Raw genomic sequence first — 41,672 nt, 5'->3', positions numbered from 1 at the left:
TGCGTCGTTACATCCCATTAGCAATGCTAAGAGACCGACAAAGATTATTTTATTTATTTTTTTCATATTATTTTTTTAATGTGGATGTTTAAACCATAAGAAGTTGTTAGCAGTTTAAGAAAACCTCTTATGGATGTTTTTAAAATCGGTTATCTGCAAAAGAAAAATTAGTCTTAACTAATGCATCTTTTGAAGTTAGTATCTGGGACATTCATAGTTTGATAATAGTACAAGTCATAGACTAGTAAAAATCTAAATAATAAAGTAAAATTTCTCATTGCATTTTTTTTTTAGTTCATGTAATTAAGATGCTCTGAACTAAAAAAGGTTGCGCAAAAAACACAACCTTTTTAAAATCTTACCTCAATTTTTAAAGAATCAAAATCGATTATCACCATCCAACAAATCGCCGAGGCCTCCAAGAATACTACCTTCTCCTCTACTTTTTCCTCCAGCTTTTGGTGCAGATGCAATAACTCGGTCTGCTAGTCGACTAAATGGTAGTGATTGTATGTATACTTTTCCTGGACCTTCAAGTTTGGCAAAAAACAAACCTTCACCTCCAAATATTGAATTCTTTATACCGCCTACAAACTCGATATCATAATTGACATTTTGTGTGAATCCAACTATACAGCCTGTGTCGACACGCATAACTTCACCGGCTTCCAAAGTTCTTTCTGCCATTGTTCCTCCTGCATGAACAAATGCCATACCATCACCTTCGAGTTTTTGCATAATAAAACCTTCGCCTCCAAAAAGACCCCGTCCAAGTTTTTTAGAAAACTCAATACCTATACTTACACCTTTTGCAGCACATAAGAAAGCATCCTTTTGACATATAAACTTTTCTCCAAATTCTGTCAAATCAATTGGTATTATTTTTCCTGGATAGGGTGAAGCAAATGATACATTTCGTTTTCCTACAAGGTCATTATAAAAAGCGGTCATAAACAAACTCTCACCGGTAAGAATACGTTTTCCTGCGCCTAATATTTTACCTAAAAAACCTTTATCTTTTTGTGAACCATCTCCAAAAATGGTATCCATTTTTATCCCATCATCCATCATCATAAAACTTCCAGATTCTGCAATAACACCTTCTTGTGGATCAAGTTCTATTTCTACATATTGCATTTCTTCTCCGTAAATACGATAATCTATTTCGTGTGCTGTCATCTTATTGATTATTTTTTTGATTTACATATATGTTGAATTGATTATGATTTTGTTACAAACAATTCAACTACATTTTTACTTCAGCGAAGTATTGAAAATATAACTATTCACTTTTTATTTTTAACGTCCATTCAAAATTAAAATCAGATACTTGTATGCCTTCTTTATTAATACCTTTTGCATTTAACCAGACGGTTTGCCCTTCTTTAGTATCTATAGCATTGGAGATGGCTTCATCGATTTTATAGCCTTCAATACATTCAAAAGTGATTCTTCCTGTAGCCTTTTTTGTAAATGATGCATTATTACTAGCCACTAACATGGATACTTTTTGACCACTCTCTCTAATCTTTTTCATCACTAAAGCACCCGTAGTTAACTCTGCTGCCATACCTTGTACTGCCCAAAACATAGAGCTAAATGGGTTCTGATTAATCCAACGGTACTTTACACTAACAGTACATTTGGCATCATCTAAATACGTAGCTCTTACGCCAGTAAAATATGCCGCGGGTAATTTGAATAATAAAAAGGAATTTAATTTACGTGGTGTTATTCTCATAATAAAACATGACAAATTATATGATATAAATATATCACTTTGGGATAACTAAATTATGTCTTAAGAAACATTTTATTGAAAAAGTAGGTGTTATTAAATCATAGCTGTTATATAAATAGACAATGACTAATCATTATGAAGTTTATATACATTATCATTATAGCCTTTTTACTCTTCTTGGTATATAAGCTACGTGAATATTTATATTCAAAAAATCATTAAACATCTTAGTTCTAGTTTTCAATATCTTCATTTTTTCATGTCATTTTTTTATGGAATTGCCTGTATTTAAAGGATAGAGTCACTTATTAAAATGATATATTCAATCATTCGAATATGTTAATAAATTGTTAATTTTTAGTACTATGTTTTGCATAATACCTTTGTTTGGATATATATTTGCATAAGAAACTATTATATACTTTTGTAAAATGACAACAGAGCATCATAAAAACATAGCAACTTTTATACATTTATCTACTTTTTCAAGATTCCTAATACCATTTGGAAATTTCATAGGACCAATTGTATTATGGGTAGCTAACAAGGATAAATCAGACTTTGTTGACAAACATGGAAAACAAGCTATTAATTTTCAGATAAGTATTCTTTTATATGCTTTAATTATTGGTACAATTAGTATCCCATTTTTCATTTTTAAAGTTTTCAATGGTATAGACTTTATAGATTTTAATGGGATTTACGATTTTCATATTAATATAGGAAGACCTTCTCCTTTACTCTACATAACTGGTGGGATAGGCATTATTGCCTTTCTCGGCTTTTTAATAGAGTTAGCACTTATTGTAAAAGCTAGTATATCAGCAAGAGACGGAAAAGACTATAATTATCCACTTACAATCAATTTTTTAAAATAATATATGCTGGATTATTTCAGCCAATCATCAATCAAATCAATCAAAAAATGAACAGTTTATTAAATGTTAATCTCATAAAAGTATGAAGATAGAAAACACAAAAGCACAAATGCGTAAAGGCGTTTTAGAATACTGCATTTTATCCATCTTAAAAGATGATGATGCATACGTTGCAGAAATTCTTGGCACGCTTAAAGACGCAAAAATGCTTGTTGTAGAAGGAACTATATATCCGCTATTGACAAGATTAAAAAACGCAGGACTTCTCAATTATCGTTGGGAAGAATCTACTTCTGGACCGCCAAGAAAATATTACGGTCTTACGGAAACAGGGAAGTTATTCCTAAAAGAATTAAACACGACTTGGAGTGAATTACAAAACGCAGTAAACCTAGTAACACGCACAAAAACAACAAAAAAATGAATAAAACAGTCAATATAAATTTAGCAGGGGTATTCTTCCATATAGACGAAGACGCATATCTTAAGTTATCGCGCTATCTTGAGGCTATAAGACGTTCATTTACAGACTCTCAAGGTCGCTCTGAAATTATATCAGATATAGAAGCACGTATCGCAGAACTTTTTAGTGAGCGCATACAAAACGACAAACAAGTTGTAGGTATAAAACTCGTTGACGAGGTTATTACAATCATGGGGCAACCAGAAGATTATTTGGTTGACGATGAAATTTTTGAAGACGAACCTCAACACAAAAAACAACGACAAACCAAAAGCGGGCCAAGCAAAAAACTATACCGTGATACAGATAACTCTTACATAGGTGGTGTAGCTGCTGGTCTTAGTCACTATTTGGGTATAGACATGGTCTGGGTACGTTTACTTTGGGCATTATTTGCTTTACTTTCTGGCGGTACTTTTATTTTAATCTATCTCATCTTCTGGGCTTTAGTCCCAGAAGCTGGTACAACAGCCGAAAAGCTAACCATGACTGGTGAACCGGTAAATATTAGCAACATCGAAAAAAAAATTAAAGACGGTATTGACGTTGTATCCGAGAAGGTTAAAAATGTAGACTTTAAAAAACACGGAGACAATATTAAAGAAGGTTTTGAAAATGTCGCTGACAACATATCAGAAACTGTAAAAAGTGTAGATTTTGAAAAGCAAGGTAACCGACTAAAAAACAAGTCACGAAACTTTTTTGAAACTATAGGAGACATCGTCATGTTCTTTCTTAAAGTCTTTGCTAAGTTCTTTGGGATTATAATGATTATAACTGGTATAAGTGCCTTATTAGGACTTCTTATTGCTTTCTTTACCATAGGAGTTACAGATGCTGTACACTTTCCAGGAATGGATTTTGTAGATGCTGCTAATACTGCTAATGTTCCTATTTGGTTAATGTCCCTTCTGCTATTTTTTGCTGTAGGAATACCATTTTTCTTTTTGTTTTATCTAGGATTAAAAATCTTAGTAAACAACTTAAAATCTATAGGAAATCCTGCAAAATTTACACTTTTTGGTTTATGGATAATTGCCATAATAGGATTAGCAGTTACTGGTGTTAAGCAAGCAACTGAACACGCATTTGACTCAAGAGTTACAGCTAAAGAACAATTAGACATAAGGCCAAATGATACTTTAACAGTAAAAATGGTCACAAATGAAAATTATAATAAGTATTTCTATAGACATAACAACAGTTACAGTTTAGCTAGAGAAGAAAATGATGACCGCATCATTTATAATTCAGACATAAGACTTATAGTAAGATCTACTACTGATTCAATAGGTAGAATAGTAATAGAGAAAAGGGCTTCAGGGAGCAACTATGATGTAGCAAAACAAAGAGCACAAAACATAAATTACAATTACGCATTTAGTAATAACGAATTAAAACTAGATGCCTACCTAACTACTAGTTTAGATAATAAATTTAGTGAACAAGAAGTCACAGTAATAGTTTATCTACCTGAAGGTTCTATACTCTATGCAGACAATAATACTTATAGTTTTCACAGAAATTCAAGTTATTACAATGACATCTTAGATAATGGCATGGAAGAAAAGTATTTAAGAATTATTGAAGATGATGTTATCTGCGAATCTTGTACCGAAGAAGAAACTGAATATGAGACTAGAAACCAAAGAAGTTCTTTAAAAATCAATTCGGAAGAAGGCATTGTTATTAAATCTGGTGACAGTGTGAAACTAAAAATCGATTCCGATGGCATTAAAGCAAATGGTTCTGATGTCCAAGTAAGAATCGATGACGAAACTGGTGTCGAAATCAAAACTAAAAACAACGACAATTAACAATTCAGGTCAATCAATCAACAGTTCAGGTATTTAAAATTTTACCAACCAATCATTTTTTAAATATTTGAACTGTTTTTAAATCATCAATCAAAAACATGAATCAATCAAAATCAATCAAAATACTTTTGCTATGCACTATCGGACTGATAATCACTTCCGGTATTGCATATGCTCAAGTGGATAAAACCTCTGAGTTATACAAAACATTAAAAACCAACGATAGTTTACTATTTAGTGTTGGTTTTAATACTTGTGATATTAGCCAATTTGAAAGGTTTTTAGCTGAAGATTTAGAGTTTTACCACGATAAAAGCGGTATTGAAAAAGGAAAAACTGTTTTTATTAAAGGTGTAAAAAGTGGCCTATGTAAACCAAATAATACAGAAAAGATAAATCGATACCTAGTTGAAGAAAGCTTAGAAGTTTTTCCTTTATACAATAACGGAAAACTTTATGGTACTATCCAAAAAGGAGTTCATTATTTCTCACAGGTAAAAGATTTAAAATTCGATGACAGTGACAACTCTGCTCAATTCTCGCATTTATGGTTATTAACCAATGGAAAATGGGAGATTAAGCGTGTGTTTAGTTATAATCATATCGCAAAAGAGATTAAGAAAGAGCTTAAATCTGTTGTAATACCTCAACAAATATTGAGTTCATATACTGGGAATTACAAAGCTCCAAAAACTGGAAATGTTACTATAAAACTTAGCGGTAATAATCTTAGCCTAAAAGCTGGTGAAATGGAAGCAATAATAGTAGCCATATCTCAAAACACTTTTGCACATTCAGAAGCATCTCTCATTTTTGAATTCACAAAAAATGAAAATGGAAACATATCTAGAATGGTAGTTAAGGAAAATGGAAAAATAGTTGAAACAGCAATTAAACAATAATCACTCGGCCTGAGCTAGTCGAAGGGTCAATCAAAAAACAAACAATCATGAGCACATTAGCAAGAATTATCGCAGCAAGTATAGTTGCACTATTTATAACATCCTGCGTCTTTGACGTTAATCTCGGACCTGGCGTCTCAGGTGACGGAAATGTAACAATCGAAAAACGTAATATCTCCGACGACTTTGATAAAATAAAAGTAAGTAGAGGTGTTGAAGTTGAGTTAACTCAAGGTAACACTGTATCTCTTAAAGTAGAGGCTGATCAAAACTTACAAGACGTAATTACTACAGAAGTAGACGAAGATAATGGTGTTCTAAGAATCTCAACTAACGAAAACATAAAATCATCTACTTCAAAAAAAGTAATCCTAACTGTTAGAGGATTATATGATATAGAAACAACAAGTGGTGCTTATGTAGCTTCTGAGAACACATTTGATATGGATAAGCTAACCATTGAATCTACTAGTGGTAGTCATGTAGATATTGATATTATAACCAATAGACTTAAATGTGAGTCTACAAGTGGCGCAGGAATTAAAATCAGTGGACGTACTGATGAATTAAGTGTTTCTGCAACTAGTGGAAGTTATGTAAGAGCTGGAGATTTAAAAGCAAAAACTACAAGAGTTTCTGCAACAAGTGGCGCAAGCATTTCTGTTAATACATCTAAAGAGTTGACGGCAAACGCTACAAGTGGCGGAAGCATTAAATACTCAGGTAATCCTGAAAAAGTCAATAAAAGTGACGGTGTTTCTGGTAGTATTAGAAAACAATAGTAATGGCGCGAAGAGTTATCTATAGTATTCTTTTATTAATTTCATTATTTGTAGTACTATTCTATTTTGATGTTATATGGAAATCTCCATCTTATTACAAAACAAAAAATGAAGTTGAGCTAGTTAGTCCCATAATGGATATGGAGACTTATATGAAGATAGCAAGTGAACATAGACGACCATATATATTTACACAAAATTCGGAGTCAGGTGGAAAGGTAATTGTAGTGGGAACTAATCATATAAACAATCCAAGCCATAGTCAATTTGACTCTATTAGACACTATTGGAAAGAACATAAACCAACATTTGCATTGGTAGAAGGTCGATTAGGCTTTTTCTTTAAATGGATTCATAACCCAATCAAAAAGTATGGCGAAAGTGGATTAACTACTCAATTAGCAAAAGAAAGCAATATAGATTTATATACTTGGGAGCCTTCTCGAGAAGATGAAATTGAAATGCTATCAAAAAAGCATTCAGCAAAAAAACTAGCTATGTTTTATTCATTGAGACCTTATTTTCAATTACCTGAAGGAGAAAGAAATGAAGATAATTTACAAGCATTAATAAAAGAGCGAACAGATTATAAAAAATTGAGAAACTCAATTTCCAAATGGCAAGAAATTGATAGTATATGGAGAGTGGACTTCCCAGAATTGGATTGGAGAACCTTTAAATCGGGCTATGGTTATCCTGGATACCTCCATGATATATGGAATGATTCAAATCTGGCAAGAAACAAACACATGATAAATATTATATATGAACAAGTAAATATGGGAGAGACTGTATTTATAACTATGGGGGCAAGTCACGCTCCAAGAATAGAGAATGCTATCAAAAGTATTATATATTAAAGTCAATCAACAACCAATCCAACCAAACTGAATACCAATTCAGTTAACAAAAGCCATTTCAAACACATCATATTGTTTGGGATGGTTTTTGCATATATTTGTTTAGCTAATACATTTTAAAATGAAATAAACATCTGTAACGTCAAAAAAAGCGTATAATTACAGTAGATGTTTATTATAAAACAAATGATTATGAAACTATACAAACTCATATACATTTTATTTCTAACATTTGGAATTGTGCATTTTGGCAATGCGCAATCAAAAGAAAAAATAAAAGGGAATAGGAACGTTACTATCAAACAAACCTACATTGATGATTTTAATGCTTTAATCATCAAAAATAATTTTGATGTAAAAATCGCCTATAATAGTAAAGCCTCTGTAGAAATTGAAGCAGATGACAACCTTCATGAGGTTATTGATGTTAATGTAAGTGCAGGTGTTTTAAATATCACAACAAATAAGCGCATTACCTCTAAAAAGAAACTAATTATCACCGTAAACTATAGTAATGCCCTTGAAGAAGTAGAACTCTATGATAATGCTGAGTTACGCTCATTAACGTCTATGGAGCTTAATGATTTTAAACTAAAAACAGAAAACAACTCAAGAGCTTACCTTAACGTTAAGTCCAATAGCTTTAGCTTCTCAGCTAGTAATAAATCAAAAAGCAGACTTAATGTAGTTGCAGATAGCACATCTTTTATAATGAGTGATAATAGTAAACTTGACGCTCTTGTTAGTGGGAAAATTTCATCTTTTGACCTCTACCAAAGCGCTGATGCTTCTATAGAAGGTGATGCAGAAAATGCAATATTACGTTTTGATAATTCAGCTAATTTTACTGGAAAAAATTACACTATTAAAGACGCTAATCTTTTAATAGAAAGTAATAGTGATGCTACTTTAAATATCTTAACATCTTTAAAGCTTAATGCTTCGGGCAATAGTGAAACTTATATCTATGGCGAACCCAAAATAGAGTTAGAACTATTTACGGATACTGCGAAACTTCAAAAAAAGAAACTATAAAAAAAGCCGAAGATTATCTTCGGCTTTTTTTATATGTAATAACATTCTTAGTTATAAGTCGATGTAGCAACTTCAAAAGAAGAATCTTTAGCTGCTAAGTAACGTTCGGCATCTAGAGCAGCCATACAACCTGTTCCAGCAGCAGTAATTGCTTGTCTATAAACATGGTCAGCGGCATCTCCACTAACAAAAACGCCTTCGACATTAGTTTTGCTAGTTCCTGGAACAGCATTGATAATGTAACCAGTTTCGTCTAAATCTAAATAATCTTTAAAGATATCTGTATTTGGTTTATGACCAATTGCAACAAAGAATCCTGTTGCTGGAATATCATGTACATCTCCTGAAATATTATTTTTTACTCTCACTCCAGTAACAACTTGACCATCTCCTAACACCTCTTCTGTTTCAGTATTAAAAAGAATCTCAATATTTTCAGTGTTCTTAACACGAGCAGCCATAATTTTTGAAGCTCTAAATTCATCTCTACGAACTAGCATTGTTACTTTTTTACACAACTTAGATAGATAATGTGCTTCTTCACAAGCTGAATCTCCTGCGCCTACAATAACAGTTTCTTGATTTCTATAAAAGAAACCATCACAAACAGCACATGCAGAAACACCTCCACCTAATTCTAAATACTTTTGTTCAGAAGGTAATCCTAGATATTTGGCTGAAGCTCCTGTAGAAATTATAATAGTATCTGCATGCATTTCTTTTTCACCATTTATCCATACTTTATGAATATCACCTGAAAAGTCAACTTTAGTAATCCAACCATGACGCACATCTGTTCCAAAACGCTCCGCTTGTTTCTGTAACTGTATCATCATTTCCGGGCCTGTAATTCCATCTGGATATCCTGGGAAGTTTTCGACATCATTAGTTGTGGTTAACTGACCACCAGGCTGCTCACCTTGATATAAAACTGGAGCCATATTTGCTCTTGCAGCATAAATCGCGGCAGTATAACCTGCAGGTCCAGAGCCAATAATTAGGCATTTTACTCTTTCTATAGTATCTGACATAATTGTATTCATTTAATCAAAGCAAAAGTAGTTTTTTTAGGCAAAACCTTACATAGAAGTTATCAACAGAAACAATGGTTTTATTCATAAATCTTATGACTTAAAAACCGATCATTATTTTTTGTAACTTATTGAGTGTTAAACCACTCAAACCTACTCGCTATGAAAACAACAATTTACAACTTACTACTTCTACTTTTTGTAATGTCATGTACTAACAACAAGTCTGCAATACCAATCTCTAAAGAAGTATCTGAATTAAATAACATTGAACAACTTTCTATTGAAGGTAATTGGGAAATGGTTGGCTTTTATAATTACAAAGACAATGTATTGACGGACTCTTTTAAAACAAACATAGGCTACAGACAAGTAAAAATGTTTAATAAAGACAAAGTCATGTGGAGTAAACTAGTACCAACAGATTCTATTGAATGGTTTGGCTATGGAAGTTATACCGCAACAGATTCAACGCTTACAGAAAAAATGGAATATGGCTCTAGCGTAATGAATAAAGTTATAGCAGAACAACAAGAGTTTAAATATAGACTAGTGCTTACGCAAAATACATTTAGTCAGATACAAATAGATGAAGAAGGCAATATGGTTTATTCAGAAAACTATAAACGTATTAATGAATAAAACCTAAATTTTATTAAAATTTCAACAAATAAAAAGCTCAGTCTTCACTGAGCTTTTTTTGTCGGGGTGGCAGGATTCGAACCTGCGGCCTCCACGTCCCAAACGTGGCGCGATAACCGGGCTACGCTACACCCCGAATAGTTACCATTTTAGGAGTGCAAATATAGGTAAAATACAAGGTTTACCAAATAAGTTTTCAAAACTATTTAACCTTAACAAATAATTTAGAAGACATCGCAATTTATATCTGTTATTTTGTAACAATTAAAACCTAACCACCATCAAGCATAAACCAAATTTCGTAATAAAGCATATTCTAGCAATAGTGTTCTCTTGTTATAGTTTAGCTCTACTATCTCAGATAAAAGGAAAGATAATTGATAGTCAAACAGGAGTAGCCATACCAAATGTTAGTGTTATTTCATCTGATAATTCTAAAAGCTATTCAAATTCAGATGGGCACTTCCAAGTAGAAAGAAAAGGTTCTTATACTTTTGAACACCTAGGCTATTTAAAAATTGTCAAAAACATTGAATCAGAAGATTACTTAATCATTCAGATGACTTTAAAGCCCTCAGAATTAAATGAAGTTATTATTGATGCCAACCATATACCTAAAACACTTAAAAGAGTAGTAACAACTACCGAAATTCTAACAAAAAAAGATATTGAATTAGGTAATGATATAAATATAGCGCAAGTTCTTAACCGAACTCCTGGTCTCTATATGCAAAGCGGTGCTTTAAACACCAACAGATTAACTATAAGAGGTATTGGTTCTCGTAATCTTTTCGGAACTTCAAAAATAAGAGCCTATTTTAAAGATATTCCATTGACAAATGGTAGTGGCGAAACTAATATCGAAGATTTTGAACTCAACACAATTTCGCAAATAAACATTACTAAGGGTGCAACTTCAAGTATTTACGGCGCTGGTTTAGGAGGCTCAATTCAGCTTACACCAACAAACGCAAATTTAAATGAGACTTCTGTTAGTTCAGAATTTTCTTTTGGCTCTTTCGGTCTTTTAAAATCTACTTTAAATTTTAACCACGGAACGACAAAACATAGTTTTAGAGGAGTATATAGCAATACTAATTCTGATGGCTATAGAGACAACAACAATTATGAGAGACAGACTTTTACATTGACTTCTAATCATTTTATAAATGAAAAGAATGAATTGACTTTTCTGGGAAGTTATGTCGATTTAAAAGCCTTTATTCCAAGCTCAATAAATGAAGATACTTTTTTAAATAATCCAAGTGCCGCAGCTTTTACATGGCGTCAAGCACAAGGTTTTGAAGATTCTCAGCGTGGTATCTTTGGTGTGACATGGAATCATTCATACAATAAAAACATAAAACAAATGACTAGTGTTTTTACATCATTTAGAAATGGTTATGAACCTAGGCCTTTCAATATTTTAGATGAAAACACATTTGCATATGGTATAAGGAGTCGTCTATTAGGCAATATTCAGCTTTTTCAAAAAACTCTTAACTATACTATAGGCGGTGAATATTTTAAAGACAATTACAGTTCTAAAACCTTTCAAAACCTATATCAAGATTTCCCAGAAGGTACAGGAAGTGTAGAGGGCAATGAATTATCCAATTTTAAAGAAGATAGAAACTATTACAATTTGTTTTTTGAAATAAATTACGAGTTGTCAAATAAAACCACATTAGTTGCTGGACTAAATTATAACCAAACATCTTATGATTTAGAAGATCGTTTTCCTGTATCTGATACCAATCCTGACCAATCAGGAACTTTTGAGTTTGATGGTATTTTTTCTCCTAAAATTGGATTATTATATTTAGCAACCGAAAATATCAGTCTATATTCTAGTATTAGTCAAGGCTTCTCTCCTATTTCGCTGGAAGAAACCTTATTACCTGATGGGCAAATAAACACTGAACTTGAACCAGAAACCGGTTGGAATTATGAAATTGGTACTCGGGGAACTCTTTTAAATAAGAAGCTACAATTTAATCTTGCCATATATAGATTGGATGTTAGAAATTTATTAGTAGCTAGACGAACTGCACAGGACCAATTTATAGGTGTTAATGCTGGCCAAACACTTCATGACGGCTTAGAATTAGGGGTAGGCTCAATCCTCATAGAGAATGAAAACTTTAAACTGAATGCATTTTTCAACTATAGTCTCAATAATTACAAATTTGAAGATTTTATAGATGATGAAAATAATTTCTCCGGAAATGATTTAACAGGTGTACCTTCAGATATCTTAAACGCTGGTTTAGATTTTAATTCTAGGATTGGTATTTATGGTAATATTAATTTTCAACATGTTGGTCGACAACCTATAACAGATAGCAACAGTTTATATAGCAATAGCTATAATCTCACCAATATCAAAGTTGGTTTTCAGAAAAGCTTTTCAAAAAAACTTACTCTAAATATATTTTATGGTTTAGATAATATTTTTGATGAAGATTATGCATCGCAAATCCTTATAAATGCTCGTAGTTTTGCAGGCAGTCAACCGCGCTATTTTTATCCTGGAAATCCTGTTAATTATTATACCGGATTAAATATTAACTATATGTTTTAAACAAATATGTCTAACTTTAAATCGTAAAACCACTTTATCATGAAACAGATAAAATTATTAATAGCTGCTTTGAGTATTGTCTTTACAGCTTGCGGACAAAAACAAGATAAAAAAACAGAAACAGCTGCAGTAACAGAAATAGAAGCACAAATAGAAGTTGGTACAGAATCTTCTGTAGAAGCTGAAGCTGCTGCAAACATTAACTACTCAACAAAAATTATAGTTCCTGATTTAAACATTCCTTGGGGAATGGCTTTTTTACCTGATGGGTCAATGTTAATTACAGAAAAAGCAGGTGAATTAATTCATTTTAAAGATGGTAAAAAAACACTTATTGAAGGCTTACCTGACATATATGTTCGTGGGCAAGGCGGATTGTTAGATATAGAATTACATCCTGACTATGAAAACAATGGTTGGTTATATATTACCCATGCCTCTGAAGATGGTGATGGCAATGGTGGTAATACTGCATTGTTAAGAGCAAAGCTAGAAGGCAATACACTAACCAATGTAAAACGCCTTTATAAAGCTGGTCCAAATTCTCGTCGTGGTCAGCACTTTGGTTCTCGTATTGAGTTTGACAATGATGGTTATTTGTACTTCTCCATTGGTGATCGGGGTAACAGAGATGAAAATCCTCAAGATATTACTCGTGATTGTGGAAAAGTCTATAGATTAAATGATGATGGTTCAATCCCAAAAGACAATCCTTTTGTTAACGAAGTCAATGCTAAAACAGCAATATTCAGCTATGGTCACAGAAACCCACAAGGTATGGCTAAACATCCAAAAACAGGAAAGATATGGGTACATGAGCATGGCCCAAAGGGTGGTGATGAGATTAATGTTGTACAAAAAGGAAAAAACTTTGGATGGCCTGTGATTAGTTATGGTGTAAACTATAGCGGTACAAGATTTACAGATATTACTGCAAAAGAAGGTATGCAACAACCTTTATTCTATTGGGTACCATCAATTGCTCCTAGCGGAATGGATTTTGTGACTTCAGAAAAATATCCAGATTGGGAAGGTAATTTACTCGTAGGATCCTTAAAATTTGAATACTTAGAACGTTTAGTTATCAAAAACAATAAAGTCACTAAGCGTGAAAAATTATTAGAAGGTATGGGACGTGTAAGAGATGTGAAACAAGGCCCTGATGGTTTTATTTATGTAGCATTAGAAAATGTAGGTATTGTAAAAATAGTCCCTAATTCATAAACATATGAGCACAAAATTAATATTGCTTTTTCTAATAATAGGTTTAGTTTTCACAAGCTGTAATGATAAAAAAGCGGATGTAAGTTATAGTAAAAAAGAACAGCCAAAAGCTTTAAAAGAACTATCTCCTTTGGAAAAAAGTATCAAAACTGGCAAAGTCATATACAAAGATATGTGTGTTGTTTGTCATCTAGATAATGGCAAAGGTGTTCCAAAGGCATTTCCTCCTTTAGCAAATTCAGATTACCTAAAAGATAACCAAGAAGAAAGTATTCTTGGATTAAAAAAAGGTATGAAAGGAGAAATCGTTGTTAACGGAGAAACCTATAATAGCTACATGGCACCGCTTGGGCTTGGCAATGATGAAATTGCTGATGTCATGAATTATATTAATAATAGTTGGGGGAATGATTTTGGCAAAATGATTTCAGAAGAAGAAGTCGCAAATCTCATCAAAAAATAAGCTTATTTAGCTAACTTTGTACCTTAAAACGAAAACTAAGCCAATAAATGCTAATAATCGGAATTGCTGGAGGTACCGGATGTGGTAAAACAACAGTTGTTAATACTATAATTGATGAACTACCTGAAGGAGAAGTTGTAGTTATATCTCAAGATTCTTATTACAAAGAAACCTCGCATTTAAGTTATGAAGAGCGGGTAAAAATTAATTTTGATCACCCAAGATCAATAGATTTTGATTTATTAGTTAGCCATCTTAATGATTTAAAAAAAAATAAATCTATTGAGCAACCTGTATATTCATTTGTTAAGCATAATAGGACTGGTGATACCATTTTAACAAAACCAAGAAAAGTTGTTATTGTAGAAGGCATTTTGATTCTTACAAATCCAGAAATTAGAGAATTATTCGATATAAAGATATTTGTTCACGCAGATAGTGACGAACGTTTAATTAGACGTCTTAAAAGAGACATCAGCGAACGTGGTCGTGATATAGACGAAGTGTTGACTAGGTATCAAAACACCTTAAAACCAATGCACGAGCAGTTTATTGAACCTATGAAAGAGTATGCAGATATTATTATCCCAAACAATAAATACAATACCGTTGCGGTTGATATTGTAAAAACCATAATTAGCGAACGTTTATAACATGGCTAAATTCAACAAGAAATATCTAAAACCATTAAAAAACTTTTATGTCGTTGGCTTAATTGCCTTTGCCATATGGATGATATTTTTTGACACACATTCTTGGTTACTGCATAGAGATTTAAATAAGGATATGGATGCGCTTGAAAATGAAAAGCAGTACTACAAAAATGAAATGCGTAAAGACGACAAAGCCATTAAAGAATTAAGCACAGAAGAAGGTGTAGAAAAAGTAGCAAGGGAAACGTATTACATGAAAAAGCCAAAAGAAGAGATTTACATTATAGAATACGAAGACAGTATTTCAAAAAAGAAGAAAGATGAGTAAATCGTTATTCAAAGATTTTAATCCTGTATCTTCTAAAGAATGGAAGCAGAAAATCCAAGTAGACCTTAAAGGAGCTGATTACAATGATTCTTTGATTTGGAAAACATCAGAAGGTATTGATGTAAAGCCTTTTTATCATGCTGATGAATTTGATAAATTTCCATATACCTCAAATACAGAAGCTACAAATTGGAAGATTTCCCAAAGCATAGATGTAACAGACAATACTGAAGCCAATTCAACTGCTAGAGAGGCTTTAAGCAAAGGTGCTGAGCATATTATTTTCAATTTAAAAAATGAGAATATTAAACTAGTAGAATTAGTATCTGGTATAAATGCACCAATTCATATTAATGCAAAAAAGTTATCCATTGAGTTAATTGAAGAGTTTTCAGAACTTAACAATTCAAACAGCATAACATTTAATAATGATATTATTGGAAATCTAGTAAGAACTGGAAACTGGTTTACAAATCTAAAAGAAGACCATACCATATTTGAATCTTCAGTAAAAAACGCCAATCAGCTTTATATAGACCTTAGTTGTTACCAAAACGCAGGAGCTACTAATATTCAACAATTAGCATATGGTTTAGCACACATAAATGAGTATTTAAATCATTTAGAAAATTTGATTAGTGCAGCATCAAAACAGTCTCTTAAAGTTACTTTTAATGTACCTATTAGCAGCAATTACTTTTTTGAAATTGCGAAGCTACGAGCATTAAGACAGCTTTGGAGTACGCTTGCAAGTACTTATAATATAAATCAAGATTGTACAATAGCAGTAACACCAAGTAAACGAAATAAAACCATTTACGACTATAATGTAAATATGCTACGTACAACTACAGAGTGCATGAGTGCCGTTTTGGGTGGAGCAAACATAATTTATAACCAACCATACAATCAATTGTTTCAAGAAACAACTGAGTTTGGTGAGCGTATCTCTAGAAATCAATTATTGATTCTGAAAAGTGAAAGTTATTTTGATGCTGTAAACAATCCTTCAGACGGTTCTTATTACATCGAGCAATTAACAACTCAATTAGGAGAAAAAGCATTAGAGCTTTTCAAAAATATTGAAGCAAATGGCGGCTTTTTAAATCAGTTAAAAGAAGGCACAATTCAGCGTAAAATAAAGGAAAGTGCTCAAAAAGAACAAGTTGCTTTTAACAATGGTGATATCACACTTTTAGGCACAAACAAGCATCCTAATTTAGCTGATAAAATGAAATATACGCTTGAAAAGCAACCGTTTTTAAAAATTGAAAAGCGAAAAACTATTATCGAGCCTATTATTGAAAAAAGGCTATCTGAAAATTTGGAAGTCAAAAGATTAAATGAAGAATAAAACATGACAATGAAAAAATCTATAGCCCCAATTTTATTGATTTTTATAATCACTTTGCAATCCTGTAAAAATGATATTAAAATCGAAAATGTTTTTGAGCAAAAAGTAGAAACAAATACATTACCTGGGAAAAAACATTTCCTTGAAGAAGACGATATTCAAATATTTCTTCCAGAAGTTTTCGAACGTTATGCTGCTGCAGAATACGAAACCGTTTTAGACTCTCTAGTTAAAAACAAAAAACAATTTCTTTTAGAGCGAGAACGTCTTAAAAATCTAAGAGGATTAAAAGGTAATAGTTACATCTTCTTTGCACCAAGAGTTAATGCTACTTATTTTGTAAATACAATTCCATATGCGCCGATTAGAAAGCAAGATGCACAAAAATTATTAGGCATAATTAGACAGAATCAAAATCGAGCAACAGAAAACACGCAAGTAGAGTTCACAAAAATTACAGCAAAATACAGCTCCTTAACTAGTGCCCAAGTCTTCAAAGCAATTTTTAGAGTAGACTTAAAAAAAGAAAAGACATTTTATTTTCAGCATGCATATTTCATAAGTTCTAATCAAAAATCAGTGCTACTAAATTTAACTACACCGATGGAAATTGACCTTGACCCATATATTGAAAAAATGATTTTCTAATGAAAAGAAAAGGCATTCAACATATTACGTTAGATACTTCTAAGGAAAATAAATTCACTCAAGATAAGAGCATATTTAAAACTGCTGAAGATATTGATGTAAAATCAACATATACTAAAGAAGATATAAAAGACTTAGAGCATCTCAACTTTGTTGCTGGTCTAGCACCTAATCTTCGAGGTCCATATTCAACTATGTACGTTCGTAGACCTTGGACGATACGTCAATATGCAGGTTTCTCTACAGCAGAAGAAAGTAATGCTTTTTATAGACGTAATTTGGCAGCCGGACAAAAAGGGTTATCTGTAGCTTTTGATTTAGCTACCCATAGAGGTTACGATAGTGACCATGAACGTGTTGTTGGTGATGTTGGTAAGGCTGGTGTTGCTATTGATTCTGTTGAAGATATGAAAGTACTCTTCGACCAGATTCCATTAGATAAAATGTCAGTATCTATGACTATGAATGGTGCCGTTTTACCAATCATGGCATTTTATATTGTTGCTGCTGAAGAGCAAGGTGTAAAACCAGAACAATTAGCTGGTACAATACAGAATGATATTCTAAAGGAGTTTATGGTACGTAATACTTACATATACCCGCCAACACCTTCAATGGAGATTATCTCTGATATTTTTCAATATACAAGTAACAATATGCCGCGTTTTAATAGCATTAGTATCTCAGGATATCACATGCAAGAAGCTGGAGCTACCTGTGATATTGAGCTTGCCTATACACTTGCAGATGGTTTAGAGTACATTAAGAAAGGGCTTGAAGCTGGTATGGATATCGATACCTTCGCGCCTCGCCTTTCATTCTTTTGGGCCATAGGCATGAATCATTTTATGGAGATTGCAAAAATGCGAGCCGCTCGAATGCTTTGGGCAAAAATCGTCAAGCAATTTAATCCTAAAAACCCAAAGTCCTTAGCTTTACGTACGCATTGCCAAACCTCTGGTTGGAGTTTAACAGAACAAGATCCATTTAATAATGTGGCTAGAACATGTATTGAAGCTTCCGCAGCGGCTTTTGGCGGTACACAAAGCTTACACACCAATGCATTAGATGAAGCTATTGCATTACCAACTGATTTCTCTGCCCGTATAGCAAGAAATACGCAAATATACCTTCAAGAAGAAACGCATATTACAAAAACTGTTGATCCATGGGCAGGTAGTTATTATGTCGAAAAATTAACGCATGACATCGCAGAAAAAGCTTGGCAATTAATTGAAGAAGTTGAAGACCTAGGCGGCATGACAAAAGCCATTGAGGCTGGCATTCCAAAACTTCGTATCGAAGAAGCCGCTGCTAGAAAGCAAGCACGGATAGATTCTGGTCAGGATATTATTGTTGGTGTTAATAAGTACCGACTTGAAGAAGAAGACCCGCTTCATATTTTAGAAGTGGATAATCAAACAGTTAGACAACAACAGATTGAACGTTTAAACCAGATAAAAACAGATAGAAATACTTCTGAAGTTAAAGAAGCTCTATCAAAATTAACTCAAGCAGCAAAATCGGGTGAAGAAAATTTACTAGCTTTAGCTGTAGATGCAGCTCGAAAACGTGCAACTTTAGGCGAGATTAGCGATGCTCTAGAAGCCGAATTTGGACGTTATAAAGCACAAATAAAATCATTCTCAGGCGTGTATAGTAAAGAAATAAAAGACGATAGTAGCTTTAAAAAAGCACGAGAATTAGCGGATCAATTTGCCGAACAAGATGGCCGTCGTCCACGTATTATGATTGCCAAAATGGGACAAGACGGTCATGACCGAGGCGCAAAAGTAGTCGCTACTGGTTATGCTGATGTTGGGTTTGATGTAGATATTGGCCCTCTATTTCAAACACCTAAAGAAGCTGCAAAACAAGCTGTAGAAAATGATGTGCATATTCTTGGCGTTTCTTCACTTGCTGCAGGTCACAAAACATTAGTTCCTCAAGTTATTGAAGAACTAAAGGCTTATGGACGTGATGATATTATGGTCATTGTCGGTGGTGTAATTCCAAAACAGGATTATCAATATTTATTTGATGCTGGTGCAGTTGCCGTTTTTGGACCTGGTACAAAAATTAGTGATGCTGCTATTCAGATATTAGAGATACTCATCGACTAATATTTATCTTAATTATTTTGACTCTTCACAATTTTTAACTAAAAATTTAGTTAAAATACACAAACTCGCACATTTGTCAGACTTTTATGACTAAATTGAGTGTTCGAAAAAAAATTAAATTAAACCATCAATTATGAAAACATCAGTTTCAGCATTACTACGTATTACTTTATTTTGTTTAGTTGCATTTTCAATTTCCGCAAATGCACAGATTACAACTAATCCTGAGAATCAAAAAACAGGCTCAGTTCCTTCGGATAACTTACCTATTACACCAGATGTGAAAATTGGAAAATTATCTAACGGTCTTACCTACTACATTCAAAATAATGGAAAACCAGAAGATAAAGTGGAATTGCGTTTAGCTATAAAAGCTGGTTCCATTTTAGAAACTGACGATCAAGTTGGTTTAGCACACTTCATGGAACATATGAATTTTAATGGTACAAAGAATTTTGAGAAAAATGAGCTTGTAGATTATCTACAAGGTATTGGTATAGAATTTGGTGCTGACCTTAATGCCTACACTAGCTTTGATGAAACTGTATACATTTTACCTATTCCAAGTGATGATCCAGAAAAATTAGATAAAGGATTTCAAATATTAAACGATTGGGCAGGAAATGCACTTCTAACTGACAAAGATATTGATGAAGAACGTGGTGTTGTTATAGAAGAATACCGTACAAGATTGGGTGCAGCTACACGTATGCAAAAAAACTATTTGAACAAAATTGCATACAAGTCAAGATATGCAGACCGATTACCAATTGGTACAAAAGAAAATTTAGAAACTTTTAATTATGAAAGCGTAAGAAATTTTCAAAAGGATTGGTATAGACCAAATTTAATGGCAGTAATAGCAGTTGGTGACTTGGATGTTGAAACTCTTGAAAAAAAGATTAAAGCTAATTTTGGAGATTTAAAAAATCCTGAGAACCCAAAACCAAGAGAGGAATATGGCTCTGAAAATCATGAAGGCACATTAGTAGCTATTGAATGGGATGAAGAAGCAACATCAAGTCAAGTTCAAATTTATTATAAGGACAAAGGACAGCCACAAAAAACAAGAACAGTAAAAGATTATAGAGACAATGTCGTCGAAGGCTTGTTTGACCAAATGATTAACAATCGTCTAGCAGAATTCAGCAACAAACCTAATCCACCTTTTATATTTGGTTTTTCTTATAAAGGACAAATCATTGGTAATAAAGAAGCTTACCAATCGTTTGCTCAAACTAATGAAACTGGACAAATGGCAGCTCTTAGGACTTTGCTAGAAGAAAATGAGCGCGTAAAACGTTATGGCTTTAAAGCTTCTGAATTTGAGCGCGCTAAAAAAGATTATTTAGTACGACTTGAACGCTCTTATAAAAATAAAGACAAGTTAGAATCTAACAGAATTGTTGGACGCTATGTTCAACATTTTTTAAGAGAAAATCCTATTCCTGGAGAAGCATGGATATTTAGTTATGCTAAAGAAGAACTACCTAACATTAAGTTAGATGAAGTAAATGCTCTAATTAAAGATTTTTTACATGATGATAATCGTTTAGTTGTTTTAACTGGACCAAAGAAAGAAGGCCTCAAAAAAATTACTGAACAAGAAGTTATTGCATTGCTTGATGAAGTAAAAAAATCTGATGTATCAGATTATGAGGATGAAGCCGTAAGGAGTGAGATGATGACTACAAAGCCAGCGAAAGGGGGTATTGTAGATATGACAATAAATAATCACGAAAAATTAAATGAAACTATTACTCTAACATTAAGTAATGGAGCAAAAATAATTTACAAAAAGACTGATTTTAAAAATGATGAAGTATTATTTGACGCGTTTAGCTATGGAGGTTCTTCATTATACAGCGACGAAGACTTTTTACAAGTTGCACATGCAAATGGTGGTCTAGCAGAAGCAAGTCTAGATGGTTTATCAAAAAATGATATGGCAAAAATGATGTCTGGTAAAATTGCTAGAGTTAGACCTTCAATAGGTACTTATTCTGAAAATTTAAGAGGTTCTGCATCTCCTAAGGATTTAGAAACCCTTTTTCAAATGATCCATCTGTATTTCACAAAATTAGATAAGGATGATGAAGCTTTTGCCTCATATGTGAGTAAGCAAAAAGCGTTTTTAGGAAATATAGGTTCAAACCCAAATATTTCTTTTCAATTAGCAGTTGGCAAATTTTTAAATGAAGGAAATCCTAGATATACAGGTTTACCATCACCAGAGGATTTGGACAAGGCAAATTATGCATTAGCATACAAAAAGTATAAAGAGCGCTTTGCCAATGCTGGAGATTTTAATTTTTATTTTGTTGGTAACATAGATGATAACAAAATAGGTGAACTAGCAGAAACCTATATTGCATCACTTCCAGGAAATAAAAATAGAGAAACATACAAAGTACCATCTTTTAGACCAAAAACAGGAGCAAATGAGCTTACAGTTAGAAAAGGCTCGGAACCGCAAAGTCAAGTACGTTTAAGTTGGTCAGGAGAGACAGCATACAATGCTAAAGAAGCTAGAGCAATGGATGCTGTTGCTGAAGCATTGAGTATAAAGCTTATTGAAAAACTTAGAGAAGAAGAAGGTGGTGTTTATGGTGCTGGCGCAAGAGGTTCTATTAGTAAAATACCATATGGTAGATTTAATTTCAGTATTTCATTCCCATGTGCACCAGAAAATGTAGATAAACTTATTACAGCATCCATAGCCGAAGTCGAAAAAATTATTGAAAATGGACCTACAGATGAAGATTTGGATAAAGTAAAAAAAGCAAAATTACTATCTCGTAAAGATCAATTGGAGCAAAATCGTTTTTGGCTAAATGTAATTAGAAGTGCAGACTATAATAAATCTGATATTAATAATGTACTCAACTACGAAAAAAACATAAATGCATTAACAAAAAAAGACCTTCAAGATGTAGCTAGAAAATATTTAACAAAGGGATATTTAAAAGCTATTTTATTACCTGAAGAATAAAATTTACGATAAATAAGTTTAATAAAAGAGCGGCAAATTAGTCGCTCTTTTTAATTACTAGTATGTTAACAACTTCCATTTTCAAAACCCATAAATAATCGTATTTTTAAACCCTTAATTAACCAAATCAATTAATGGGTAAAATCATAGCCATAGCAAACCAAAAAGGTGGTGTTGGTAAAACAACTACTTCTGTAAACTTAGCCGCTTCTCTAGGTGTTTTAGAAAAAAATGTTTTACTAATAGATGTAGATCCGCAAGCTAATGCAAGCTCAGGCCTAGGTATTGATGTTGATGCTGTAGAGGTTGGTTCTTATCAAGTTTTAGAACATACAAAAACAGCAAAAGATGCTATCGTATCTTCAAATGCTCCTAATGTAGATATTATACCTGCGCACATAGATTTAGTTGCCATTGAGATAGAATTGGTAGATAAAGATGAACGCGAATACATGCTCAAAAAAGCAGTAGCAGAAATAAAGGATGATTATGATTTTATTATTCTAGACTGTGCGCCATCTTTAGGCCTGTTAACATTAAATGCTTTGACAGCTGCGGATTCTGTTATTATACCTATTCAATGTGAGTATTTTGCTCTTGAAGGCTTGGGCAAACTATTAAATACCGTAAAGAGTGTACAAAAAATACATAATGAAGCGTTAGATATAGAAGGAATGCTTTTAACAATGTTCGACTCTAGATTACGACTATCTAATCAAGTCGTTGAAGAAGTGCAAAAGCATTTTAGTGATATGGTTTTTGATACGATTATTCAACGTAATGTTCGTTTAGGAGAAGCTCCAAGTTACGGTGAAAGCATCATCAATTACGACGTTAGCAGTAAAGGTGCTGTTAATTATCTTAACTTGGCAAAAGAAATTATTAAAAAGAATTTATAATGGCGAAGGCAACAAAAAAACAGGCATTAGGTCGTGGACTTTCAGCATTGCTAAAAGACCCAGATAATGATATAAATTCTGCTCAAGACAAAAATGCTGATAAAGTTGTTGGCAATATTGTTGAATTAGATATAGAGGATATTGAAATGAACCCGTTTCAACCTCGTACAAATTTCAATGAAGAGACACTTCGTGAATTGGCATCTTCAATACGTGAGTTAGGTGTTATCCAACCAATAACTGTTCGGAAATTAGCATTTAACAAATACCAACTAGTATCTGGAGAGCGTCGTTTTAGAGCTTCAAAATTAATTGGAAACGCCACAATTCCGGCTTATATAAGAATAGCAAATGACCAAGAGTCTCTAGAAATGGCTTTGGTTGAAAACATTCAACGCCAAGACTTAGACCCAATTGAGATTGCACTATCCTACCAACGATTAATCGACGAAATTAAATTAACTCAAGAGCAAATGAGCGAGCGTGTTGGTAAAAAGCGTTCTACAATTGCTAATTATTTGCGTCTTTTAAAGCTAGATCCAATTATACAAACTGGTATGCGTGATGGCTTTATTTCTATGGGCCATGGTCGCGCAATGATTAACATTGAAAGTCAAGTAGACCAATTAGAAGTTTATGAAAAAATCATAAGTAACAAACTTTCTGTAAGAGCAACTGAGGCTTTGGTGAAAAATCTAAACAATCCCACAGGAACCAAAAACACATCTGAAGTAAGTGAACTTCCTAAACCTATTAAAAAAGGCATCAAGGAATTTTCGGAATACTTTGGGCATAAAATTGACGTTAAAGTAGCTAAGAATGGTAGTGGGAAAATTTCTATCCCCTTTCATTCCGAAGAAGATTTTAATCGTATTATAAAACTTGTTAAAAGTGCTAAATAAGCAACTTACCTTTTTATTAGTTTGTTTTTTATTTTCAGTATTTGGGTTTTCTCAAGTACAAAGAGACAGTACGATAGATACTACAATAGATGACTTAACGCTTGATAAAGCCCTTCTTTCAAAAAGAGAAATTGATCCGCTTAGACCATCTAAAGCGGCATTCTATTCTGCAATATTACCCGGATTGGGGCAAGCCTATAATAAGAAATATTGGAAAATCCCTATCGTACTTGGAGGAATTACTGGTGGTATTTTAGTTTATGATTTTAACAACAGGCAGTATAATCGATATCGGGATGCCTTTAAAAGGCGCCTAGCTGGTTTTAGAGACGATGAGTTTTATGGAACTGGACTTACGCCCGTAATTTCTGATGACGGACTTATAAGAGCGCAACGTCAATTTAGGCGCAATAGAGATATTGCTACTTTAATTACCGTTGGTATTTATGTGCTAAACATTATTGACGCCAATGTTGATGCACACTTATTACAATTTAATGTTGATGAAAACTTAGCTATGCGTCCACATTTTCAGTATAATCCTATGGAAGATTCTTCAGATTTAGGAGTCACAGTAAATTTCAAATTTTAGATTTATAGCAGATGAAACGTCGATTACTAATTTTAACGAATCAAAGAGATTATAATTTAGACGCTCCATCTGACATTAAAAACAATAACTATTAACAGATGAAAATAGCTTTACTCGGTTATGGTAAAATGGGAAAGATTATTGAGCGTGTTGCGAAAGAGCGAGGGCATTCAATAAGTCTTAAAGCTGATAGCAAAACCAAAGCGTTACATTTTGAAGACTCTGATGTTGCTATAGATTTTAGCTTACCATCTACTGCTGTTTCTAATATAAAAAGTGCCATAGAAGCCAATGTTCCTGTAATTTCTGGAACTACTGGTTGGCTAGAGAACTACGATGACATTGCAGATTATTGTAACACCAATAACGGTGCATTTTTATATGCCTCAAACTTTAGTCTCGGTGTTAATATCTTCTTTGAAGTTAATCGTGTTTTAGCATCACTAATAGCGAACTATCCTGATTATCATCTAGGTATAGAAGAAATTCATCATACTCAAAAATTAGATGCACCAAGTGGTACAGCAATTTCGCTAGCTAACGATATTATTAAAACTTCAGATTATAAAAACTGGACTTTAAATGCACCTAACTCTGATGAAATAAAAATTGATGCCAAACGTATTGAAGATGTCCCTGGAACTCACATTATAAACTATAATTCTGAAGTTGATTCTGTAGAAATAAAACATACAGCTCACAATAGAGAAGGTTTTGCCTTGGGCGCAGTAATTGCTTCTGAGTGGATTGCTGATAAAAAAGGTGTCTTTAGCATGAAAGACGTCTTAAATATTGGTTAATTTGCACAAAATTTGAAACAAATAGTAATACTTTTCTACCAACAGTAGATTAAAACAAAATATATGAACTGGACTGAGTGGTTAATCCTATTTTTGATATTACAAGTTATACACGGACTTGGTACATGGAAACTCTATATTAAAGCAGGAAGACAAGCTTGGGAGGCGTTTATTCCTATTTACAATGCCATAATCTTAATGAAGATTATTACACGCCCTTGGTATTGGGTTATTCTTATCTTCTTACCAATTGTAAATCTTATTATGATTCCTGCGACTTGGGTAGAAACAGCAAGAGCTTTTGGAAAGGACACCAAGTTAGATGCATTAATTTGCATATTAACTTTTGGGTTTTATCTCTATTATTTAAACTATATCGCTGATGTAGATTTTATTAAGGATAGACAATTAAAACCAAAAACATCAGCTGGCGAATGGATTACCTCTATTCTATTTGCTATTGTAGCAGCAACGATTGTACATACATACTTTTTTCAACCTTTTGTAATTCCGTCTTCATCTTTAGAAAAATCCCTATTAGTAGGAGATTTTTTAGTAGTTAGTAAAATCCATTATGGCGCACGTGCACCAATGACAACTATAGGTACACCAATGGTACATGATACTATCCCTGTTGCTAAAATTAAATCTTATCTATATGATGATAATTTTGAAAAGCGTAATACATCATGGAAAAACAAATTACAATTACCATACTTTAGATTCCCTGCTTTCCAAAAAATAAAAAACAATGATTACGTGGTTTTTGGGCAACCAGCAGATACGCTTCGTAATATGGATATTTTTACTCCAGACAGAAATTACTACAAGCCTATTGATAAAAAGACAAATCTAGTAAAGCGCTGTGTTGCGATTCCTGGCGATACACTAGAAATCAAAGAAGGTTATGTATATATTAATGGGAAGAAAAATGTGTTACCAGATAGAGCACAATTACAATTTTCTTATGATGTAAAGCTAAAGAATCCTCTAGCATCTCAAGCCGATGTTAATCGTATTCTTGCAGCTTTAGACCGAGCAGATATTGATGATGGTATGGGTCAAGCTCAAGGAGAAACAGATATATATAGAATCCGTGCTGCTTCGGATAAAGCTATTGCTTCATTTAAAAATCACCCTGAGGTAGCATCAGTAAAAAAGAATATCCAAGAAAAAGGCGTTTATGGTGGGACTTTTCCTAGAGACCCAAATTATTCATGGAATGTAGATTTCTTTGGACCATTATATATACCAAAGGCTGGAGCTTCTACTAAATTAACAGTACAAAATTTACCACTTTATGATAGGTTGATTCAAGAATACGAAGGCCATAACGTATATGCCAAAGGGAATGAAGTTATTTTAGATGGTGAAGTTGTTGATTCTTACACTTTTGAAAAAGACTATTACTGGATGATGGGAGACAATAGACATAATTCTGTTGATGCTCGCGCATGGGGATTTGTACCTTTTGATCACGTTATTGGTAAACCTGTTTTTATCTGGATGAGTATTGATGGTATTAACGATGGTATTAAAAATTGGAGCATCCGCTGGGACCGTGTTTTTACAACAGTGAATGGTAAAGGCGAACGTGTATCTTATCTTATACCTTTTATAGCAGTAATTTTCGGAATTACATTCTTTAATCGCTGGAGAAAGAAGAAGAAAGCTAAAGCAAAATAATCAATAGCACATATGCTTTTGCATCCTACATATTTTCCAAATATTGCACATTTTGTAGCGATATTAACTTCAGATAATTTAGTTTTTGAAGTCTGCGATAATTACCAAAAGCAAACCTATAGAAATCGTAGTGAGATATATGGTGCCAATGGTAAACTAGTCCTTTCTGTTCCAGTTTCCTACACTCAAAAGCTACGGCAACAATCAAAAGATGTTCAAATTTCATCTACTGATAACTGGCAACTACAGCATTTAAAATCTTTAGATTCAGCCTATCGTATGTCGCCTTTTTATGAGTTTTATATTGATGATTTAATGCCAATATTTGAGACGCAATTCAAATACCTATTAGATTTAAATCTAAAATGCTTCGAGTTAATTTCAGAAGCTTTAGAATTAAATAAAAGCTATACTTTATCAGAAGAATTTATAGTACCCGATAATTCTTCTAACGACTATAGACACTTGGTTAATGCAAAAAAGCACACCAATTTTCAATTTAATAAGTACACTCAAGTTTTTATGGATAAGCATGGTTACTTTCCAAATTTAAGCATCTTGGACTTATTATTTAATGAAGGTCCAAATACTCTAAATTACCTAGAAGCACAAATACCAAAATTGTAATGTTACAACCAATACTACATTATGGTATTCATTGTATTGGCCCATTAGTTATTGCATTACTCTTTTTCAGAAAGAAATGGAAAACTGCTTATCTAATTATGCTTTTAGGGCTATTAATAGATTTAGACCATTTGTTAGCAAACCCAATGTTTGATCCTAATCGCTGTAGTATTAACTATCACATTCTACATAGCTATTATGCCATTGCTATATATTTAGTTTTGGCATTGCTAAAATCGACACGATTACTTGGATTAGGGCTACTTATTCATATTATTGCAGATGCAGTAGATTGCAGTTTTATGTTACTTTAAAACGGCCTTAATTGGATAATGGTCTGAGAGTTTGATATCATAGTTTTTAAAACCATTAACCGTAAAAGATTCATCTACCAAAATAAAATCGATTCGTAATGGAATTATATTAAAATCAAAGGTTTTTCCAAAACCATTACCAGCCAGTTTAAAGGCATCTTTGAAATCACCTTTAATTTTGTCATAAACATAAGAATAAGCTGTGTTATTAAAATCTCCTGTAACAATAGATTTGTAAGGACATTTTGCTTTGTGCGCTAATACTAACTCAGCTTGTGACTGCTGCATCTGAAAAACCTCTCCAATACGCCTCGTTAATTTTTCTGAGCTTTCTTTTTTAAGCTCACTGACTTCTGTGCTTATTTTTGAAGATTGCAAATGCAAATTATAAATTCTAATCGTATCTTTTTGTCTCACGATATCCACAAATATGGCATTATTAGAAGTGTTTGGAAATGTAATAGAACCTGAATTAACGATAGGGAATTTTGAAAAAATAGCCTGACCGCTTTTTACTTTACCTTCTGAAACATTCTCAAATTTTTCGTAGCCTTCCAATTGAAAATTATCACTTTTACGGTATTCTTGAAAACTAATAATCGTTGGATTTTCAGACTTTATAAACTTTAAAATATCTGCTTCTACTGTTTTACTCGGAAGCCATTCAAATAAATTAAAAAGCCTCACATTATAATTCATGACCGAAAAATTAGACGCATCATCTACAGTTTTAGAACCCGTAAATTTATATATAGAAGTGATGTAACTAAACCCAATTAATAAAACAAAAAGCGATAACAGCAATTGCTTTTTTGCATTAAGCAACCAGTACAAAAAGAATAATATATTTAAAACAATAAGTACAGGAACAGCTAAACTTAATACAGAAAGTAGAGAGAAACTTTTAGGTGGAATATATGGCAATATATATGATACTAGTAATAAGAATGCGGCCAAAGAATTGACAAAAAAGATAATCTTATTTATAAATTTAAGTTTGCGCATATGTAGCTATTTCCCAGCTTTGAACAAGAATTCTTTTTCTTCAGCAGTCAAACTCTCATAACCACTTTTGCTTATCTTATCCAATATGATGTCTATTTGCTTCTGCTTATTAAACGTATCAAATTCGGTTTTGGTCTTTCCAGCATAATCGGATTTTTGGTTTTTACGATGCACTGTTTTTAGATTAGACTTAGGTTTAAACAAATTCATGAAACGGTCCACAAAACGTTCAAAACCAGAACCAATGTCTTTACCTTCAAGTAATTTCTTGGCGTAATAAAACCCTAACAAATAGCCGCCAATGTGGGAGACATACCCTCCAGAATTAAGGCCAAGTAACATTCTAAAAACATCTAAACCTATAAATATGAGGGCAATGTATTTCCATTTGATATTAAATAAATTAAACGGTCGTATTTCTGACTCAGGCATATAAGTAGCTACAAATAGCAACAATGCAGCAACACCAGCAGAAGCCCCTCGTAAAGTACCACCAGCTCCAAAGAAATCAGTAGGCCATAGACTTGCAATAGACATATACAAAACACCACCAATAATGACGCCCAAAAAATAAACATTAAGTACAAGCTTAGGTCTAAAAAGATTTACTGTTATACGCGATAAGTAAAACAGAAACAACATATTGAATAACAGATGCCATAAATCTACATGTATAAAACTATACGTAATTATAGACCAAGGTTGCCATATAAAATCACCAAAATCAGAAGACAACACAAAAAAACGACTAATAGCTCCCAATTTTAAAACTCTTAATAAAATAATAGCTATAAAAACAATCCCATTAGCAACTATAATCTTACCAAAAGTATTAAGGCTGTTGTATTTATATTTTAAGTCTTGAAATGTGCTCATTATTTATCCCAACGGTATTTGTTCATGCTATTCTTTTTCCAAAACCACATGATTATAAAGCCAGTTATTGCACCACCAATATGAGCAACAAAAGCAGTATTACTTGGACTAAAGAATGATTGACCAGTAAATGCAGATATAACATCTAATAAGATAATTCCTGGAATAAAATATTTGGCCTTTATAGGAATAGGCAAGAAAATCATCATTAATTCTGCATTGGGATTCATCATACCAAATGCAGCTAATATACCCATAATACAACCCGACGCACCAACCATTGCCATAGGAACTTTAGTATTTACAATATAAAAACTATTGAATGCCTCTCCATTAATAACTGAAGCATCAATATTATTTTCTGTAAAAATCAGACTCATTTTTTCAGCTAAAATTTGTCTGTCAAAATATTGTTCAGAATTAACAATATCTGCATTTAAAATTTGCTCAATAACATCCTTAGATAAACCTAAACTATTGATAACACTAAGTTCCTGAAATATTTGAAAGTAATAAACTAAAAAAGTTAAGACTACAGCTCCAAGTCCAGCTGAAAAATAAACAAACAAAAAGCGCTTTGTTCCTAATTGTCGTTCAACAGCTGTACCAAACATCCAAAGCGCAAACATGTTAAAAAACAAGTGCATTCCTCCACCATGCATAAACATATGTGTTATAATCTGCCAAGGTTGGAAAGCGGAATTTTGAGGATAATACAATGAAAACAACTCATAAAATAATTGCCCGCCACCAATACTTAATGTTCCTATAAAAATCAAAACATTAATTATAAGTAAATGTTTTACTGCATCTGTAATTCCTAATCTCATAATTAGTTACATAAATTTCTTTTCAATATCATCAACACCTAAGGTGATAAACGTGGTTTTATTTGTTGGTGATACTGATGGTTCTTTACAAGCAAATAAACTATTAAGTATATGCTCTTGTTCTTCAGAGTTTAATGTTTGACCTGTTTTTATAGCTAAGCTTTTTGCCATAGATTTTGCCAATAAATCCGAGGCACTAAAATTTTGGTCTGGGACATCATTCTCTACATCACTTATCAATTGCTCTAAAACAATAGACACTTCACTTTCAGGAACACCTACAGGAACTCCAGTGATAATGATTTGCTCTTCCTTAACTTCAGAAAATTCAAAGCCAGCAAACTCTAAATCGGGTCGCAACTGTTTAATAATTTCAATATCAGCTATAGAAAATCCAATAGTCAAAGGAAATAACAATTGCTGCGTTGTGGCTTCTTTTGAAGTTAATTGTTTTAATAAATTCTCATACAAAATACGTTGATGTGCACGATTCTGGTCTATAATTAGCATCCCAGATTTTATGGTACTTACAATATATTTTTGACGGAGTTGATAGGTTGTTTTCTCTTGCTCTACGTCTTCTGACTTAAAAATAGATGCCGTCTCAGGATTACTCTCAAAAGTAACTTCTGCAAAATCATTTTGAGACCTATTCCCTTTAGATTCTAAACCAACATACAAACTTTCCCAGTTTGCAGCAGGTGCTTTTGCAAATTGTCTTTGCTGTGCATGACTACCTGGTGAAGACGCTACAGCTTTTTCATTAGCAAAAGGATTAAAAGTACTATCTACTTCTATGGTAGGTGTTTTGCCTGCTTTATCCTTATAATCATAAGGTGTATCTAAATTTGTATTGCTTTCAAAATCTAAAACTGGCGCAATATTAAATTGCCCTAAACTATGCTTAACTGATGAACGCAAAATGGCATAAAGCGTATGCTCATCATCAAATTTAATTTCAGTTTTTGTTGGATGGATATTAATATCAATAGTTTTTGGGTCTACCGTTAAGTTTAGAAAATAACTAGGATGATAACCGTCTTTTAGTAAACCTTCAAACGCGGCATTAATTGCATGATTTAAATATGGACTTTTTACAAAGCGATTATTCACAAAAAAGAACTGTTCAGACTTTGTTTTTTTAGAAAATTCAGGCTTACCAACAAACCCTGAAACTTTTAATACCTCCGTTTCTTCTTCAACTGGGACTAACTTCTCATTCGTTTTAGTTCCAAAAATGTTAACCACGCGTTGTCTATAGTTACTAGACTGAAGACTAAATAGCTCACTGCCGTTATGATACATCGAAAAACCAATATTTGGATGCGCCAAAGCCACACGATGAAATTCGTCAGTGACATGTCTTAACTCAACAGTATTTGACTTCAAGAAATTTCGTCTTGCAGGAATATTAAAAAACAAGTTTTTTACAGAAACAGATGTACCTTTTGGCGTTACAGTGACGTCTTGCGATTTTACTGTACTGCCTTCTATAAGAATACTTGTTCCTAACTCATCATTTTCTTGTTTTGTTTTTAACTCAACATGGGCGATGGCAGCAATACTTGCTAAAGCCTCACCACGAAAGCCTTTTGTATTTAATTGAAATAAATCTTCTGCAGATCTAATTTTTGAAGTGGCGTGACGCTCAAAAGACAAACGCGCATCAGTTGTACTCATGCCCTTTCCGTTATCTATGACTTGCACTAATGTTTTGCCTGCTTCTTTTAAGATGAGTTTTATTTCTGAAGCATTAGCATCAATAGCATTTTCTAATAACTCTTTTACGACTGAAGCTGGACGCTGTACGACTTCACCAGCAGCAATTTGGTTAGCTACATGGTCTGGTAATAGTTGAATAATGTCTGACATTAGCTCTTGAAGAAAATAGATAAATCGAAATCAATAATAAAAAGGAATATCAAAATAAGCACTCCGACAATAATAAACACACGTTTATTTACAGATTCGTCTCTATTTTTGTAATCATCAACAGCAGCATTAAACTTCCCTTTTAATCCTTTTGGAGGATTAACAGTAGTACGATAGTCATCAAATTTATGCTTTAACTCATAAGGACTTCCCTCTCCTTTGTAATATCGTGGTGTATAATTATACCTTTTATTTTTTCTAGTCTTCAAAAAACCCATAATCCCTTTTATTTCATATATCCATTAAGAATATACATTAGTACAATGACAGCTATTAGCATGACAAGCATTACTGGCAAAGTAGAAAAAACTCGACCTCTACGCTTTGACCCTTGCTTAACTTCTTCCCATTTAGTTTCAAAATCTTTTTCCTCTCTAAGTTCTTCAGAATTTTGAAATCGTGGTTTATAGTTAAACTTTTTATTCTTTCGCTGTTTAAACAAACTTATCTTCAGTTACTGTGATTACCATCAAAAATACTTAAAATACAAGCATATTAATGATTGCAACTCCTAAAAATTGTTAACAAAAAGCCTGCCAAAGGAAGATTATCTGACAGAAATGGTAGTTACAAGAATAATGAGATATTAATAACCAATACGCATTCCTAATCCGTTGGAATCTTTACGTAACTGTGCCATCTTTATAGCAGCTATGGCAGCTTCAGTACCTTTATTACCATGTTTACCACCCGAACGGTCAATAGATTGCTGCATATTATTATCTGTAAGCACGCAGAAAATAACAGGGATATCACTAAGAACATTCAAATCCTTAATCCCTTGGGTAACGCCATCACAAACAAAATCAAAATGCTTGGTTTCTCCTTGTATGACTGAGCCTATAGCAATAACTACATCTACGTTTTGGTTTTGCATTTTTTTGCAACCATACACCAATTCGTAACTACCAGGCACATTCCAACGTGTAATATGTTTATCTAAAGCACCACAATCTTTAAGTGCTTCTAGAGCACCATTAAAAAGCCCTTCAGTAATGGTATCATTCCATTCTGAAACAACAATCCCAAACCGAAAGTCTTTCGCGTTTGGGATTGTAGCTTTATCGTAGTTAGATAAATTTTTATTTTCAGTAGCCATATCTATAAGCTTGCTGATGCTTTTCCTATAAGTACATCAATATCTTTAGCTTCATTAGATTTTGAAAACTCAGTTTTCACTCTATTCAAATAATCTAATGCTTTTTGATTTTCGCCTAAACCCATAGCTACAATTGCAGCTTTCTTTAAGTACAACGGCGTCGTATAATCGTTTGCATTAACCTTAATTGCTTTTTCATAATACTCTAAACCATCCTTAGATTGGTTTAACTGTACAAAAGCATCACCAATACCGCCTTTAGAAATAGCCGATAACATTAAGTCATCACTTGAAAAATCACTTAAGTGCTTAATCGCCTCATCGTATTTTTTCATATTAAGGTAAGCCATACCTGCATAATAGTTCGCAAGGTTTCCAGCTGGTGTGCTACCATACTCATCAATAATATCTAGCATACCATATTTCCCTTCACCACCTTCTAATGATAATGTCAATAACGAATCTTTATCTGTTGCGTTAATAGCTTCATCAAAATAACTCTGAGCTTTAGACATCTCATTCATTGCATCTTTAGCATTTGGCTCAGCGATAAACTTATTATAACCCATGTATGCTAAAATCACTACAGCTACAACACCAACAATACCATAGATAAAGTTTTGGTTTTTAATCACCCACTCTTCAGTTTTGGAAGCAGACTCATCTAAGGTATTAAATACCTCAGCTGTTGTTGAATCTTGCTCTATTTCCTCAACCTTTTCTTTCTTGGTTTTTGGTTTGTATCCTCTTTTCTTATATGTTGCCATGATTTCGTATTTGTGCGAGGGCAAAAATAAAATTTTTATTGGTAAATAAAAGCCTATTTATTTGTTATTTTTCAATAATTTGCAGCCGCTTTACATCTTAAGCTAAAGCTTTTAAATACTACGCTTACAACAAATTTTATGTTTCTAAACCGACTCTCTTTAGTCAATTATAAGAATTTTGAAAGTTCTACTTTCGATTTTGACACTAAAATTAACTGTTTTGTAGGGTCAAATGGTATAGGAAAAACAAACGCTCTAGACGCTATCTATCATTTGGCATTTGGCAAAAGTTATTTTAATCCGGTAGCGACGCAAAATATCAAACATGGCGAAGAGTTTTTTGTCGTTGATGGGCAATTTAAAAAGAATGAACGTGACGAAAAAATCATTGTCTCTCTAAAAAAAGGGCAGAAAAAAGTTATAAAACGTAACAGCAAGGCCTACGAAAAATTTAGTGAGCATATTGGCTTTATTCCACTAGTCATCATTTCGCCAGCTGATCGCGATTTAATTTCTGAAGGTAGTGATGTGCGTCGCAAATTTGTAGACAGCGTTATCTCGCAAAGTGATAAAGCTTATTTAGCAGATCTAATTAAATACAACAAGGTTTTATCGCAACGCAATGCCTTATTAAAATATTTTGCAGCTAACAATACCTATAATGCAGATACTTTAGAGGTCTATAACGAGCAATTAAAAACCTTTGGACAACCTGTTTTTGAAAAGAGAGAAGCTTTTCTAAAGACGTTTATCCCCATTTTTAAAGCGCGTTATGCGACCATAAGTAATAGTCAAGAAACTGTAAATTTGGTTTACAAAAGTGATTTGTTTGAATCTGACCTGGCAGAATTACTACAAATCAATCTCGCCAAAGACCGTGCGATACAATACACAAGTGTTGGCATACACAAAGACGATTTATTATTTAAAATTGATGACTACCCGATTAAAAAATTTGGTAGTCAAGGCCAACAGAAATCCTTTTTAATTGCATTGAAGCTTGCGCAGTTCGATTTTATAAAACAGCAAAGTGGCGTGCCTCCTATTCTACTTTTAGATGATATTTTTGATAAATTAGACGAAAATCGTGTGGCACAAATTATAAGTATGGTAGATGACGACCATTTTGGACAAATATTTATTAGTGACACCCATGCTGAGCGTACCGAAAATGTTGTCAAACAGATACACCAATCCTATAAAATCATAAAGCTATGAGACGTTATTTAGTTCTATTTGTTTTCACCGTTTTAATGTCTTGCGCTCAAGAACCTGAGTCTATTTTAGAACATGTTAATGGCTATTGGGAAATTGACGAAGTGATTTTTACTGATGGTAATAAAAAGGAATACAAGTACAATGACACCATAGATTATATAAGAATTAATGATAGCTTACAAGGCTTTAGAAAAAAGCTAAAACCAGGTTTTAACTCGAAATACGTGACCTCAAAAGATGCTGAAGGTATTACTGTAAAGATTGAAAGTGATAGCTTAAATTTTTATTACAAAACACCTTACGCCAGTTGGAAAGAGACTGTTTTAAGTGCAGACAAAAATAGTCTTAAGGTTATTAATGACAGAGAAACCATCTATCTTTACAAACGCTATCAACCTATTGAATTGGATTTAGACTAAACATGGCAAAACGCAATAACGATAATCAATCTATAGAAGACGCCCTTAAAGAGTTTGTGGCCACCAATAACCTACAAAGTGGTTTAGACAAGGTTAATGTACGTGAAGCTTGGGCAAAACTTATGGGTAATGGCGTTAATAATTATACCACTGCCATAGAGCTCAAACACGACACACTTTATGTACAATTAAGCTCTAGTGTATTGCGAGAAGAACTAAGCTATGGTAAAGAAAAAATTATAGCGATGCTTAATGATGCTATTGGTAAAGAGGTGATTAAGAGCTTGATGCTTAGGTAATAATTCTAAATACAAAAACAGCAACTAACATCTCTGTTAGCTACTGTTTTTCAATTAATTTAATTCTATTTTCTAAGCTATGTCTAATTAGGTACACTAACTATTGTTTAATTATCTTAAATACATCATTGGGTTTTATTAGCTTACAAGGCAAGATATTCATATCAATCTTATTTGAATAAAGGCATGTATCAATAGAAACAGAAAACTCAAATTCACGTTGAGTCTTAAGCAAATATTTTTCATTATATAATTCTATAAATTTCACATCTCTTTTTTTCATCTTTGAAATATTATTATACCTAATAGTATTTGAGGCTCTTAAAAGTATAATTAAATCTAATGAGTCATTTATCGAATTAGACTTCATTTTTTTCAAATACTTATTTTTTAATTTCTCAAACTGAACAATAGATAAACTATCTCCATAATTTATTGAATCGTTTTTTGAACCGCATGAAATCAAAAAGCAAAAAATAAAAATATTATAAGTAACTGATTTAAATTTCATTTAAATTATTCTGATATATACTGTACCAAATATAAATCATTACACTGCAAAATAAAACTATAGATAATGGATAGTAGCTCTCATCGTAAAAAACAATATATCAATGATTCATGTTAATGAACAAAGAAAAACAGCAACTAACATCTCTGTTAGCTACTGTTTTTCAATTAATTAAATTCTATTTTGGGATACTACTCAATTTAACTAAAAATATATGGCGCCTTCTTAAATTCTATATGTACTTCATTATCATTATTAGAAACATAAATAAAACTATATCCTTCTTGATTTTTTATTTTTAGTTTTTTTCCATCAATAAAGATTAAAATATATTGCTCTTCTTTATTAAAATAAACTGTTTTTGCTAAACCAAGAGTCTCATCAGTATTTATAACTCCATTAAAAACTTCAGAGTTGTCACTCAATTTTATCTTTAGCTTATGATTCTGAAAACCATCTGTAAATGATATTGTTTTTTTATTGGGTTTTAAATATTTATTAATTAATTCTGTTTCTTTTGCCGAAGGCTCATTATTGTCATAAAAAACTTTATACCCTTTACAAGAATTCAATAGGAATAAGAAGTAAATTGACAGATAAATTGTTTTTCTCATCTTATAATATTTAATTATTACTAATAATTTCTGAACTTATTTCCATAGTCTTAATCTCAGTAGCCTTTATTGGTTTTATTCCTCTTACTCTAGGAACAACGTTTCGCAACGAACTTCTTTGCGAAGGAGTTATATTTCCTCCTGTAGCTCCTTTCTTCATTAAATTTTGTGCATCAGTACCTGCTGACTCATGAGTTAAACCTGCTGTATGTCCTCCCTCATGAGCTCCAGTAATACCTATTTCAGTATTTGTAGAGTTGAAAGGAGATTTGGCAACTTGAATTCTATTAGAATCTACATTTCCAATTTCATCAACTTTACCAGCAGCTAAAACACCTGATTTTGAAAGAGGAACACCATCTGCACCAACGACTTCATCAACAAAATCAATATAGAAATCATCTTTACCAACGCTATCTACATATTCCAAATTCACTTCTACAGTTACATTATTTCCTTCAGCATCAATACCAGAGAAAGAACTTTCCATTTGAGATTTTATTGCTTCTGCTCCATTGGAAACCTTTTTTGAAGTCATTCTTTCTCCTATTTGTGTACCATCAGACTTAAATTCATTTGTAGTTGAATTTAATACTTTCATACTAACTGAATACCTAGTGCTTCCATCTGGGTTTTGAAATCTCGTCCATTCTAATCCTTCAAGCTCATTACCATCTATAACTCTGTTTTCAGCAAAATTATATGTTCCATTGTAAACATAATCTTCTGCTAATGGATCAACTTGCCAAAATCTACCAATTGTTGGGTCACTTATTCTATATTTCCATTCATGTACGTTAAGATCTAAATCTTCTGTAAGTTCTTGTCCTTGAAAATCTTTATAGTTATTATCAGTACCAACAACATTACCATTATACCCTTTATGCTTTAAGCCAAAAGGATAGTAGTCTAAGATAGTTTTTTTGCTGTTTCACTAAGAAATCAAAGCTATCTATAAATTTCATTACAGTATTTTAAAGAACGTCTATTCTTATTAAGAATCTTTAATTTAGAATTACTATCCCTATAAATTAATCCTTTATGAAGAAAAGCAGTAATTAATTACTGCTTTTCAATTATTTAAAGTCATTTTTTAGTCCATGGCCTTTTTTACTACACTACCATTCTGTACCATTACCGCCCTACCCAATAATATTATCTAATCTTCTTTTTAATTCATGAACATTATCGTTAAACTTTTCAAGTGTTGTAGTATAATGTTTTATTTCCAAGTTCATATTGTTTAAGTCTTTAAATGGAGTATCATTAGATGTTAGTTTCCATATTATATGTAGCTTTTCTTTTGAAAGAAACGAAAATATAATAAAATCATCACAGAATGTTCCAAAGTCATTTATTAAATAATCATGTATAAAACTATCTGAAGAATCATTTAATCTCTGAATTAATACTTCGAAGATTGTATTTTTTTGCATATGCGATAAATCCATATCAATTTGCTTAGATAAAGAAATTCTATTGAGACCAGACAATAGATATCCTTTTAAGGGAATTTCTTCATCAAAAGTGCCTAGCACATTGTTATCAAACCATAATCTTGCATTTCCCCAATTATTGTTTGAAACACTTACTTCAATAGCAAACTTATTTTTTTCTCCAATTATCATAGTTTTTTAATTTCATTTGGTACATGATTAATCCTGATTTCCCTTGCATTACCAGATTTCGTTCTTCCATTAGTTGATCCGTTCCAATGCCAATTACCATTCCCATCAGATTGAAATCTGTGATAAACAGCTTTCTTCCCTGAGCCTTCTTTTGTCCATCTAGTATTATCAGATTTAGGGTCAGCAACACTATCTTGCCATAAGTCTTCGTGATTATTAGGTAAAACACTTTTACTAGAGTTATATGGATTAGGACCTCCACTAGGATCATGATGACCTGGGTTTTCATATGAATCTACCCCAGCCATAATGTAATCTATACCATCAAAATCTCTAATACGTTTTATTGGAGTCCTTTTGTCTTCTTCTTCCTGATTTCTTACTTGCTTATCATCTGGACGAAATTTTTCGTCTATTTTGATATCATCCATAAAATCAGACGGTTGAGGTTCATCCAATGATGTAGGCATTAAATAAATAAGAGCATTACCTAAAAGTCTACCTGTAGCACCCAAAGCTCTAGCTCCCCAACTTGTTTTAGTGACTACTTGTTTTGTAGTTTCTTGAACTACTTTCCCAGTTCCTGTGGCTACAAAAGGTGTTCCCCTACTTATTCTGTTTTCCCTTTTTACTGGTTCATGATGTTGGATATCTCCCTTGCCTTCTTTATTATGAGTCTCTCCTTCAAGTCCCTCTATCTCTATTTTCCATATTGGGTTATTATGGGCAATCTGATAAGTAGATATAGACATAAACTCTTCAGAGATTGGGTCTGTGCCGAAAAATCTACCAATCTCTGGTATATAATTCCGATATCTAAATGTCAACCATCCTAAACCAAGTTCGTCATTCTCTTCTTGATTTAAGTAACCCCATTTATGGTCAGTACCATTCACCACGTTATTATACCCTTTATGTTTTAAGCCAAATGGATAGTAGTTATTCTCCTCTATAATTTCAGACGCGTTAACACTACCATTATTGTTAGTATCACTATAGGCTAGACGTATGTTGCCTAAATGGTCTTTGTACTGGTATACATAATCAAAGTTGCTACCATTAGGCTCTATATAGCCTTCTGGGTGCGAGAAAAACTTAAGGCTACTTCCTTCGTAGATATAGTTCCCTGCATAGTATGTCGTGGTACCGTTACTCACAATTTTTTTCTGTTTAACACCAGTTGCATCATAAATGTACTGAATATTTCCACCATTTAAAGTCACTTGAGTTGGTAAATTTAGGTGGTTATATAAAATATTCGATGAAATACCCTTATTGTAATCTCTTAGCATATTACCATTGGCATCATAGGTGTAATCATTACCAGAAGTATTACCATCAATAAACCCTTCAGTAAGGTGTGTGGTATTGGCATCCGTGACAGATAATAACTGATTACCATCGTAGGTATAGGTAAGGTCATCCATAATATTTACATTACTATCTCTTTGCAGAGCTACAATGTTTCCGTTTTTATCATAACTCACACTTCTTAGATGATGTCTGGTATAGACATCTAGGTTGTCTCCTTTGCGCATGATGCCCCTATCAATTCTGTTGAGGTCATCATACTCATAAGAGTAGCCGCGTTTTTCATTATCATTTGCCGTTTTCCAGATGGTTTGTGAGATGTTACCATTATACAAGTCAGCAAACTGAATAGCGCCTTCTTGTTCATTATAATTAATCTTAAACCCAAAGAGGTCAGTGCCCAAATTAGCCACATCATTAATTTCTTTCAACCACCCACGGATGTTATAGGTATAATCTACCGTTTGCAAACGGGATTGTGCAGTCGTACCACCAACACCTTTGCTTTCTAATTGGCCCAACTCATCATAGGTGTTTTCTACAATAACCTCTGCAGTACCACTATTGATGCTCTGTTGTTGATCTATAAGACGGTTCATATGGTCATAGCTAAAGACATCTACCGTAGTAATGGTGCTAAATCCAGTACGACTATGTGTCGTGGTAGTTTCTGTCACTGTACCATCAAAAGCAAGCTGGCTTTTAACTTCATCCACAGTGCCTAGATAAGGATTTTTACTGTATATATTAATAGGTCTCGCCTTATCATCGTAATGGGTAACAGATGTAATAAACTCAGTAGTACCTAAGACTCTTACTTTAC

43 protein-coding genes and 1 tRNA gene are annotated in these 41,672 nt (G+C 32.8%); 27 read left to right on the top strand and 17 right to left on the bottom strand.

The annotated features are described in order from the left end of the window. Window positions 1-378 precede the first annotated feature (378 nt). Complete coding sequence (locus tag Q0770_RS14590; RefSeq protein WP_299118167.1) at window positions 379-1,179, bottom strand: TIGR00266 family protein; 801 nt, start codon at window positions 1,177-1,179, stop codon at window positions 379-381. Between the two features lie 103 nt (window positions 1,180-1,282). Then, a complete protein-coding gene (locus tag Q0770_RS14585; RefSeq protein WP_299118165.1) occupies window positions 1,283-1,741 on the bottom strand; it encodes a DUF4442 domain-containing protein in 459 nt (152 codons plus the stop codon). Window positions 1,742-2,172: 431 nt separating this feature from the next. On the opposite strand from Q0770_RS14585, the gene Q0770_RS14580 reads away from it, so the two are divergent. From Q0770_RS14580 to Q0770_RS14550, 7 genes are all read left to right on the top strand, one after another. Further along, window positions 2,173-2,619 carry a DUF4870 domain-containing protein gene (locus tag Q0770_RS14580; protein WP_299118163.1) on the top strand — a complete coding sequence of 149 codons (447 nt, stop codon included), beginning with the start codon at window positions 2,173-2,175 and terminating at the stop codon, window positions 2,617-2,619. Window positions 2,620-2,701: 82 nt separating this feature from the next. Then, the gene (locus tag Q0770_RS14575) at window positions 2,702-3,043 is read left to right on the top strand and encodes a PadR family transcriptional regulator (RefSeq protein ID WP_188374066.1); all 342 of its coding nucleotides are present in this window, start codon (window positions 2,702-2,704) and stop codon (window positions 3,041-3,043) included. Beyond that, on the top strand, window positions 3,040-4,899 hold the full coding sequence (locus Q0770_RS14570; protein WP_299118161.1) for a PspC domain-containing protein: 1,860 nt from the start codon (window positions 3,040-3,042) through the stop codon (window positions 4,897-4,899). The genes Q0770_RS14575 and Q0770_RS14570 overlap by 4 nt, the downstream gene beginning before the upstream one ends. Before the next feature lie 98 nt (window positions 4,900-4,997). Further along, window positions 4,998-5,801: a DUF3471 domain-containing protein gene (locus tag Q0770_RS14565; RefSeq protein ID WP_299118159.1), complete on the top strand. Its 804-nt coding sequence runs from the start codon at window positions 4,998-5,000 to the stop codon at window positions 5,799-5,801. A gap of 47 nt (window positions 5,802-5,848) precedes the next feature. Beyond that, on the top strand, window positions 5,849-6,583 hold the full coding sequence (locus Q0770_RS14560) for a head GIN domain-containing protein (RefSeq protein ID WP_299118157.1): 735 nt from the start codon (window positions 5,849-5,851) through the stop codon (window positions 6,581-6,583). Window positions 6,584-6,585: 2 nt separating this feature from the next. Further along, window positions 6,586-7,443, top strand: coding sequence for a hypothetical protein (locus Q0770_RS14555; protein WP_299118155.1), 858 nt, complete (start codon window positions 6,586-6,588; stop codon window positions 7,441-7,443). Window positions 7,444-7,635: 192 nt separating this feature from the next. Then, on the top strand, window positions 7,636-8,478 hold the full coding sequence (locus Q0770_RS14550; protein ID WP_299118153.1) for a GIN domain-containing protein: 843 nt from the start codon (window positions 7,636-7,638) through the stop codon (window positions 8,476-8,478). A gap of 47 nt (window positions 8,479-8,525) precedes the next feature. Here Q0770_RS14550 and trxB read toward each other — a convergent pair whose 3' ends face one another. Next, on the bottom strand, window positions 8,526-9,509 hold the full coding sequence (trxB, locus tag Q0770_RS14545; protein ID WP_299118151.1) for a thioredoxin-disulfide reductase: 984 nt from the start codon (window positions 9,507-9,509) through the stop codon (window positions 8,526-8,528). Between the two features lie 162 nt (window positions 9,510-9,671). Here trxB and Q0770_RS14540 point away from each other — a divergent pair, with 162 nt between their 5' ends. Then, complete coding sequence (locus Q0770_RS14540) at window positions 9,672-10,151, top strand: hypothetical protein (protein WP_299118150.1); 480 nt, start codon at window positions 9,672-9,674, stop codon at window positions 10,149-10,151. Between the two features lie 61 nt (window positions 10,152-10,212). Here Q0770_RS14540 and Q0770_RS14535 read toward each other — a convergent pair. Further along, window positions 10,213-10,287 (bottom strand) — tRNA-Pro (locus Q0770_RS14535). A 189-nt stretch (window positions 10,288-10,476) separates the two neighbouring features. Between Q0770_RS14535 and Q0770_RS14530 the strand changes: the two genes are divergently transcribed. The 16 genes from Q0770_RS14530 to Q0770_RS14455 all read left to right on the top strand — a co-directional run bounded on the left by Q0770_RS14530 (window position 10,477) and on the right by Q0770_RS14455 (window position 28,340). Then, on the top strand, window positions 10,477-12,735 hold the full coding sequence (locus Q0770_RS14530) for a TonB-dependent receptor domain-containing protein (protein ID WP_299118149.1): 2,259 nt from the start codon (window positions 10,477-10,479) through the stop codon (window positions 12,733-12,735). Window positions 12,736-12,774: 39 nt separating this feature from the next. Then, on the top strand, window positions 12,775-13,959 hold the full coding sequence (locus Q0770_RS14525; protein WP_299118148.1) for a PQQ-dependent sugar dehydrogenase: 1,185 nt from the start codon (window positions 12,775-12,777) through the stop codon (window positions 13,957-13,959). A gap of 4 nt (window positions 13,960-13,963) precedes the next feature. After that, a complete protein-coding gene (locus Q0770_RS14520; RefSeq protein WP_299118147.1) occupies window positions 13,964-14,422 on the top strand; it encodes a cytochrome c in 459 nt (152 codons plus the stop codon). 47 nt (window positions 14,423-14,469) lie between these two features. Continuing rightward, on the top strand, window positions 14,470-15,075 hold the full coding sequence (gene udk, locus Q0770_RS14515; protein WP_299118146.1) for a uridine kinase: 606 nt from the start codon (window positions 14,470-14,472) through the stop codon (window positions 15,073-15,075). Between the two features lies 1 nt (window position 15,076). Next, the gene (locus tag Q0770_RS14510; RefSeq protein WP_299118145.1) at window positions 15,077-15,403 is read left to right on the top strand and encodes a septum formation initiator family protein; all 327 of its coding nucleotides are present in this window, start codon (window positions 15,077-15,079) and stop codon (window positions 15,401-15,403) included. Next, a complete protein-coding gene (locus Q0770_RS14505; protein WP_299118144.1) occupies window positions 15,396-16,757 on the top strand; it encodes a methylmalonyl-CoA mutase subunit beta in 1,362 nt (453 codons plus the stop codon). Before Q0770_RS14510 ends, Q0770_RS14505 begins: the two co-directional genes overlap by 8 nt. Window positions 16,758-16,766: 9 nt before the next feature. Then, window positions 16,767-17,405: a hypothetical protein gene (locus Q0770_RS14500; RefSeq protein WP_299118142.1), complete on the top strand. Its 639-nt coding sequence runs from the start codon at window positions 16,767-16,769 to the stop codon at window positions 17,403-17,405. Continuing rightward, window positions 17,405-19,528 carry a methylmalonyl-CoA mutase gene (scpA, locus tag Q0770_RS14495; RefSeq protein WP_299118141.1) on the top strand — a complete coding sequence of 708 codons (2,124 nt, stop codon included), beginning with the start codon at window positions 17,405-17,407 and terminating at the stop codon, window positions 19,526-19,528. The genes Q0770_RS14500 and scpA overlap by 1 nt, the downstream gene beginning before the upstream one ends. Window positions 19,529-19,661: 133 nt before the next feature. Further along, window positions 19,662-22,520, top strand: coding sequence for a pitrilysin family protein (locus Q0770_RS14490; protein WP_299118140.1), 2,859 nt, complete (start codon window positions 19,662-19,664; stop codon window positions 22,518-22,520). A gap of 134 nt (window positions 22,521-22,654) precedes the next feature. After that, window positions 22,655-23,419, top strand: a complete 765-nt coding sequence (locus Q0770_RS14485) for a ParA family protein (RefSeq protein WP_299118138.1) — start codon at window positions 22,655-22,657, stop codon at window positions 23,417-23,419. After that, window positions 23,419-24,321 (top strand): ParB/RepB/Spo0J family partition protein, encoded by a 903-nt coding sequence (locus Q0770_RS14480; protein WP_299118136.1) that lies wholly within the window; start codon window positions 23,419-23,421, stop codon window positions 24,319-24,321. Before Q0770_RS14485 ends, Q0770_RS14480 begins: the two co-directional genes overlap by 1 nt. Beyond that, window positions 24,311-24,913 carry a DUF5683 domain-containing protein gene (locus Q0770_RS14475; RefSeq protein ID WP_299118135.1) on the top strand — a complete coding sequence of 201 codons (603 nt, stop codon included), beginning with the start codon at window positions 24,311-24,313 and terminating at the stop codon, window positions 24,911-24,913. Before Q0770_RS14480 ends, Q0770_RS14475 begins: the two co-directional genes overlap by 11 nt. Window positions 24,914-25,011: 98 nt before the next feature. Next, complete coding sequence (gene dapB, locus Q0770_RS14470; protein ID WP_299118134.1) at window positions 25,012-25,713, top strand: 4-hydroxy-tetrahydrodipicolinate reductase; 702 nt, start codon at window positions 25,012-25,014, stop codon at window positions 25,711-25,713. Window positions 25,714-25,776: 63 nt separating this feature from the next. Next, entirely contained in the window at window positions 25,777-27,399 is a 1,623-nt protein-coding gene (lepB, locus tag Q0770_RS14465; RefSeq protein WP_299118133.1) for a signal peptidase I, read from the top strand. A 12-nt stretch (window positions 27,400-27,411) separates the two neighbouring features. Beyond that, entirely contained in the window at window positions 27,412-28,026 is a 615-nt protein-coding gene (locus Q0770_RS14460) for a WbqC family protein (RefSeq protein WP_299118132.1), read from the top strand. Next, entirely contained in the window at window positions 28,026-28,340 is a 315-nt protein-coding gene (locus tag Q0770_RS14455; RefSeq protein ID WP_299118130.1) for a DUF6122 family protein, read from the top strand. Before Q0770_RS14460 ends, Q0770_RS14455 begins: the two co-directional genes overlap by 1 nt. On the opposite strand, the gene Q0770_RS14450 is transcribed toward Q0770_RS14455, so the two are convergent. The 8 genes from Q0770_RS14450 to Q0770_RS14415 form a co-directional block, all read right to left on the bottom strand. Next, the gene (locus tag Q0770_RS14450; protein ID WP_299118127.1) at window positions 28,332-29,345 is read right to left on the bottom strand and encodes an endonuclease/exonuclease/phosphatase family protein; all 1,014 of its coding nucleotides are present in this window, start codon (window positions 29,343-29,345) and stop codon (window positions 28,332-28,334) included. The two genes, Q0770_RS14455 and Q0770_RS14450, sit on opposite strands and share 9 nt — an antisense overlap. Window positions 29,346-29,351: 6 nt before the next feature. After that, entirely contained in the window at window positions 29,352-30,221 is an 870-nt protein-coding gene (locus Q0770_RS14445) for a rhomboid family intramembrane serine protease (RefSeq protein ID WP_299118125.1), read from the bottom strand. Next, window positions 30,221-31,051: a rhomboid family intramembrane serine protease gene (locus Q0770_RS14440; protein WP_299118124.1), complete on the bottom strand. Its 831-nt coding sequence runs from the start codon at window positions 31,049-31,051 to the stop codon at window positions 30,221-30,223. Before Q0770_RS14440 ends, Q0770_RS14445 begins: the two co-directional genes overlap by 1 nt. Window positions 31,052-31,057: 6 nt before the next feature. Further along, entirely contained in the window at window positions 31,058-32,923 is a 1,866-nt protein-coding gene (mutL, locus tag Q0770_RS14435) for a DNA mismatch repair endonuclease MutL (protein WP_299118123.1), read from the bottom strand. Further along, the gene (locus Q0770_RS14430; RefSeq protein ID WP_299118121.1) at window positions 32,923-33,201 is read right to left on the bottom strand and encodes a riboflavin synthase subunit beta; all 279 of its coding nucleotides are present in this window, start codon (window positions 33,199-33,201) and stop codon (window positions 32,923-32,925) included. Before Q0770_RS14430 ends, mutL begins: the two co-directional genes overlap by 1 nt. Before the next feature lie 8 nt (window positions 33,202-33,209). Continuing rightward, window positions 33,210-33,425, bottom strand: a complete 216-nt coding sequence (locus Q0770_RS14425) for a hypothetical protein (RefSeq protein ID WP_299118120.1) — start codon at window positions 33,423-33,425, stop codon at window positions 33,210-33,212. A gap of 144 nt (window positions 33,426-33,569) precedes the next feature. Continuing rightward, window positions 33,570-34,082 (bottom strand): 6,7-dimethyl-8-ribityllumazine synthase, encoded by a 513-nt coding sequence (ribH, locus tag Q0770_RS14420; RefSeq protein ID WP_299118119.1) that lies wholly within the window; start codon window positions 34,080-34,082, stop codon window positions 33,570-33,572. Window positions 34,083-34,084: 2 nt separating this feature from the next. Then, complete coding sequence (locus tag Q0770_RS14415) at window positions 34,085-34,849, bottom strand: tol-pal system YbgF family protein (RefSeq protein WP_299118118.1); 765 nt, start codon at window positions 34,847-34,849, stop codon at window positions 34,085-34,087. A 138-nt stretch (window positions 34,850-34,987) separates the two neighbouring features. On the opposite strand from Q0770_RS14415, the gene Q0770_RS14410 reads away from it, so the two are divergent. From Q0770_RS14410 to Q0770_RS14400, 3 genes are read left to right on the top strand one after another with little or no spacing between them, the layout of a single operon-like run. Beyond that, complete coding sequence (locus Q0770_RS14410) at window positions 34,988-36,067, top strand: DNA replication/repair protein RecF (RefSeq protein WP_299118117.1); 1,080 nt, start codon at window positions 34,988-34,990, stop codon at window positions 36,065-36,067. Beyond that, on the top strand, window positions 36,064-36,486 hold the full coding sequence (locus tag Q0770_RS14405; protein WP_299118116.1) for a hypothetical protein: 423 nt from the start codon (window positions 36,064-36,066) through the stop codon (window positions 36,484-36,486). The genes Q0770_RS14410 and Q0770_RS14405 overlap by 4 nt, the downstream gene beginning before the upstream one ends. 2 nt (window positions 36,487-36,488) lie before the next feature. Next, a complete protein-coding gene (locus Q0770_RS14400) occupies window positions 36,489-36,785 on the top strand; it encodes a DUF721 domain-containing protein (protein ID WP_299118115.1) in 297 nt (98 codons plus the stop codon). Between the two features lie 100 nt (window positions 36,786-36,885). Here Q0770_RS14400 and Q0770_RS14395 read toward each other — a convergent pair whose 3' ends face one another. The 5 genes from Q0770_RS14395 to Q0770_RS14375 form a co-directional block, all read right to left on the bottom strand. After that, complete coding sequence (locus Q0770_RS14395) at window positions 36,886-37,296, bottom strand: hypothetical protein (RefSeq protein WP_299118114.1); 411 nt, start codon at window positions 37,294-37,296, stop codon at window positions 36,886-36,888. Between the two features lie 200 nt (window positions 37,297-37,496). Further along, on the bottom strand, window positions 37,497-37,910 hold the full coding sequence (locus tag Q0770_RS14390; RefSeq protein WP_299118113.1) for a hypothetical protein: 414 nt from the start codon (window positions 37,908-37,910) through the stop codon (window positions 37,497-37,499). A 10-nt stretch (window positions 37,911-37,920) separates the two neighbouring features. Continuing rightward, window positions 37,921-38,511, bottom strand: a complete 591-nt coding sequence (locus Q0770_RS14385) for a hypothetical protein (RefSeq protein WP_299118111.1) — start codon at window positions 38,509-38,511, stop codon at window positions 37,921-37,923. Between the two features lie 541 nt (window positions 38,512-39,052). Continuing rightward, complete coding sequence (locus tag Q0770_RS14380; protein ID WP_299118110.1) at window positions 39,053-39,538, bottom strand: Imm42 family immunity protein; 486 nt, start codon at window positions 39,536-39,538, stop codon at window positions 39,053-39,055. Further along, a partial coding sequence (locus Q0770_RS14375; protein ID WP_299118108.1) for an RHS repeat domain-containing protein occupies window positions 39,535-41,672 on the bottom strand: 2,138 nt, incomplete at its 5' end. The genes Q0770_RS14375 and Q0770_RS14380, both read right to left, overlap by 4 nt.

The organism is uncultured Winogradskyella sp. (assembly GCF_947501905.1).
GTDB lineage: Bacteria > Bacteroidota > Bacteroidia > Flavobacteriales > Flavobacteriaceae > Winogradskyella.
This window is presented reverse-complemented; position numbering and strand designations above follow the sequence as displayed.

Coding starts and splice junctions, on each gene's coding strand:
- Q0770_RS14590 (WP_299118167.1), bottom strand. CDS start 1,179: ATGACAGCACACGAAATAGATTATCGTATTTACGGAGAAGAAATGCAA.
- Q0770_RS14585 (WP_299118165.1), bottom strand. CDS start 1,741: ATGAGAATAACACCACGTAAATTAAATTCCTTTTTATTATTCAAATTA.
- Q0770_RS14580 (WP_299118163.1), top strand. CDS start 2,173: ATGACAACAGAGCATCATAAAAACATAGCAACTTTTATACATTTATCT.
- Q0770_RS14575 (WP_188374066.1), top strand. CDS start 2,702: ATGAAGATAGAAAACACAAAAGCACAAATGCGTAAAGGCGTTTTAGAA.
- Q0770_RS14570 (WP_299118161.1), top strand. CDS start 3,040: ATGAATAAAACAGTCAATATAAATTTAGCAGGGGTATTCTTCCATATA.
- Q0770_RS14565 (WP_299118159.1), top strand. CDS start 4,998: ATGAATCAATCAAAATCAATCAAAATACTTTTGCTATGCACTATCGGA.
- Q0770_RS14560 (WP_299118157.1), top strand. CDS start 5,849: ATGAGCACATTAGCAAGAATTATCGCAGCAAGTATAGTTGCACTATTT.
- Q0770_RS14555 (WP_299118155.1), top strand. CDS start 6,586: ATGGCGCGAAGAGTTATCTATAGTATTCTTTTATTAATTTCATTATTT.
- Q0770_RS14550 (WP_299118153.1), top strand. CDS start 7,636: ATGAAACTATACAAACTCATATACATTTTATTTCTAACATTTGGAATT.
- trxB (WP_299118151.1), bottom strand. CDS start 9,509: ATGTCAGATACTATAGAAAGAGTAAAATGCCTAATTATTGGCTCTGGA.
- Q0770_RS14540 (WP_299118150.1), top strand. CDS start 9,672: ATGAAAACAACAATTTACAACTTACTACTTCTACTTTTTGTAATGTCA.
- Q0770_RS14525 (WP_299118148.1), top strand. CDS start 12,775: ATGAAACAGATAAAATTATTAATAGCTGCTTTGAGTATTGTCTTTACA.
- Q0770_RS14520 (WP_299118147.1), top strand. CDS start 13,964: ATGAGCACAAAATTAATATTGCTTTTTCTAATAATAGGTTTAGTTTTC.
- udk (WP_299118146.1), top strand. CDS start 14,470: ATGCTAATAATCGGAATTGCTGGAGGTACCGGATGTGGTAAAACAACA.
- Q0770_RS14510 (WP_299118145.1), top strand. CDS start 15,077: ATGGCTAAATTCAACAAGAAATATCTAAAACCATTAAAAAACTTTTAT.
- Q0770_RS14505 (WP_299118144.1), top strand. CDS start 15,396: ATGAGTAAATCGTTATTCAAAGATTTTAATCCTGTATCTTCTAAAGAA.
- Q0770_RS14500 (WP_299118142.1), top strand. CDS start 16,767: ATGAAAAAATCTATAGCCCCAATTTTATTGATTTTTATAATCACTTTG.
- scpA (WP_299118141.1), top strand. CDS start 17,405: ATGAAAAGAAAAGGCATTCAACATATTACGTTAGATACTTCTAAGGAA.
- Q0770_RS14490 (WP_299118140.1), top strand. CDS start 19,662: ATGAAAACATCAGTTTCAGCATTACTACGTATTACTTTATTTTGTTTA.
- Q0770_RS14485 (WP_299118138.1), top strand. CDS start 22,655: ATGGGTAAAATCATAGCCATAGCAAACCAAAAAGGTGGTGTTGGTAAA.
- Q0770_RS14480 (WP_299118136.1), top strand. CDS start 23,419: ATGGCGAAGGCAACAAAAAAACAGGCATTAGGTCGTGGACTTTCAGCA.
- dapB (WP_299118134.1), top strand. CDS start 25,012: ATGAAAATAGCTTTACTCGGTTATGGTAAAATGGGAAAGATTATTGAG.
- lepB (WP_299118133.1), top strand. CDS start 25,777: ATGAACTGGACTGAGTGGTTAATCCTATTTTTGATATTACAAGTTATA.
- Q0770_RS14460 (WP_299118132.1), top strand. CDS start 27,412: ATGCTTTTGCATCCTACATATTTTCCAAATATTGCACATTTTGTAGCG.
- Q0770_RS14455 (WP_299118130.1), top strand. CDS start 28,026: ATGTTACAACCAATACTACATTATGGTATTCATTGTATTGGCCCATTA.
- Q0770_RS14450 (WP_299118127.1), bottom strand. CDS start 29,345: ATGCGCAAACTTAAATTTATAAATAAGATTATCTTTTTTGTCAATTCT.
- Q0770_RS14445 (WP_299118125.1), bottom strand. CDS start 30,221: ATGAGCACATTTCAAGACTTAAAATATAAATACAACAGCCTTAATACT.
- Q0770_RS14440 (WP_299118124.1), bottom strand. CDS start 31,051: ATGAGATTAGGAATTACAGATGCAGTAAAACATTTACTTATAATTAAT.
- mutL (WP_299118123.1), bottom strand. CDS start 32,923: ATGTCAGACATTATTCAACTATTACCAGACCATGTAGCTAACCAAATT.
- Q0770_RS14430 (WP_299118121.1), bottom strand. CDS start 33,201: ATGGGTTTTTTGAAGACTAGAAAAAATAAAAGGTATAATTATACACCA.
- ribH (WP_299118119.1), bottom strand. CDS start 34,082: ATGGCTACTGAAAATAAAAATTTATCTAACTACGATAAAGCTACAATC.
- Q0770_RS14415 (WP_299118118.1), bottom strand. CDS start 34,849: ATGGCAACATATAAGAAAAGAGGATACAAACCAAAAACCAAGAAAGAA.
- Q0770_RS14410 (WP_299118117.1), top strand. CDS start 34,988: ATGTTTCTAAACCGACTCTCTTTAGTCAATTATAAGAATTTTGAAAGT.
- Q0770_RS14405 (WP_299118116.1), top strand. CDS start 36,064: ATGAGACGTTATTTAGTTCTATTTGTTTTCACCGTTTTAATGTCTTGC.
- Q0770_RS14400 (WP_299118115.1), top strand. CDS start 36,489: ATGGCAAAACGCAATAACGATAATCAATCTATAGAAGACGCCCTTAAA.
- Q0770_RS14395 (WP_299118114.1), bottom strand. CDS start 37,296: ATGAAATTTAAATCAGTTACTTATAATATTTTTATTTTTTGCTTTTTG.
- Q0770_RS14390 (WP_299118113.1), bottom strand. CDS start 37,910: ATGAGAAAAACAATTTATCTGTCAATTTACTTCTTATTCCTATTGAAT.
- Q0770_RS14385 (WP_299118111.1), bottom strand. CDS start 38,511: ATGAAAGTATTAAATTCAACTACAAATGAATTTAAGTCTGATGGTACA.
- Q0770_RS14380 (WP_299118110.1), bottom strand. CDS start 39,538: ATGATAATTGGAGAAAAAAATAAGTTTGCTATTGAAGTAAGTGTTTCA.